Raw genomic sequence first — 57,671 nt, forward strand, 5'->3', positions numbered from 1 at the left:
TGGCGGATGGGGTGTCCGCCACGCACACGCCCAGAAATATAAAAATCAATGCGTTACACGCTTCCGGCGCCGAAAAAGTGCAGCAAAGCGTGTAGCAAAATGGGATGTATTTCAGTGGCCAGAAAAACAGCTGAATGGATCGGTCGGACTGACGATACGCCGCCCCCGCCTCGGGTGAAGGAACGCATTCTGCGAGCGCACGGGAACCGATGCGCGATCACACAGCGCGAGTTCGGGCCGGGCGACACAATCGAGTTCGACCACATCCTTGCTCTGACCAATGGCGGCGAGAACCGGGAAGGAAACCTGCAGCCCGTCCTGTCGACCGCTCACAAAGAGAAATCTCGCGCCGATGTGCGGATCCGCGCAAAGAACAGTCGTGTGTTCAAGAAGCGGAACGGCATCAACTCGGGGCCGAAGCGGAAGATCCCCGGCTCCAAGGGGACGGGGATGCGCAAGGGCGTCGATGGGAGTGTGCGCTTCGTGAGGGAAGAGCGCTAGCCTTCCTCGCCACATCCCGCGTCGATCCGAGCGATGAGGACGCGACCAGTGGCGCGGGATAGGGGCCCGCCGTCCGCAGCGAGGGCCGCTGCGTGAGCCGTGCGGTCCTCAGCTGTCCCGTCGCACAAGGGGCGGCTCGCGGCGGGGTCCACGCCCGCGCCGAAGCAACCACTCAAGATCATCGTCAGGGTCAGCGTGGCCAACGTCCGCATTGTCCATCCTTTCGCGCGTGGCGGCGTTCCGCCGCAGGTCTTCGAGGTCGCGCGCATCGTTCGCGCGCCGCTGCACAGCCCGGTCGCGGCGCGCCAGATAAATCGCGGCGCCGGCCAATATGGCCAGCGCGCCGAGTATCCAGCGGCCCAACGTGCTGCGGGCAAACCAAGTCGCTAGCCAGGTCATCACCGCCCCATATGCTTGCCGGTGCGGGCGTCTTCGACGCGCGCGTCGCGGATTTTGCCGAAGAAGTGCCATGCGAGCAGCGCGCAGGCGCCAACGAGCAGGACCGGCCAGTAGGCGACCAGAACGCCCTGAGCCTTTTCCATCACCCCAACAGCGCCGTCGAGCGCCTGAGATGCTTCGTCGGTGCGCTCGGCCACCACACCGATTGCGCCAGCGGCTGTCGTGACGCCCGTGAGGGCTTGGCCCTGATCGGCGGCTTGGACGGTACGGCTTCCGGTTTCGCGCAAGTCGGACGCGCTCACGGCGCGCGCCGGTCTAGCGCTCGCGAAACCGAGGTAGTCCCAAGTCACCCCTCCCACAATGCCATCGGTGTCGATGAAGTTCTCACCCTGGAACGCAAGCACGGCGCCGCGCATCCGCGGCCCGAAGATCCCGTCGATATGACCGGGAAAGAAGCCGAGGTCGCGCAGGCGCTCCTGCGCCTCGCGCACAGCAGGGCCCCGGGAACCGAGCTGCAGGACCGGCCTTCTGGAAGCGTCGGCCTCGACGGCACGGCGAAACCCGAGGACGCGGGAGACAGGGTAGGCACGGTCCGAGACCTTGTTGCCTTGGTTCCCCCCTCTGACGATGACGTGATCGCCCTCGAAACGAACGAGGAAAGCGACGTGGCCCTGCCAGCTGTCGGGCGATACGCGCCAAAACACAACGACATCGCCGGGCAGCGCCTCGCGCATCGAGACGCCTGCGCCCCATTGGAGGTAGGAGCGGGCGTTGAGGCGCCCCGTGTTCTCGATCCCCAGCTCAGCGAGGACTGCGCCCACGAACGCGGCACACCAAGGCGTCTCGTCGGGCTCAGTCGCCCGCCCGCCGGAGGCTTCGAAGTAAGCCTGAACTGTCGGATTGTGCTGGGCGCCGGGCCATTCTTCGACCCCAAGATGGCGACCGGCTGCTTCAAGGATTGCCGGGTTGAAGTTGGTCATTGCTGTTGTTCCTCAGTCGTAAATAGAAAGTGGCGCGTTCGCTCGGATGCGCTGATCGAGCCGCGAGTTGAGCCGCACGCCGCCGTCCATCTGTGCTCGTGCCCGGGAGCGCGAGCGCAGGGAAGTTCGGAGGGTTTGGCTGGTGATGGCGTAATCAGGGTTTTCAGCGTTGAACTGCCTGATCCGCGAGGTGATCCCCTCGGAGAGCGGCTCACCAGCGCTCACTTCGCGATCGACATCTCTCAAGATGCGCGAACGCTCGGAGGTGATGCGCTGCTCTTCGTTTTTCATCCAACGGTTCGTTTCATACCGCTCAGCAACGCGCGCGGGGGTGAAACCAAGAGCCTGCGTGAGCGCTTGAATCGGAGAGACATCATCGAGGATTGAGTTGCCGCTGATCGTCGTCACGCCGTCCGTGCCATAGCGATAAGCGCGCATGAGGTCGCGGAAGAACTTGGGCAGGGCCGTCTCCGCGCCTCGCCAGACTTCGCCTTCCATGGCGATGCCCCAGCCACGGAAGGCGTTCTGGGCCATGCCGGGAATCGGCCCGAGGAACTGTTCGGCCCAATAGCGGTAGAGGTCGTCGCCCTCAAGCTGACGGCTCGGGCGCCGGAACCACAACTCGGGCATGCCGATCCTTCCTGAGAGGTCGATCCCGGTCAGGTGCCCAGGGGCGCCGTTCAATATGATCCCAGCGAGGTCGCGTCCGAGCAAGTTGACCAACGCATCCTTGACCTCTTTCTCCACATCGTCGCTGTCGCCGGGGGTGAACATGGCGGCCAGCGTCGTAAGAAGGCTGTATCCCCATGTTCCTGTGATGCCTGCCGACGCCATCATCATGCCGGTGATGCCGATGACCTGCGCGCGGGCCTCCGCCTTCGCTTCAGGCGTCTCCCCCCGGAACGCCTGGTGCGTGTCGCGGAACAAGCGATAGATCATGTTGAGCTGGAAGTTGCGGAAGGTCAGCAGCACCCGAAGGAAGTCGTTCTGCTGCACGCGCGGGCGGCTGTCGCTGTCATAGTTGAAATGCGTTTTCCATGTCAGCTCGCCCGCCTTGTCGATCGCCGCATCGGTATCGAGGCCATTTTCGCGCGCCATACGGAAGGCCGCGATGAAGGTGATCTCGCGGTTCAGTCGCTCGGCGTGGTGGAACAGGAACGCAATGGGGCGCATCAGGCGTTGGCGGATGTCGCTATATTCGACACCCGATTCCGAAACTCCGGCGAGATCATGAGCCTGGCTCTTGTCCACGATACCGCGGCGATACGCCTCTTTGATCGCAAGGCGTTCTTCAGCGCTGAGCGACTTAGCGTTCTCGACCGCGCCGCGGCCCATGCCGAATTCGCGCAAGCCACGCATCAGGTGCCTGCTGGCGCGGGCCGCGCCGCCCTTTTTGAATGCTGCTGCCAGCACCGGGACGCCGACCACAGCAGTCTGCGTCAAGTTCACCATCGCCGCCGCTGGCGTAACCCCCAAGTAGTAGATGAAGGCCGCGCCTGTCGCCCATGTCGACCAAGCGGAGGTCTTGGGGTTCATGATCCACTCGTGGCGCATGACCATCTCATTGACCACCGCTGTGGCGCGGTTCGGATCGGTGGCTTTGACGGCCTCTCGCTCCGCATCATCGAGTGCCATCTTCATCTGCATGCCGTGTTTCAGGCGCGCGAGCTGATGCGCGGAGTGGAACATCTGCCGGGCGTAGTTTCGGAACGCATCACGGGCAAAGCCGGGCGTCCCCTTGCGGTGCAGACGGCTCTTGCGGATCGAAAAGTCAGGCAGTGTCTCAAGATATCGTTGCCAGATCGAATCCATCAACTCGGGATCTTCGATCGACAGCCCGATCATCTCCTCGACATCAGCGACGAACGTAGGGTCCACCTCTGTCTTGCCTTCGAAGGTGTTCAGCAGCCCGGTTTTTACCGTGTGGCCCGGGTGCTCGCGGCGCAGGCGGTTCGCCTCTCGGATTTGGGCGCGCTCGCTCTCAAACTTGGAGAACGAGACGACCCGGCCATCTTCGTCTTTGACGGTGACGAAGTAATTCCCATGGCGCATCAACGGGAAATACGGCGCATCGACCTCGTTCTGTTCCAGTAGGAGGCGAAGGGATGCGAGCCGCGACGCGCGGCCATACCCGTCGCGCTTTTTCACCGCCGCGAATTGGGCGGCCGCCTCGGCTTCCGCCTCATCGCGTTCGGCACCCTCTAAGCCGTCTTCCTCGATCTGGTTCAGGGCATCCTCGTACCGCAAGCGAGCGCGCTTGAGGTTGATCTCCATCGCGGCTTTTACGTTGTCCTCGATGATCTGGCGCTCAGTTGCTGCAGCTTCGAGGTAGGAGTTCCGGACCCTGCGGTAGATCTGCTGTGCCTGCTCTGGCAACGCGTCGAACCGCTCGCGCAGGGTTGCGTAAGCCTCGCGCCGCTCCTCCACCATTGCCGCGTAACCGGCCTTGCGCTCTCTCGAGCGCCGTTCGCGGACACTGAATTCTTCGCCGGGGTCGATTCCTGCAATCGTCGCGTCATGCATAAGATCCATGAGCGCATCGTTCTCTTTGCCATTGCGCATCAGGAAGGACCGCCAGTCATCCATGACCTCGGCGGCGGCGGCCTGCCGATCATTCCGCATCGCGCCCATGGCGTGTTTGTGGCGCAGGTAGGTCTTGGCGCTCGGGATGCCGCCAGCAAGCTCTTGGTACAGCGGCTCGCCGGGTACCAATGCGAGGATGTTATAGCGTGGGCTCTTGCCGCCCATCGCGTCGGTCAGCATTTGCCCGACGATACCTCGTTCCTTCTCACCTGTGATCCGTGTGCCGCCGAGCAGCTCGCGCGAGTATTCAGCCGCCCGAGAGGCGAACCGCCCGGTCGGCCGCCGCGGCTGATCCGCGCGGCTTTCCGCGACGCGCGGCATGGTGCTCTCCCGAAAAGGGTTCATGCTATAGGGCGGCGCCTCGCGCTGCCCCACGGAGCCGCTGGCGATCTTTTCGAACGTCATCGCGGCGGACTGGAACCCGCGCGCACGCACTGCATTGGCCAGGGCCTCGAAGAATGCCCGGATCTTGGCGAAAGCAGCGGCAACGCCCGACCGATGATCCCGGTTGGCCGCCCACGCGCGGTATTGCTCAGCAATCACCTCTTCGACCAAAGCGCGCCCAGACAGTTCCGGGTATCGCGCTGCCACCTCATCAGAGGCGATCATCCCTTCGCGCGCAGCACGCACTAGTCCGCGCCACTCGGACTGCGTGAAAAGGCCGTATTCCTTGCCCCAGAGATCGGCATCGGCCAGCGCGTGAATGATCTCGTGCCGGATCACGCCGACATGATCGTCGTTTCGGGAGGCGTAGACCGTCGCGCGGCCAACGCCGCGTTCATAAAGGCCTTCGCGGTTCGGCCGCGTGAACGCCTTGATCACGCGGGCAGTCACCTTGCCGGTGAGCCCGTGGCGCTGCATTTCGACGTCCACCTCGCTCGCCGCTGTCTTGATGTCGGCATTGCTCAGCGAGGGAGGGAAGACGTTTTCCTTGGTGGCCTTGCGCGACTCGCGTTGAATATCGGCGGCGTCGAATACCTCGGCCACGTCCCAGCTCACCTTGCCAGACTCGCTGGTCATGCGCTTTGCTACAACGACAGCGGCGCCGTCATCGCTATCAGCCTCAAAGAATGCGTAGGTGTCGCCCAGCTTCCCGCCCTTCGGGGTGTACGATTGCCCCGATAGGACACCGATCTCAGCGGTGTAGGTCTTGCCCGCGTTCGAGAAGACGAAAGCCGACGCCCCGTCTTCTGGCTTCAGGGGCTTGTCGTCGTTGGACTTGATGAGGTCGCGGCCCTTGGTATCCATGTCCGCAAAGCGGTTCGTCCTGCCAAGGCGGTTCTCGGCCTGTTTGACCTCTGCGATGCGAACCAGCGCCGATAGCACGGCCAGCCGCCGCCGCAGCGCTTCGATCTTGCGCCGATCAACGGATGCCTCCGCGCGCTCCTTCATTTTGGGCAGCGATTGTTCCAGTCTGGTGATGCGGTTGCGCTGGTACCGCGCTTCACTCTCCATGACCGCGGCGATATGCGAAGGCTGCAACGATGCTGCGAGCCGCATCGATGCTAGAGGGTTCTTCGCAACGACCTCTGAATTGGTCAGCGGAACCTCGTAGGTGTCACCGACACTGGCCCAGGCGCTATAGTAGATCGTTTCAGCCTTCGCGCCTTCATGGGCGACCACATAGACCGGGATCTGGCCGACCATGATCGGATCGGAGGCACCGGTCCGGTCGCGGGCTTGCGCGATCGCTTTCTTGATCGCCGCAGCGAAGGAGTCGAGTTTCATATCGAAGTAGACGGGCGCTTTGAGGTCGAACTTCGGCAGGGGTTTCCGAGGGGCCTCCGGGTTGGCCTCGTTTTCTTCGCGGACTTTCTCGGCCTCTTTCTCAAAGCGCGCGCGGGCGGCGTCATAGTTCTCCCGATCACGGGTGTAGCGCTCCCATGTCGATCCAGCGTCAGGGAAGGCTTCGAAGGTGACGGACTCTGCGCGCTCAGCCTTCGCAGCAGAGTCAGCCTTGTTCTGTTCGAACGCCGCGACGAAGGCTTTTCCTTCGTTCACAAGCGACATGATAGACGCTTGTTCAGCTTCGGTGTCCCGCAGCTCCTTTTCGGTTTCCATCTTGTCGAGGTAGATGCGATCCCCGGTCGATTGGGCCATGAACTGTGCATAGGAATCGGAGTCGGCGTTCGCATCCTCAACCACTGCATCTGCGCTCGCGGTCAGGAAGTCCTCGATCCCCTTGGCTTTCCGCTCAAGCACCTGCCACAGTACGACGTCCGATGTTTTCTCGGTGGCATAGGCGAGGATCTCGACCTCGAACCCCTCGGGATCGCGCTCGTACAGCTTGTTGCCCTGCCGGATGATGCGCCCCTCGCGCTGCTCCATGTCGCTGGGGCGCCAAGGCGCATCGATGTGATGCTCAGCGACGAGTCGCTCTTGGACGTTGGTCCCGGCACCCATCTTGAAGGTGGAGCCGATCAGCACGCGGACGGAGCCTTCGTTCACCTGGTCGAAGAGCCGCGCTTTGGCGTCCGCAGTGTTGTAGTCGTGGATGAACGCGACCTCCTGCTCAGGCACGCCATGCTCAACGAGGTAGGCCCGCAGGTCATCGTAGAAGGAAAAGCCGGTGTCGGCAGTCAGGGCTACAGACAGCAGCTCTTCGACGTTTTCGGAAAGCCACAGTTCAGCGGCCTCTGCGTGGTCGGCGCGTAGCTCACCGGAGCCGATCCGCTCTTCGATGGCATCGAACGCCGCCTGAAACGCGTCCTCATAGGTGCCCCCGATCTCTTCCACACGCTTTGCACGGGCGCGGGCGGTCTTGCCATCGAGGCCCGCCTTCTCCCACGCAGAAGCCAAGGCCTTGCGCGCCTCAGCAGCCGCCGATTTCGTGGGGACCGAGCTGTCCGCGAAAACGACTTGCGTGCCGCGGTCGGCATGCCATTCGCGATACTTGCGCAGGATCTGATCGCCGGAGGCCACGACCTTCGACTCTGCGAGCCTGCCAGCCGCGGGATCGACCGTCCTGATGTCGATCGACGCCTTGCGCGCGTCCGACAATACCCACAGCGCGTTGTCTTTCTTGGGGTATTCCTTGTTGCGAGAGTTGCGTTTGATGCCGTCCATGCGCATCACCAGGTAGTCGGTGAACTCTTCATGGTCTGCGGATGCCGCGATGGAGATCAGCTGCCGGCCGCCCAACCGGACCTTCGGCGTTGGGAACCGCGTCGGCTCGTTGGTGCCGTTCTCTGCATTCCGGCGCTCCATCTGCTCTCGATAGATGCGCTCAACGTCACCGCGCAGCAAAACATCCGAGAATGTGCGCCACAGCTCGGACAGCGGGCCGAGGTTGACCATGCCGATCAGCACATTCCGCTCTTTGAGCTTCATGGCAGGGGTGTATTCGAACCGCTTCTGCGTCTTGATGAACGTCGAGGCAAAGGCGTCGAAATGCATGAGGCCCATGTCGCGAAGGGTCTGCGGCGCCATGAACTTAAGGAAGCTGTAGACCTCCACCAGACTGTTCGAGACCGGCGTGCCGGTGAGCATGTCGACGTAGCCGTCCTTTTCGAAGATCGAGCGGGTCTTGATGTAGAGGTCGAGGGCGCGCTGAGAGCCGGAAGGGCTGTTCATCCCGACAATCCGCTCCATCGAAGTGGCGTATTCGAGGTTCTTGAACTCGTGCGCCTCATCAATGACGAGACTGTCGATACCGGCCTCGGTGAAGTCAAAGCCGAGGCTCTCTTTCTGCATCGCCGCGAGCTTCTTCTCGACGCGATCCTTATACTTGTCGATGCGGGCTTGGATCTGGGCGGCAGTGCGACCGGACTCGCCGCTTGCTTTCGCCTCATTCAGCGCGTCTTCCAGATCATTCAGCTGCTCTTCCATGACCTTCTTGGTCATCTCTTCGCTGTTCTGGAAGTATTTCAGGGACGAGTGCCCGATGATCACGGCATCGAAGTCCCCGGTCGCGATCCGCGACAGAAGCTTGCGGCGGTTCGATGCCTCAAAATCCTTCTCGGACGCCACGAGGATGTTTGCGCCGGGATAGAGGGCGTAGAAATCGCGCCCCCATTGCGAAACGATGTGGTTTGGAACCGAGATTACCGACTTTCGGACGAGCCCGAGGCGCCGCCGCTCCATGATCCCGGAAATCGCCGTGAACGTTTTGCCAGCGCCCACAACATGGTGGAGCATCGTGGCTTTGGATTGGATCATCCGCCAGGCGCCGTTCTTCTGGCTATCGCGCAGATCGATCGCCGGGTTCGATCCGACCGGCCGGAAATACTTCACGCCGTCAAAGGAGCGCTGGACGACGACGTTGACCTTTTCGTTGAACGTGTCGACGACGAGTTGCTGGCGCTCGGGGTTCGCGAACACCCACTTCTCGAACTCAGCCGCCATCCGGTCCATAGCCGCGTTGGCTGCCTGCGTCTCTGCCTCGTTCTTGAAGCTCTCGCCCTTCGCCCCTTTGTCCCAGACAGTGATCGCCTTCCCGCGCATTGCGGCCTCTGCGATCTCGAAAGCGTCCTTTCGTTCGGTGGCGAAGAGCCGCCCGAAGTCATTCATCTCGGCGTTCCGGCCTGCGTCGGCGGTGAACGTGCCAAGGCGCTGGTTGATCGCCACCCTCGGGGAGCGGGCGCCCAGAACTTTCAGGAAGTCCTCGAACACCTGGCGTGGCATCCACATCGATCGCATCGACGGCGTGATCTGCTCGGCGCGCTTCGGCGCGGGCATTGCCGCGCGCAAATGCTTCACGTTTTGCTGCTCACCATGTTCCAGCGCGACATCGATCTTCTGCGCGAGGTTGCCGGACAGGTATTCGTCGGCCAGAACGAACTGGCCCGTCTCGGGGTCGCGATACACAAGGGGGTTCTCGCCGGAGCGAAGCTCCGCGAGGGCGTCACCCACCGTTTGGCCAGTTAGGTCCGCGATCCGCTGGATGTCGAGGCGACCGAGTTCGCGCAACGAAATCTGCAGAGCATCAGCGGCGCTGTCAGCCGAGGCCGCAGGCTCATACGGTTTGATGACGCGTTCCGAAAGGATCGACGCCTCTTCGGCGCTTTCCTCGCGGCCGATCTTCTTGTCTGCTGGCTTGTACTTGATCTCCAACGCGCTCTCGACACCGGGCACACCCATCGTCAGCGCGTCGTTCAACCTGTTGTTCAGATAGCCGTGCGCCTTGACGAAAGCCCTATAGTCCGCGGCGAGGCGACCGCGCATCCGCGTTAGGCGACGTTCTGGTTGGTCGCTTGCTTCCGCGCGCAGCAGGGCCTGCGTGTCGCGGCGAAGAGCCAAGAGTTTGCGGAGCCGGGTGAACCGGTCTGCCCCTATCCTTTTCTTCGCCACGGCATCATCGAGCGCCGCCAGCGCATCGCGCTCTTTCTTCTTGAAAACAGGGGTTTCGGCGTAGAGCGGCTCTTTCAGGACGCGAATCGCGTCGAGCGCGGCTTTGCCCATGCCAGTCGGTGCGCTCTTCTTTACCTCGCCGCTCACGGATAGGGCGCCGGACGCCTCCATTGCGGCCTGGGCCGCGCTGATGGCATCCGCAATCTCGGTTTCGGAGCCGTCCTTCAAAGCGGCGGCAGCCGCACGCATCGCTCGGGTGAGGTCGGTCAGCTCTGCAGCGCGTGGCCCCCACGGTGTTTCCTCGTCGACTTCGACCACTACGGCGTTGCCGGCACTGTCGTCGTCCATCCGAAGAAACACCTTGTCTTCGGACGTGAGCATTGTTTCCCCGACACCCAGATCGGTCGTTGTCTTTTGGGCGAAAACAGCGGCCTCAAGCTGTTCAGTGCGGGTTGCGAGCTGCCCTTCGATTGCCGAGAGCTGAGCCGTCAGGCTGGCCGCAAAGTCGCGGCCATCGTCATGCAACGTGAACTCCAGCTCGTCTCCGTACATCGTGCCGTCCATTGCCGGGCGACCGAGCAGTTTCTCGGGGTTCTTGGCGAAATAGCCGTTCAGCCGGACGCCTTCATGTCCCGGAAGCTCGGCGTCGGTTTTGAGCCAAGACAGGTCTCCCGCCGGGTCTCCCTCGGGCCGTTTCTGGAACCAAACGATGTCGGTCGTGACATCGGTGCCTGCATTCGCCTTGAACGCCGTGTTGGGCATGCGCACCGCGCCAAGGAAGTCGAAATGCCTAGCGAGATACGACCGCGCTGAGGGGTTCGGTGTGTCGAGGAATCGGCTGGTGACAACCATGCCCATGATCCCGCCAGGGCGGAGCAGCAAGCCGGTCTTGGCGATGATGTAGTTGTGCAGCGACATCTTCGGGATGTCGGGATGCATGTCCGAAGAGATCAACGACGACGAGAACGGGGGATTGCCAATAGCGATGTCCATCGTTCCCGCGCGGAATGGCGCGTGCTGGAAGCCCGTACCGTCGAAGATCGTCGCATCGGGATACAGGTGCTTCGCGATACGGCCCGAGATGCTGTCCAGTTCGGAACCAAAAAACTCGGTTTCCCCGTCAAACTCGGGTGCCAGACCGAGGAAATTGCCCGTGCCCACAGTGGGCTCAAGGACGCGGCCACCGTCGAAGCCAAACCGCGCCATGGTCTGCCACATCGCATCGACCACGGTGCGCGAAGTGAAATGCGCGTTCTCCGTTGAGCGGGCGGCATCGCGGTATTCATCGCGGGTGAGCAGATCGCGCAGGGCAGTCTGCGTGCGGCCGAACTGCGTCGTCTTGTCTTTCTCGCGTGGATCGAACACGCGCTTGAGCCCGCCCCAGCCGACATAGCGGGCCATTGCGGCCTGCTCTTCGGCGGTGGGGTGGCGGTTCTCGGTATCGAGCGCCTTGACGATGCGGATCGCCTCAATATTCGAAGCGAGTCGTGCACTGGTCGTGCCTTCGCCCAACGGGAAGTCGGGCGTGATGACGAAATTGCCGGGGTTTACGCCCGAACGCTCGGCTGCGGTGTCGCCAGAACCTCCGCCGACATCTCCGACCAGATCGTTTCCATCGCTTGCCCGGTCTGCCGTCGCGTCTGCTGAATCGTCGCCACTGCCCGGATCGCGGTCTCCGTCGCCACGATCCTGTCCGTCGATGTCAGGGGCGCGGTGGGGTTCGCTTCCTTCCACGCCTCCATCAGATGCCCGCGGATCCGTTTCTCGATCATTGGTCTCACCTTCGTCAGTCGGCGCGATGGTATCACGTTCTGTTTCAGGCTGCGATTGCGGCGCATCCTTGGGTGCCCGGTCGGCCTCGGCCCGCATCTTGCGGACTTCCGCCAGCACCTCTTGCGACGTGTCCATGTCCGACACATCATCGCCGCGCAACTCCATATCGTCGCGGATCTGGTTGTAGGCACCCCTTGCATATGGGTGTGCTTCTTCGAGCGTCAATCCGAGACGCTCCATCATGGTGTCAATCAGCGCGCGGAAGCGCCGCGATCCCGCTTTCACATACAGAGCGCCGATCTTGAACGCGATCGTCACCAACTCTGGATCGAGGCCGCTGTTCGCCTGATTTCGGACCTTAGTGGCGAACAACGCCTCCAGCTCGACCAGTTCCGCGTTCTCGGCGTCCGTCAGGCCTTTTAGCGGTGTCGGCTCCACCTCCGGCTCCGAGGGAGGGGCAGGGGAAGGGGCAGGGGCAGGGGTTTCGGTCTCAGGCTCCCGGGTAGCAGGCTTCTGTTCGCCGCGCTCTGCTCTCCCAATGGCGTCATTGATCGCGGCGACACGCGTCGTTCCGTATCCTCCGACCACTTTGTAGGGCTTTTGCCTGCTGATTACTGCGTGGAAGTCACCTTTTGCCCAGGTTCCGCTCGATGCGTCTGGGTCTACGGCGGCCCGCGCCGCTTTTTCGGCATTCATCGGTACGACGCTCCCAAGGGTGAATCCCTTGGGCATGGGTAGTTCCGCTTCGGTGGCCGGTGTGGCTTTGGGCGCCGAGGGCGCCGGGGCGGTGTCAGGTTTAGGCGTCAGGCGCTCACTGACCTGAGCAATGCGCGCGGCAGCCTCCGCTGGGGTCAAGTTCTCGGGTAGATAGACGTTCCCGCCCACGAAGGGCTTCGAATGCCCTTTCTTTTTCGGCTCGCCGCGGTGCTGCAGCATGATGTTCACGGTCGAACGGCGATCCCACGAATTGCCGATCTTCATGAAAACCTCGAGGCCATTGGGCGCGATGAGGTCGAGCATCGTTTCGTCCAGCTCATGAGCCATCCCAAAGCCGAAACTCACGGGGGAGCGCTCTCTGCCCTTTGCGTTCGTCGGCTTGGAATACCCAGCGCCCTCAATCAGCGCCTTGGCCACAGCACGGGCCCATCGCCCGGTTTCACCACGGCCTTCACGCTTGGCCGGGCTCGATTGGCCGTCTTCGCGCGTCTTGTCGTCCCATGCGTCGAAGTCGAGCGTATCTAGGCCCTGCATTGGGCGGTTTGCCTTGGCCGAAAGCACGGCTTCAAAGGATGCTGCGTTGGCTTCTGGCGCCGCCATCGCGCGAAGCGGGCCGGGCAGGTCAGCGCCGTTGGGGCGTTCCGGCGCGGCGGCGCCGCGGTTGGTGCGCGCGAAGGGTTTGGCCCAGAGCGCCTTGTCTTTCAGCGCGACCTGCAGGTCGGCCACCGTAATAAACGAGATCGCTCCCATCCGGCGCGCACCGCTGCCATCGGAGAAGCCCGCGCGATAGGTCTCGGTCGCGTCCGCCTCGCTCACGAAGCCGAGCATGACCTTGTGCTCATCGAACGCTCTGCTGTCCGGTTCGATCTGGTCGACAACCCATACCTTTTCGCTCTCGGGGTGGTCGCCCATATAGAAGTCGACGTGATCGCCGTCAGCGCCCTCGGTGCGCAGGATGCGGCCATAGTGCGCGGGCATGGTGACAGACCACTCGGTCCCATTGGGGCCGGTCCCGCGCCGCTCGCCGCCCTTCGCGTTCTCGACAGAGAGAGTAAGGCCGCGCCACGATAGCTTGCCGGTCTTGTAATTCTCGGCCTCTGCCTGCGCCGGGGTGGGGTTCGGGTCGGTTTCGGCGGCTGCGGCCGCTACTTGTTCGCGCGTCGGTGCGCTTTCGGCGCCGTTCCGGGCCGCTGGATCGTTCGCCATGAAGAACGCATATGCGAAGCCTTCAGGAGTCTGCGAGCGTGCCTCTTTGCCGAGCGGATCCGAGCCGCGCAGCTTGTTCTGCATCTTCGAACCTTCTGCTGCGCGCACGTTCGCGAGCGGCAGATCGGTATTCATCACGCCGAACAGCTGGGTCTGCTTGGTGTAGGGGTTTCCGAAATTCGACGGATGGAAGCGCATGGCCGGCGCGGTGAGGCCTGTCTTCTCCTGGATGCGCCCGATGGGGTTCTCAAGGACGTGAAAGCCGGTCGGCGCCGCAGCGGCAACGACATCTCGCGTAGCCTGATAGAGCATGACGTTGTACTCGACCGGGCTTTTCGCACCGGCCGCAACAGCAGCGTCACCAAAGACTTGGCGAACAGCCTCCGGGCTTTCGACATCATGGCGCTCAGACCACCAGCGCGCTCCGGACCCTGTGAACGTCGTGCAGGGGCACGCGGACAGCACCCCATAGACCTCGAGTCCGCTCTCGCGGTATTCGCGAATGCGGTCGTACACCCATGCGTCGGTCAGGACGTTTGTGCCGCTCTTGATGTCGTGCCGTACTACTTGATAGCCAGCATCTTCCCACGGTTGCGACCACGCGCCGGAGTAGTCGAAGAGGCTGATCACCACCTTGTTGCGATTGGCGCCAGTCTTGCCGATCTCCTTGGCGCGGTTCTTCCAGCTCTTGACCAGTGCGTCGGCTTCCGACTGCTCGATAAAGGGGCCCTTCGATTCCTGCGAAGTCAGGCTGACGGTCTTGCCGGAAATGCGCGGAAATATCTCTGCATCCGGCATCGGCTTCGTGGACGCCGGGCTGGCGTGTCCGGTACCCTCGTCCACCGTATCGACGCTCAAGCCGTGGGCCCAAGAGTTCTCGATGAAATCAAGCGCGTTGCTGGCCGGGCTGCCGTCCGTCTCCCACTCGCCAGTGGCTTCATCCCGCGTCGGCATCGGGATGTCGCCGGTTTTCAGCTTGCGTGCTTGTGCCGCCAAGGATGCCGCGATGCTGGCGCCCTCCGCGATCAGACGTGCCATCTGGTCGTGGTCGCCGGTCGTGCGATTGCGGCCCGCATCGTCGTAGTCGGCGGGGTCACGCCCATTCTTCCGCATGTCGGCCTCGGCAAGGCGCACAACAGCATCAATCTGGCCGACGAGTTCCGCGAGGGTGCTGTCCCAGAACTGCCCGATTGTCCGTTGGTCCTTCTTTTCCAACCGATCTGCAAGCTTGTAGGTCTTGCCGGTGACGCGCTCAGCTTTGGGACGCGGCGTCGGCGTTTGGTCCGGTGCTTGCGTACCATCTGCCGGTTCCGGGGAGTTCTTCGGGTCGGTCAGGAAGGCCACAGCCTTTCGGAAGTTCTGCGGCGACTCCCCCACACCATTCCATTCACCCGGAGGGTACGAATCGACCATGACCGTGCTGTCACCGTAACGGACGAAGCGAACCTTCACCTCGGTGCCGCCGCCGAGCGCCTTGTCCCCTTTCGGGCGCGGGGCGCGCACGGAGAAGGTCACGGCATTGCCGAAATCCAGCCCAAGGCGCCGACGCTCACCTTCGTTGATCTCGACGCGCTCCGGGTTGGCGCGCATCCAGGAAAGGAGTTTGCGCGCAGCTGGCGCGACGCCATCGGGCCGTGTTCTGAAACCTTGCTCAAGGAACTCTTCTCGGGTGATCGGCGCGGCGATGATGCCGGATTGCATCGACACCCAGCCCTTGTCGCGCAGGCGTTGGATGATCTCGTCGCGCTCCTTCAGTGAGAGCGGGTCGTTGCGCTTCTTGTCCGTGACACCGGCCTGCGCACCATAGTGAATGAGCGAGGAATCGTCGGTGCCGTTGAGACCGTCATGAATGCCCCTGTGCCGGTCTATCTCATCGAGAAGGATCAAGGGCGATATGCCAGGATTGGTGCTGCGCAGCACTTCGCCGTCAGGGCTGCGGACATCGGCCTTCTCGTCGCTCACCTCAACAGAATAGCCGTCTTCAGTCTTAAAGGACTGCAGCCGGTACTGGTTCCAGGGCGCTTGCGCACGATCGTTGCGCATGAAGGGATCGCGGTTGTCGATGCTGTCCAGCACCTCGATCTCGGGCAAGTCGTCTTCCACGGGTTCGAGGTATGGGTTCTGATCCTCGTCCGGTGTGCGCGGCTCGATGGTGGTTTCTGCACCGGCAAACTCAGATTGATCACCCATGAAGGCCGAAGCCCGGTGCGAGCGAATGAACCAACCGCCATTCTTCTGGAATGCCGCGGCGTCCACCTTGCGCACCTGCTCTTCGGATAGCCCGTAGAGAACGTGCCCGGTCAGCTCACGCCCCTTTTTCGTGATGTGCTGAACGCGCGGGCGCGCGCTCGCCTTGCGGATAGTTGTTGCGATGGGGTCGGGCGCTGCCTCCGAAGGGGCCGGTACAGCACCTTGGCGCGCGTTGGCGCGCTGCGTGGCACGCGACGCCCGCGTGAGGGCCGCATCGAGCCACACCGACACGTCCTCTCGCGACTGGCCATCGATATCCAAAACGAGGTCTTCTTCGCGGTTGTCGCTGACGCGCACACGCATCTTGCCATTGCGCACGAGGACCATGCGGCCTTCGATCTCTCCGTCCCACTTGAAGCCCTGCTCAGCAGCGTCGAGCGCGGGCGAGACAGCCCGGCGCCGCGCCTTGGCCGCGTCGACATCCATGGCAGGCGTGCGTTCGTTCCACGGGCCATCGTAGTAGCCCATTTCCCGCAAAGCTTCGCTTGCGGCGTCATCCTTTTCGCGCTCCGGCTGCGGTGCGCGGCGCTCGGACGGTTGCGATTGCAGCCCGTTTTGCTGCACATCACGGCCGCCGTCGCGGTCACCGAGCGCCACCATCGCGCGGCGCTGTGCCTCTTCGACCATCGCCTGCACGGCATCATCGCCCCAGACTTCACCAATCGCGGCCGCTTGGTCGTCAGCGTCACGAGTCGCGCGCTCGGCATTCTCCCGTGCCACCGTGGCGGCGTCCTGCCCCTTCTTCACCTTGAACGTGGGCTTGCCGCCTTCTTGGATGTTGGCCAGCTCCCGCGACCAATGAAGCGCTTCGCTCAGTCGGTCTTGGATGTCGATCATCGTCTCATTGATGGTCGAAGCGACGTGTTCCGGGGTGTCGATTCCGTCTTCGCGGCCCTCACCGCGGCGCCTTGCGACCTTGCTGGCATCGGGCGAAGGGAATGACCGATTGAAATCCCACGGCCCCGAGCGGCTGACGGTAACGGGCTCGCCGCCGCCGTCATCGAACTGCCCTTCAATCAGTTCATCGCTTCCGTCATCGGCTTCAACTGGAGCATCCACGCCGTCGCGAACCATGGTGCGAGCGGGTGTGTTTGCGGGATCGGTATTTGTCCGCTGCTGTTCGCCCCCTCGATAAGACGCTTCATCTCCTTCGCTTCCGCTTTCGATATCCAGCCCGCTCGCCGCATCACCCTGAGAGCCTGGGGGAAGGTCATCCAGAACTCCTGCACCAGCACCCCGGATTGCATCGGTGTTGACCTCCATAGGCTTGCGCTTCACCACGAAACCATCGCCCTCCGGCACGATTTCATGCGTGTCGAGGCTATGACCCAGCTTGCCGAGCGCCCGCTTAGCGGCGGCTTCGTTCCCGAAAGGCGAGCCGTCTTTTTTCGTAATGATTTTCGAGGCTTCGTTGAGCGCGTCCTGATCCGCAACGCTTTGTCGATCCACGATCGCGCGCAAAGTGTTGCGCATCTCGATCATCGAGGCGTCCCAACCACGGGCTTTCGCTCGATCCTCCAAGGCGCTGAGGCGACGCAAGGCCTGATCGGGGGAAATGTCGGCAAGGCCATCATCTGGCTCGCGCGGCGCAACGCGATCTGTCGCCTCAAGAGCGTTGCTCTGCTGATCGACCGTGCCCGGCACCGTCAGCGGCGTGACCTGAACGTCCCCGCTCTCGATGTCAGCACGGGGAATGTTGAACACCTGTCCACCATCGTCCCGGATGCCGATCCCGTCGTCGGTCGCCTCGACGACTTCGCCTGCCCACGCAGCTGGCTCGCCACGAATTTGCACCGAGACACGCGAGGGGGATTCGGCGGCAGCTTCGGGTTCCGTCGTGCGCTCTGGTTCCGTCGCGCGAACAGGATCGACGCGCCCGGCGGCGGCACTTGTGGGAAGGCTGTCCAGCGTGGGTTCCAACGCTCCTTCCGCGCCGCCGGGCGCTACGGGCGAGGGAGAGACCGCTCCCCGCCCGATCTCATCATCGTCATCGCGTTCTTCGCTGCGGCGGGGTGCCATGAACCCTTGCACGGCACCGGCAGGGGCGCCGACAACGCCGCCGCCGATGGCCCCGAGAAGGAAGTCGCCAAAGGTGCCTTCGGTCAAATTGACAGGCATATCGGTTGCTGCCTGTGCGCCGTAGCGCGCGGCAATGCTCTCGGCAGCCTCCTGAATTCCCTCTTCCGTGGCCGACGCTGCGCCAGCGGTCAACGCGCGCCGCAGCGGCCCACCCGCGGCATGGCTCAACCCAGGCGCCACCCCGCGCAATAGCGCGCCGGTGGCAGCACCGCCTGCTGCGGCGACGGTCCCACCGAGTACCCCACTCAAGCGGCCAGCGGCATCGCGCGTGACTTCCAGCGCCTGTTCTTCGCTCATTCCCCGCTCGCGCAGCGTTCGGAAAAGCGGCGAGGTCTCTTCAAGAAGCGACCGGCCCTCGTCGTTGCGCTCCTCGAACGCTTCATCAATGATCGCGCGGCCAGTTTCTGACCCCGCACCGACACCTTGCACGCCGCCGACTGCCGCAGCGCCGACCGGGCCGCCGAGTGCGCCGACGACGACCGGGAGCATCGAACCGAACACATCAGCGGCTTGCATCGCATAGCCGCGCAGAGAGGGGTTCTCGCCCAGGGATATCGAGCTGAGTTCCGTAATGTCTCCGGACGGCGTGGAGTCGGCTATCGCTTGTTCCGAAACGTCGGAGATGCCTTCGCGCATGCTTCCCGCTCGGGCGCGCAAGAAGTCGCCCCCGGCGCGGCCAGCGCGGGCAAGCAAACCCGGCCGATAGTGCTCATCACCGCGGAAGAAAGCAAAAGGCTGATCTGCAAGCGATCCAAGGCCCTCGACTGCGGCGCCGGTCCCCGCGATGGCCCCGGCACCGACACTGCGCGCCATATCGCCCAGAATGCCCGGCTGTTCCTCGGCCCGGCGCGCAGCTTCTGCCTGCTGAGCGCGCAAAGCAGCCTGTGTCTGCTCGGGATAGAACATCGCGCCGATTTCGCGCGCGCGGGTGATGAATGCATCAGCCTGATCGCCAGCCAAACCGCGGATAACGTCATGGATGTGTTCGCCCGCCTGCAGGCGCGGCCCTAGGTCTGCAGCTGCATGCGAGGCCACGGTGATGAGTTCAGCTTCGTCCTGCGCTTGCGCGGTCTCACCGAGCGCCAGAAGAACATTCACCGGAACGGCCGACTGGATCGCAATATCCTCGATCTGCTGCCGGGTGGTCGAAGTGCGGCCCGCCAGGGTGTCGAAGATATTGGCCATGCCGTTGCCCCTTGCGTAGTCGTACTGGTCTCGCCGCAGTCTATCGTGCGATGGACTGGCGAGAAAGACAGAAGTTTGCCAACTGGCTTAATAGATTGCCTTACGGCATGACAGGAACGCGGCCCGCCCCGATCCCACTGGCGCCGCCGCCCATCGATTGGAGAAGGCGCTGGTACTGCGTTTCGATCTGCTCGGGCGTGGCATTGATGCCTGCGGTTTCAGTTGCGAGATCGAGAAGCCTGATGCGTTCAGTGTTCGAGAGCGGTTCGGGGGCGTTAGCGGCGGGGCTTCGTTCGCCAAAGGTGTGCGAATACATGGTTTCCCAGACATTCTCGGGTGCCAGTGTGCCGACGCCCATCGCGATCACGTCGCGCATGCTGTCGATCTCGCGTTGGAAGGTGCGCCCGGTGGCATTGTCCCGGAAGGTGATGATCCCGCGCACGTCGCCACCACGCGAAAACTCGATGCTGGTCTCGTCTCTGATCACAGATAGACCGTCATCATAGTACCCTGGCGCCTCATATGCGTCAGCCAATCCTTGGATAAGGCCGTCTGCGTCGCGGATCTGGGCGGCGGCCATCCCGCGCGCCCATGCCCTGATACCTTCGCGCGTTCCCCGCTCGTTGACCCATTCTTCAAAGCGCATTGCCTCTTGGACACGACCGGTGCGCATCAGGTGTTCGACATAAGGAAGCATGCGGCGCTGCCGGAAGTCTTCTTCCGCCGCAGTGGCGATCGTCTGATACTGCTCCGGCGTCGGGCGTCCGTTGCCGGGGGTGCGTTCATTCGACAGAACACTGAGGGCGCCGCGTTGAGCTGACTGTACCGACCCCACCGGGCCGCCACCCGGTGTCGTAGGCGTAGAGGCAGGGCCCGGCAGCTGCGGCGGTGGGGTGTCGGTAGGAGCCGGGCCGGGCCGCCGGGGCGTGGTGGGCGACAGCGCAGCCTGCTGCGATGGCGCAGCGGTCGATGCCGGCGCGCGCGGTGTTTGGGATGCCAGCGCCGCCCGGGCATTGCGCTCTGCCGTAGTCATGCTCGGGTCAGGCTGCACCTGCTGCGGATGCAACACTGCCTCTGCAACCGTACCGACTGCAGAGCGATCAGCCTGCGCTTGCCGCTGCATTTCTTCCGCGACGCCGCTCCGGCGAACAGGTCCGCCACCGGAAGTCGGGTTGGGCGGCGCAATGGGCTCGCCGCGGAACGCAGGGTGCATCACGGACAGCGAGGCATCGATCTGGCTTTGCGACCGCTGACGCGCAGGGGGCGCCAGTTCCGTACCAATCCGCCGCGCGACCTGTTGCACTGCGGATCCGACGCTTCGCGCATAACGCGCGCTTGTCTGAGGGCGCGGTGTCGCGCGCGCGGCCGCCACCGCCTGTTCACCAGTCGCGTCATAGGGGGCTGATGCAGGCGGTGCGGTCGGCGCAGCACGGCTGAGTTCCGCCTGCAGCACCGAAAAAGGAGAAGCCCCGGATTGCGGAGGCACGTAGGCGGCTGGTTCCACCGCACGCTGGGGAACAGGTGTCGATCCCGGCGAAGCCACTGGTTCCGCCGCTGCTGCGGGTGGCCGGGGCGTCTCGCTGTAGGACGGGTTCACCCGGTGCGGCATTTGGTCGGCCACTGATTGCTCAGCGGTCACGGGGCCATCCGGGGCCACGCGCCCGAGCATCGTTTGTTGCTCTGGAGCGAGGTTCTGCCAGAATTCGCGTACCGAAAGCTCGCGGCGCCCTGCATCACGACGGATCGAGTCGATACTCGGCTCCGGGTCGAACCCGGCACGACGGTCGGGTTCGCGCGATGCAGGCATGGGCGCTCCGCCACCGATGGTGTCAGGCTGGCGGCGCGAGGGGAGAAGCTTGTCGTCGTTCGACGCGCTATGATGCGGGCTGACGCGCGGGCGCGGTGGGGCTGTTGGCTCGATATCAGCGCGTGTTTCGGCGTTCTCATTCAGTTGGCCGTCATCGCGCACGATTTCACGAACCGTCAGCGGGGCCGAGCCGCTCGATGCCGGTTCAGAAACCCCTACCATCTGATCAACGGTCGCGTTCAGCGCCTGCAGGTCAGCGTTGCGCTGGCTTTGCGCGCGTGCGCGTGCGGCGGCGGCCCGTGCTCGCGATGCTTCGCGTTCTCGGGCAACACGTTCGCGCTCAGAGACCGTGTGTTCGCGGTCCTCCTGCTCCCATTCCCAGCGCTGGTCGCTGCGTTGGGCGTCGATTTGCGTGAGCTTCCGATTGTCGCGCCAGTCCATCCCCTGGAACACGCCTTGAACGAAGTTTGCAAAGAAGGTCACGCGGCTCTCCGTACGCTGAGGGGTTCGCGGCGGGGGCGACGTGAACTACCGCCCCCGCGTCTCTCGGAGACGCTCTGCTCGAGGCTCTCCACCTTGGCGGCAAGCTCCTTTGTGGCGGCCATGTTGACGCCGATGGCGTCGATGACACTGATGCTTTTGCCGTCGCCCAAGCCAGTTTCGCGCTGAAAATCCTCCGCGTAGGTGCCAATGTGCCGCTCTCCGCCACCGTCACCCATGCCCTCGCGATATTCCCACTCCTCGACCGGCATGTTGCGCACTGCATCGAGAACGCTGAGTTCAGGAGCGCGTTTGGCCGTTTTGGCCTCCCTGGAGGAAAGCATGAACGCACCTGCGAGCGATCCGAGCGCGCCACCCAGCCCACCAAGCATGCTGTTTTGGGCCTGCCAGCCTTGGAGCTGCTGCTGATATTGGGTGTTCAACAGACTGCCTTGCTGACCGTAGCCATTCATCGCGCCTTGAAAGCCGGATCCCCCCATGTTCGCAGTCAGGCCCATCGATTGCGCCGGATTCACCGAGAGACCTTTGCCAAGATTGATGGCGTTGGCCATCTTCTGGTCTGCCGTCGCTTCAACCTGCTTGCGGGCCGAGTTTGCGGCCCCGGCGGCGGCCAACGCTTCACCGGCGGTTGCCCGGCGATCTTCCGACGCGAACCTGCCGGAAGCCGGGTTCACACCCATGGCAGAGAGGTTCCGCTCGCGGCTCCCGCGTGCGATGGCGGCCTGCTGCTTCACGTCGCCCACGGCTTCAGAGACCGCCTGAGCTCGCCGCTCAGGGGTGTCGTATGCGACCGCCTCGGCCACATAGCGATCTTCCAGCGGCTGGAATGTGCTCTGATAGCGTTCGCGGTCTTCAAGCGCCCAACCCGTCGTCGTGTCGGACAGCTCCTGCATCCACGCGAGGTACTGTTCGCCCAGCTCCGCGGATTTGAGAGCCGCTTCGCCGATCAAGGGGTCAGCTTTTGGTGCGGACTTGCCCATCATCGGGCTCCTTTTTCGTGGGCAGCCATGGGCAGCGGTTGGGAGTGACAGAGAAAAGTGCCGCGTCGGACCCATCGTCCGCGCCATTCTCAAGTAGGCCTGTCGGCACCGCCCCGATCTTGATCGCCAAGACCATCGCTCTCTTGTTGTGGAGCGGGACCGTGCAGTTGAGGCGTGTCAGCCCGAGATGGTCGAACGCAAACCGCGAGACCGTGCGCAGTATCTTCGGGGTCAGCCAGCTGCGCGAGGAATCCGATGCGATGTGCATCGCTGCGTAGCGGGAGTAGAAGGCGTTGAAGCTCACCACAGCTTTGATTTCGTTACCATCAAGGATGCCGAGGCAGATAGTCTCCGGCGGCAAGCACCCTTTATCGACGCCCATGCGGGCCTCCGCCCAAGCAGCGAGCTTTTCGGGGTCGGTCATCGTGACACGAAGGGTCATCGGCTGCGCTCCAGGCTGGTGATCAATCGGTTGATGTCGATACGCACCGCAGAAAGACCTTCCTCGATGCGGCCAAGCTGGACGGCCTGCGAGGCGGCTTGCCCGCGCATGATCTCTACGCGCTGCTCCATCGCGGTCAGCCGCGCAGCATTCCCCTCGACCGTGTTGCGCAGCGTCGCGATGAACATTGCCACGAGGACGATTTGCGTCAGCAGAACCACGAGAGTCGCAATCGGGATGCGTTTGTCGAAATGCCAAGGCTCTTGGCGGTCAGGCTGTGGCATTGCTCTGTTCTTCGGTAAGGGTGTCGGCTTGCACGGTCACGCCTCCGGCAGGGTGGCGATCGCGGCCGCGATCTCGGCTTCAGTCGTGGCGGTGTCGATCGCGGCCCCGACCGTCATGCGCAGCGCTTCCAGCGTCGCGGCGGTCGCGCGCCAGTCGGCCGAAAGCGAGATCCAGAGCGCAGCCAGCGCGGCGGCATCGGGGGCGGTGATGCCGACCTCGGCCGAGAGCAGCGGATAGTCGGCGGGATCGGGCGCGGGATCGGCGAGCCAGGCGCGCGCCTCGGCTTCCTTGGCCTGATAGATCAGGTCCTGCCCCGGCAGATCGGTGATCGCAGCGCGCCGGGCAGCAGCCATCCAGTCATGCAGATGGCGCTTTGCCTCGGCCTTGGCCTCGGCCAGTTCAGCCGCAGCGACCTGCTCTGCGGTTTCGATCGTCAGGTCAAAGCTCATGCGCTCGCCTCCTCGATGCGGTCGGCGGGAATGGTGACGGGGCCGCTGGCGACGGTGACGGCCCACGGGCTGGCGGGCTGATCGGGCGCGGCTGTGTCATCCAGCACGACGCGGATGGTCGCTTGGATCACGCCGCCTTCGCGGGTGATGGGGCCGATGAAGGGATGATCGCCCGGCGCGGGCGTGGCGCGGCCACCCTCGGGCACCGGGGCGAGGTCATAGGCTACGCCGTCGATGGTCAGCACGTCGCCTGCGACAGACAGTACGGTCTCGATACGTGGCGTCAGTCCGTGCGGAGTTTGAGGGGAAAGGATCAGGTGCATGGGGGGCTCCTCAGAACCAGCGGCCAATAGCCATGGCGAAAATAGTTTTGGCCGTGGTCGGGCCTGCTGCGCCCGTCGCCCACGGCAGTAGGCTCACTGAATTGTTGGCGGGAGCGCTTCGTGGGCGGCACCCCATAACCCACTCGTTGCCGATATGGGCGGTGCAAAGGACAAGCGGGTCCGACGCGAAGGATGCCGGGTAGGTCCAAGTGACAGCGCTTGCGCGCGTGTAGAGCGAGCTTTGCGCCGTCGCCCACGCGGTGGCCGTGTCATCAATCTCGTGCCAGCAGATCTGCGTCCCATCGGCGAAGCGGGTGTATTGTCCGTTGCCGTTGCTGCCGCGTTCGGGCAGGATCGCGCGCCAGGCAGTCCACGTTGTGCCGCCCTTTGAGCGCACATAGGTTTGCGGCTCGCCGGTGCCGTAGAGCGTGTAATACTGCACACAGCGGCTCGGGTTCTGGTAGATGACCAGCAATGACCCCGCGCTACTGACTGGATAATTGTTTCCTGGCGTGTTCCCGGCAGTCGCGTTGTAGTAGAAGCCCGAGGCGGAAATATCATCAAGGTCGTCGCTGTCAGTCAGCGAGATCGCAGTACCGCCCAGCCCGAAGTCCCCGACCTTCATCAAGCGCCCAACCGTCGCGTCCAGTGCATTTGATGTTACCGCGCTGCCGGTGATGGGCACGGTTATCTCGAATGAGTCGTCTTTCAGAAGGGCGCGGGTAGCTGCCGCTGTGACAAAGCCGATCTGATTGGCGTCAGGCCGAAAGATGCCCGTGTCAATGTCGTTCGCGAATGCAAAGGACGGCGCCGCTGCAGCACCGTCAGGCCATTTTCCCGACAATGGGCCATCTTCGTGCCCCTTCACGGCGGCGAGATAGGCGTTGAGCGACGTGACGAGCGCTTGCTGGAAACCGGGAGTCGGCTGGATGCTGAACGGCTGGCCGGTGATTGCGGCGCCTTCGTAGGTGGTCGCGAGGGTGACGGTTGCGTCGCCATTGCCATCGATGGCGAAGGCCAGGATCTCGTCGTCGAGGCCGCCGCTTTTCAAGCGATCCCCAACTCGGACTCGCTCGTTCATAGCAGCTGTCGCGCCAACAATCGTTGCCGTGTTGCTGCTGTTTGATATGGAGAGCGATCCGGTCCTGAACCAAGCCATGCATGACACCATATATAGGTTTTGAGCAAGTTATCGCACAATATGTGGTGTCGCGCTAGGTGGTCTGCACACCGCGCTATTTCACCTTTCTTTCTGCGGTCAGATAAATGTCGCGATGCACCACCAGGGATGCAGGCGGTGTTGCATTGCCTTCGGTGTTCACGTCCTGCTGGAGGATGTAGCGAACATCGTAGTAAGCGCCCCCGAAAATCTCGGTTATTGTGATGTCCCACCAGTCTTCGACAGAAGTGGTCTGGATATCTCCTATCTGCCGTGTAATAGCGGTCCATTCGGATCCGCTGTACTTCTTTACTTGCCGCAATAGGCGAAGTTTTCCTGCCTTGAAGCCGTAAAGGCGATCGTTCCCCGATCCGGTAGAATACGCAACCTTGCGGACATCGCCCCCTCCGATGACGGTCCACATTTCGCCGAGAGATGTTTGCCCCAGCTCGATAACCAGAACGTCACGCCAATCGCCCGTGTATTTTGTCGGGTCGAACAGGCCCGGGGAGGTTTCAGTTTGAAAGTCGGTGGTCGCCCCTCCGACGATCATTGCCCGGCGAACAGTCAGGCTTTCGACCTCAGCATCCCCGTCGCGCGTGAGGCGCCAACCTCTGCCGGTGCCTTCGCCCGTGTAGGGCTCGAAATTGTCAGACCGCAGCTCGTCCTTGATCTTCGCGCTAGTGATGGTGGCATCCCCGATCTGGGCCTCTGCGGTGATCAGGGCCTCCGTGGTGATGAGCTGAGCGCCGCCGATGGAGTGCGGCGTGATCAGCAGCGCGCCGGTCCGCTGCTTCAGCGCGCTGACATTGGTAAAGTAGATCGGGCGGTCGTTGCTGGGTTTCGCCCAAACCCGGCAACGAAAATACACAGTGCCTGCCGGTGCGACGGCCACGCCTTCCGCAGTTCTCCATGTCGCGTTGGGTATGTCTTCGCTGACGGTTTGCCAAGTTCCGGCATATCCGTCGTTTTCGTCGAAGAAGATAATGGAAACTGTGATTTCCGCGCCGTTCTGCGCGCCGGTGATCGCAGCTTCGACGCCGAACGCGATCCGATCTTCCGGCTTGCAGGCCACAGGGCCGGACATGATGGCAACAGGTGAGACACCAGCTTTAACCCGGGCCGCATGCCCAGCGTTTGCCGTTTGCAGCGCAGGCGCTCCGGCCGTTTTTTCGAAGACGCTGATATGGTCTTCGTTCCCGACGACCACGTTCCAGCCGCTGAGGTCGCCCAGCAGGAAGTTCCGGTTTGGAAGGAGTTCGCCCGAGCCATCGGTAACAAGGACCGTGGCGGCGGTGAGCGTGCCGGGGACAATGACGTGATCGCCTAGAAGCTTGACGGCACTGCCTTGCCCCCCTTCATCGTCCCACGCGAAGAACTCGATACCTGCAGCGTTGTAGCCGCTTCCAGTGCTGACGATCTGGGACAGGCGGGCGACGCTGCCATTCAGTCCTGCGAGCGCAACGACAGTCGACTCGACCTTAGACTGCATCCCGCCGTCGACCCGGGCATCATATGTCTGAATCGACGCGGCAATGGCTTCATCAGTAGCGGCCTTGGTGTAGTATTGCTGCGAAATATTCGCTGCGAGTTGCGCGACGGCAGTCACGTTCTCGATCCGAATAACCTCCAGATCGCCCGTCGCGCCAGCCGAGAGATTGGCACCGAAGAAATTAACCACCGCCCGCGCCCAATGAGCATCGGGAGGCGCGACGGCCTCGAAGATATAGGTGTCCCATTCTTCATTGGCCGGTGCATTCTGGTTCTGGGTGTTCTGCGCTATTGTGGCGGTCGAAAACGCGCCATCCAGCCACGCGACGCGGCAGGCAAGCGCGTCGGCGCCGGATCCGGAGCCGTTGACGCGGGCCCGGATCGTGACCCGAATAGTGTCGGAGTCAACGACAGCGATCACACCCTTCGTCGCAATGATCGCGCCGTTGCCCGAGCCAATCGATACGGAAGCGATGCCATCGGCAAACGACCACGCTGCATATGGCTCCAACGCATCGGCCGGGGCGCCGGAGATGTTGCGCGTCCAATGCTCACCGTCATCAGCGAAATCTGACGGCGGCGAGGTCCGGTCGATGACCGCCCGGAGGTTTGTCTCGATCCCGGCCAGCGCCTCGTCCGTTTCCGCAGCCGTCATATAGTTCGTGTCGATGTCGGCAACGACATCCACGAGGCCCTGACCGATCTCGTAGATCGAACCGCCATTGCCTTCGAGCTCGGCCTTTAGGCTGGTGCGCGCCGCGGCGATGGCCTGATCCGCTTGCGTGGAGGTGTAGTAATTGTTGGACAGGCTGGAGCTGACGTTGCCAATCGAAGACTCGAGGTCCTGGCGGAGCGACGATAGAGCAGCGTCGATGCTGGCCGATGTGTAGTAGTCCGTGGTCAGGGTCGAACTGACGGCGCCGATGGTCGAAGAAAGAGAGGTCTGCACTGCTGCCACCGCCGCATCGACATCGGCGCGGGTGTAGTAGGTCTGCTCCAAATAGGCGACGGTCGCAAGACCCTCGTCCTCCGGGTTATCGAGCCGAGACCCCAATGCGAGGATGTCGAACGCGATGGCTTCGTATTCGGATGCGCGGGCGCTGTTCTCACGGTAGAGGGTCGCATAGCTTTCCTTGAACTCGGTGCGCAGGCTCAGGCGCGCGGCGGCCTCGGCGGCAACGCCCTCGACGACAAGCGTCGTGATCTGCTGCGATGCGGCCGCCAAAGTCGAGCGGATCTCACGCTGTCCGTTGAGCGTGTTCATGAACGCTTCGAGGTTTCCGAATGCCAAGTCCTCTGCGGTGCGTTCGTCTCCGTCATCCAACCGGGACACCAGGTCGTTGGTGATGCCGGCAATGGTCTGGTTCACCTCAGCCTTGGTGAAGTAGTTCGTGGCCAGCGACGATGAGAGGCCATCAAATTCGGCGCCAAGCAGGTTCGACGCGGCGGCGATGGCGGAATCCGTCTCGACCTTTGTGTAATAGCTCGCAGTCAGAGTTGCCTCGATGTCATCGAGTTCCGAAGCCAGCTCGGTTTCGACCAGCGCAATGGCGCTATCGACCTGCGCCCGGCTGTAGAACGTCTGCGTCACATAGGAGAGTGAGGCGAAATTCTCGTCGATGCCGTCGACGCGGGAAACAAGGCCCGTGACACTAAGGGCCAGCGCTTCGATCTCGGTCGCGCGCGCGGTATTCTCCTGATAAAGCGCTGCCGTGGCGTTCTGCATGTCCGCGCGGAGCTGCAGGCGCGACGAGGCTTCCGCAGAAAGGCCTTCTTCGACTGTCGCGTTGATCTGGAAGGTCGCGGCGGCAAACGTCTCCCTTAGGGCTGTGCGATCGCGATATGCGTCGAGCAGCGCTTGCAGCGTATCGAACTGGAAGTCCTCAAAATCCCGGTAGCTCGACACGGTTGACTGGACGTTCAGGATAATGCCGAGCTGCGCGTCGATAATGGCCTCAGCGGCATCAAGGCGAGCAACTGCTTCTTGAAACTCTGCTTTCGTCGCGCGCAAGCTGATTGCTGCATTGGCGGCGTCGAGGTTGGCCTCGACCTCCTGCAGGGTTGCGTTCATGCCTTCGACCACAAGCTGCGAGGCAGCGAGCGACACTGCCGACTCGAGGGCGCTGATCGTCACCTCCGCCGTAGAGATGCGAAGCTCCAAGTCGTCGAGATAGGGAACCTGCGTTGGATCGAGAGATGCTTGCGCGATCTGCTGGTTCACCCAAACCTGCGTGGCGCGCAGCTCGATCGACGCCTTGGCGGCGTCCAAATCCACCGAGACCTGATTGACGGTATCTTCGAGGGCTCGGACCCCGTAGATGCGGACCTGACCGGTCGCTTCGTCGACATAGACGCCCGCGTCGGTCACTTTCTTGCCCAACAGCGCGATGGCGGCGGCGTTGCCGGTGATCAAGTCCCACGCGTCTTGCACTTCGCGCTGGACGTTGGTGATCCGGTCCACCTCTTGATTGAGGCGATCCGTGACCGAGGTGGTCAGCCCATCGATCTCGGCGTTGATGTTGTCCAGATCGGTTCCGATCTGAGTCACAGCGTCGGAAAGCGCCTGTGCCGATGCCGTGAGCCCTGCCTGTAGGTCGGCGTTGACGGTCGCAAGGCCATCATCCACGGCCTGATCCAACGCATCGACCTCGGCTGAGACATCAGCGAAGTCCTCTTGCAGTCCGGCCAGAACATCATCGAGATAGGTGTTTGTGTCGGTGATGCGCGTCTCCACGCGCGCCACTTCGTCCGCGACCTCGTTGGCCTTCCGCGCGGCATCATCGATTGCCTCGCGCACGTTCTTGTCCGTCGCGACCTGCTTCTTGACGGCCAAGGCAATGCGGCTGTCCACACCTGCTAGGATGGGGCCCAGAGCCGCAGCCTTGAGGTTCGTCAGCTCGGACAGTCGAACAGCGCGATCCTGCGCGCGACCTCTGGACCCGGCGAGGATCTCCAGATCCTCCCGAAGGCGGCGCAATAGCGCCTCATCGCTTCTGCTCGGCGGCCTAGCCATCCATCAGTTCCTCGATGGTGTTGGCGATCGTGACGGAATAGACCGTCCGCTCCCCCTCGATCTCAATCTCCCAATCGCGGGCAAGATAGCCGCCGGGCAAGCGCGCGGGCGTGTTCACGGTTTGGGTGGTGTGGCGGAGCGTGCCATCGCCGTAGAGGCGGAGCGTGATCGGCTCTTCGCCCGGATCGGCATCGATGAAATGCGCGCCGAAGTTCGTGAGGGTTCGCGTAGAGAGGATGCCCGACCGCCAGCGATAGGTTGCCGCATCGCCGTCATAGCTCTCGAACACCTTCACCGTCACGGTGTCAGGGTCGAGGACATAGAGGTATCCGGTGGGCACATCGTAGAAGATGTCGATGGCGGCGAAGTCCAAGCGGATCATGTCTGTCGCGCCCTCGGCCCCGACCGTGATGCCTTTCATCGCGAATTCAGCCGCGCCACCTACGGCCCCGGCGTCGTGGAGGAACAGGTACCGGCCTCCGAAGGCGCTTGCCCGCATGGTCGCCGGGCGCAGGGCGAGCCACTGCTCGCGGGTGAAAAGGTTTCGGGTGACGATTTCGCAAGAAGACGACGAGATAACCGCCAGCCCGTCATTCGACGGGAACGCCGCAGCATAGCCCAGATCAACGATGCCAGCCCGCGAAAGGCACGGCACGTAGGACTCCATGCGCTCCATTCGCATCGATTCCGGGCTGAGCCCTTGAGCGATGTAGGGCGTGCTTTCGGTCAGGATGGCCAGCGTCGAGCCGAAGGCAGCGAGGCCAACGATGTCGGTGTCGACGAGCAGCTCGTATTTGGAGGGCCATGCGTGCGGCTTGTAGGGTTCGCAGAACAGAACCCGCCGCCCGGCGAACGCCGCCATCATACCATTCGGCATAGACACAAGCCCGGTCATGGTGTCGGGCGGGGTGTCGAAGTCTGCGGTGGGCAGCACCTCGGCCAGCGGATCCTCTTCCATGTCGTGGTCGAAGGTCAGGGTGTCAGCGTCGATTTCGGCCGCGAAATAGAGATCGGTCGTTCCGGTCAGCGACGTGAGCGAGCGGTAGATGCGGATCTTCTCGATCATGCGCCCGTCAGGCGCTGCGGCGAAGTTGCTGACCCGAACAACCAGATCGGGATACCAGTCCAGAGCATCGGTAAGGGGCGAAGGCGCGCTCTCTTCACCGAGGCTGGTCACATACGTGTAGGCATAGAGAACGGACGTCGTGAGTTCGGCCATGTCCTGGGTGATGTTGGTCACCGCGCTCTCGGCGCTCGGTTCTTCGAGCGGCGTCTCGCGCTCGTCGTTGTCGACCACCTCGAAAACGAGCGTGTAATCGTCCTCGTGGTCACCTCGCAGTGTCAGGTCGGTAAAGCGAAAAACGCCCCCGTCTGCGGTGATCGTGCGCGTGCCGTCCACAACCCCAGAGTAGCCTTCGCCGACGCTCACAGTGATCGCGGTCTCGGAATCACCGTCGCACAGCAACCCGGCCTCATCGATTATGACGGCCAACGGCTGGGTCAGCAGTACCTGCCCGGAGATGCTACCCTCCGGCTCGCGAAGGATCTTGACGCGGAAAGGGGCCGTGCCGCCCGTATCGGGCAAAGTCACAGGGTCTTCGGGATCATTCGGCACCGGCTCGTCGGGTGCGTTCGTGATCGCAAGCTGCGGCGCCACCGTGGGGGCGGCGAGCGCCAGCGGGTAGATCGCGCCCTGGTACCGCATCTTTGGCGCACCGTCGCCCGTGAAGTAAAGCCGGTCGTCATCGACGGGGCCGGGGGCGAACTGGACCCCAGCGACATTCCAGCCGTACCAAGCGCCTTCGTGACGCACGATTTTCCGCTTGGGCGAGGCGAAGGTATAGACCGTATCGAGAGCGCGAACCGGGCGCAGGTCACCGCGCTCTAGGAGCGATCCTTCCGCTACCTGTGCGTGGCCTGCAGGGAGCTGGCGCGGCGTGATCCGAGGCACCTCGCCTTTGAAGGTGTCGAGCTTGATCCGCATGTCGGGCCTCGTGGTGTCAGAAGAACTGGATTCTCGCGCGCTTGCGTGCGCGCTGCTGGCCGGTGACGGCCGTGGCAAAGAGGCGGTCGCAGGAGCGCTCGAACCGTTGCAGATGGATCATTGCGCGCTTCGGATCACTCCATTGCTGCTGCGGGAGCAGGAGGGCTTTCGACAGGGCGCCGTCGACGATGATCTCACCGTGCTGCGTGAGGAGGAATTCAGGCACCTGGTTCAGGTAGTCTTGAAGCGGCTGGGTGTTGGCGGGGTTTGTCAGATCGTCGCCGTGCCTCGGCTTAAGGAACAACGAGAGGGTCAGCGTTCCCGCGGCGAAGGGCAGGACGCGCACAGTGCCCGGTGAGACCTGCGTCAGGTAGCGCGGTACCGAACCGATGAATGACGTGTCAGCGTCGGGGCCGACATCGGAAAACTGCGTGGGCGTCAGGTCCACTGCGGGCTGGTTCGGCGCGGTGAATGTGGCCCACTCGATGAGGTGAATGGCCGCATAGTCAGGGGCGGCCATCGCCTCATCGTTCTCGTCGGTCAGCTCAACCGTCGAGATATTTCTCCAGCACTTCGTGCGCTCGCAGAACTCGATCGCCGCCATGCGCAGGTACTTCTCTGCCGCGAAGGAAGGCAGGCCCGGCGCGGAAGCGGCCATCATCGGCAAGAATGCAGAGAGCTGTACGGTGGGCACTACGTCACCTCAGATCACTGGCTGAACCGGCTCTGCGGCGCGTCGGGCGTGCCGCCGCTCTTCTCGGTCTGGGTTTTGATGCCCAGAGCAGCCTGGAACTGCTGGAAGTGGGCCTGCGCGCGGTTTGCCGCGCCGGGCGTGTTCATGTCCTTCGAGAATGCTCGGTACAGAACGAAATCGGTGCAGGCGTTCATATAGATGTCATCGACCGGCACCGCGGCGGTGTAGCTTTCGATGAGAAGCTCGCCTGCCGGCACGTCGATTTTCGCGGGCACGCGCGAGGCGACGACCTCGATCTCGCCCGTGGCATCATTGCCCGGCACGACATAAAAGTTGCCCTGCATTTCCGGCTCATTGATCAGGTAGACAACGTCCGAACCGAAGGGCAGGGCGTTGGTGTCGTGCCAGAGCGGGTACATCTGATCGATGACCGAACGCACCACAGGGCTGATGGCGCGGCCGGACGCGACGTTGCGAGTGACGCGCAGCAGCTGGTGGTGGGTCTCAGGGAGTGCCTGCTTTGTCCCTTGGACCATGGCAACATTGATGATCTCGGCGGTCGCATCCGGTTTCAGGATGGCGATCTCGCGCGTTGCGTCGTTGAGCCACCCGAGCAGTTCTTTCAGCGGCCAGCGGATCGCGCCGCCATCGGAAAGGATCGTCTGCACACGCTGCAGCACGTCTTGTGCGGTGAAGGCCATTGTCTCGATCTCCTATCGGCTCGGGTGGCGAGCCGGGTTACGCGTCGGCCGACGCGGCGCGGTGTTCCTTGATGCGCTCGGCCAAGGTTTCGGGGTGCGAGCTGGGATGCGGCTTCTTGCCGATCTCGGCTTCGTAGATCGCGGCGAGTTCATCGCGCGTCATGTCTTCGAGGGATTTCACCGAGGTGGTCGGCTTCACCTCGGGCTTGGGGCCCAGCTCTTTCGCGGCTTCACCGGCCTGCTTGATCTGGCTGGCGGTGACTTCGGCGTCGGTTTTCGTGCTGACCGGCGCCGCAATCACCGGATCCGTCTTCGCCTCGGTGTCGACCTGATCCTCGTCGTCCGGGCCATCGTCGTCGTTGCCGTCGGCCAAGGTGTATTCCTTGATCGACAGCAGGGTCTGAGCGTGCGCGGCGATCTTGACCTCTGCGGTATGGCGCGGATCGCCGAGCGTCGGTTGGAAGTGGTAGGCCACTTCGCGCCCGGATTGCGGGTGCGGCAGGGTGACGGTGGAGCCGCCGGGGCGGCGGATGCTCAATTGAATCTTCACGACTTTCTCCTTGGCTCAGAAAAAGGGGGCGGGCGATCTCCCGCCCGCCCCCAGCGTTGCCCGAATTTGTCCCTTGCGGGTTTCAGTCGTAGAAATACTCCAGCACGACATGGACCTTCTTGGAGGCGCCTGCCGCGATGTCGCCGGAGAACTTCACACCGACCGCGCGGTCGGTCTCAGCGGCCTCGATGGCCATCAGGGTGAGCACGTTGGCCTCGGTTTCTTCGTCGTTCACCGACACGCCGTCGAAGAGCACATCATCGCTGGTGCGCCCGGCGTCCTTCGAGCCGATATCGCCGGTCATGAAACCCACATCCGCGGTAATGGCGCCGAGTCCCTCACCGATCAGCGTCGCGCGGCACGCCTTGGCGCGCGCGGGGAACACGCCAATCTCCAGAATGTCCGATGCGGCGGTGAACGCCGTGGTGAACGTGTGCGAAAAAGCCGCGCGCTGCAGCATGTGAGCGATGGGATAGGTGGAGGGCTGTTTCTTGAACAGCGAGTAGTCGGTCAGGTGGATGGTCATGTTCCTGGTCCTTGGACTGGAGGCAGAACCGGCCCCACAAGGGCCGGTCTAACGATCAAGCGATCACGCGTTCGGATCAGCGCAGTAGGTGTCGAGGGCCTGCGCGCCGAAGGTCCGGTCGTTGAAGATCGTGCGCTTCATGCCGAACATGAGGCCCGAGGAAATGGCGAGCTGGTTCTTGAAGTCGCGCAGCTCTTCCTGCCACTCGTAGCGCATGCCGCGCGACGTGCCGTAGGCGACGCAGGCGGCTTGGCGGCCCAGGAACAGCGCGCGCGCGGCAGGGAGATTGCCGCCTGCGCCATAGTCCGAGAAGCGGACGAGGTACTGGTGGGAGTGCAGCACCACGCCTTTGACCATCCCGAGCATGCCGGTGAACAGCGGGTTCTTCTGGCCCTGCGCGGCGGTGGCATCGCGTTGGATCTGCACCCAGCCCTGCGTGTCGCTGTTGCGCAGGTCATGTTCCTGCCACGACGACATCACGACCGCATAGCGCTCTTCGCCGCCGATGTTGACCGGCAGGACCATCGACGCATCGTTGTCACGCGCCTTCATCATCCGTGCATTGGTCTCGGCGCGCTCGATCAGGTCACGCGACATCTTGTCCGAGTTCGTGATCGTCGCCTTCGAGGTGGCGGAACCACCATAGAGCAGGTGGGCGTTGTCGTAGGCAGTGAAGTTGTTGCCAGCGTGGCCAGCATAGGTCGTGGGCTCGTGAAACTCGGTATTCACGCCCCGCGCACCGGCGAGATACATGAAGACGAGCTGATCGATCCACGAGGCCCAATATTCGGCCATACGGCGGCGCGCGGTGTTGCGCAGGTTGTGAACGGTGCGCTTCTGCGTCATGCGCCCGCCAGCCGACACCGGGAGCCGCGCCTGATCGATGGCGACCTCATCGGAGTAGAACCGCAGGGCCTTTTCCTTGCCGGTCGCGGTATCGTCGCCCAGAACCGGAGAACCGGTGATGTTGGCCGAGAGATCGAACTGAATGCGGTCGCCCGCGCCCGAGGCCAGCTCGGTGGTTTCGTGGATCACCGAGTTCTCGTCTTTGCCGAAGAACTTGCGGCCCCAGAAGGATTTCGGAAGGGTGTCTTGCGCGAGACGCGAGGACCAGCGCCGGATCGCGCGGGGATCGCCAACACCAATGACGGTCTGAGACATAGGACGCTCCATTTCGAGGACGGCGCGTCCTGCGCTCAGTTCCAATTGCTATATGTTGTGCATCAACTGCAACCTAAACGCAATATTTAGTTGTTTGGCTTGAGCCGCTCAACAGGGATGTGGCGCGGAGCGTCCACAATCATACGCACTCGCCCCCGCTGATCACGCGCGACTATTGAGACATCGGGACCAATTGCAGCGGCCCCGATGAAGGTTTCTTGAGCGCCTTCCAGCAAGACGGAGAGTTGCACGCCGAAGCGTGAGTGCGAGACGGAAATGATCGCCTCGCCAACTCGCACTCCTTCCCCTGGTTTCAGCGTCATCGAGAGCATGCGTCAGACCTGAAGCTCCATCAGCCGGTCGCGCTGGTCTTCGGTCAGCGTGGCCATCAGGCGCTCTGCCTCCAGCGGGTCCGCTGCGTCGATGCGGCGCGCCATAGCAGCCAGCGAGTCGCCGCGCACATCGTTCGGCTCGGCCGCCGGGATGTGGTTCAGCGTCGGCGGCAGGTTGCGCTGTGTGGGCTTGGGCTTACCGCCGTTGCCGCGATCTTGCTGCTTCGGCGCCGGGCTGGGCGTCTTGGGCGTTGGCGCCTTGCCGATCGAAGCGTGATAGGCATCGCGCGAGCGCTCAAGGATCTGCTGATTGCTCAGCTTCTCTGCGCCCGGTGCGCTCGACACGGCCCGGACGAAAGCGTCGTAGGCCTCGATGGTGCCGGGCGCGAACAGATCCGGGTTCTTCTCTTGGAACGCCGTCACGTCCTTCGAGAATTCTGCCTGCCGCGCGGCATGCGCTTGCTCAGCCGCCTCTTGGAGCTTGGCGTTGATCGCCTCGTCGAAGGCGGCTTTTTCGGCGTCGAACGCGTCAGCGATCGCCGAGTCCAGTTCCTCCTCGGTGCGCTCACCGTCATCGTACTCCTGCCGGAGGGCCTTGATCTTCTCGCGCGTGTCACCACGGATTGCTGCCCGCTCTTCGTCGGTCAACTCGGGAACCTTCGCGGGCTCCGCCTCGTGCCGCTGCTCGGGCACCGCAGGGGCGCGTTGCGCATCGTCGTGATCGGCGGCCGGTTGCTGCGCGGGGTCATCGTCGGCGGCGCCATTGGCGTCGTCGTCGTCGTCGTTGGCATCTCCCGGTTGGTCGTTGGCTTCCTCGTCCGAGAGGACGTGGCCGGCATCTTCGTAGTCTTCGGCCAGCGCCTTCAGCTCGTCATCGGTGAGGTGGCCTTTCAGGCGCTCACGCTCTTCGTCGTGCCAAGGCTCGTCGTCGCCATCGGGTTCGTCGGGGAGGTCGAGTGCAGCCTGTTCCTCGGGATCAACGTCGGCAAGGGCTTCACGCTCTTCGTCCGTCAGATGGTCATCGGCTTCGGGGGGCATGGTGGTCTCCTTAGTAGATCGGCTCGGGCGCCAGGGGCTGGGTGTTAGGTGCTTGTTGCTGCGGTTGCTGCGGTTGCGGGGCTTGAGGTTGAGGCGCGGGCTGTGCGGTCTCGACAAGCAGAGCATCAGCGGTGTCGACCGCGCCCGGTGGGCTGGAGAACATCAGCATGGCCAGTTCGAGCGCCCGCCGCTTCTCTTCGAGGCTTTCGCCGGGCATCGATGCGAAGAGCTTCTGCGCGTTGGCCGCCTCCTTCTGGGCTGCGGCCATGGCCTTGGCTGCTTCGCCCTCGAGCTTCGAGAGGTTGGCCTCAGCTGCGCGCTGCTCCATCGCGGCCTGCAGCGCTTTCTGCTGCTCACGCTTCTCGCGCTCGGGATCAGGCGTGTTCGGATCGGCATCGGGGTCTTCCATGCCGGTGACAGAACGGATCCGCTTGACGATCTCGTCGCGGCTGGGGATGTCCATGGTCTCGACCACCAGGTCCAGCAGCACGGTCACGATATTCGGCGCGACGGGGGCGAGTTGCGTCATCAGCTCCATCAGTGCCGTCACCTGCGCCTGACGGATAGTCGCGTTCCAAGCGTCTTCGCTGATGATGAAGTCCGCCTTGGTCCGCACGATGTCGTTTGCCTCGACACCATCATTGATCTGGATGAAGTCGGGCTTGCCCCGCGCGTCGGTGATGCGCAGCTCTTTTTCTTCGGTCGCGAATTGTTCGACCAGCGAGAGCAGCTTTTCACCGTGGTACTGTCGCGCGGCTCGATAGGCGTCAAACGCCGCGCCCGTCGACACCATGCCTTGCTCTTGACGGGCCATGATCGCCTTGCCCGAGACGGCGTTCGTGGTGCGGCCCATCACCTCGTCAGTGATGCCGCTGCCCATCTGGACGAACTGCATGTCAAGCTGCAGCAGGTCCAAGTGGCCCTGGGCGAGATTGCGGTCGGCGGATAGCTCCAGGTGCTTGCCGGGCTTCTTGACGATAATCGCGTTGGGCCGGGAGACTTCTTCCTCAAAGTCGTCCATGTCGGCCACAGCGCCTTCGTCCATGATCACCTTGTTCGATGACAGGATGGCGAGGGCCTTGGAGAAGCGTTTGTTCAGGTCTTCTTGCGGCGAGCGCATGTTGCGGATCATGCCGTATGGCGCGCCGTCGCGGGCGCGGCGGAAGCAGAACATCGGCGTGAACGGGAACTTGTTGTGGCGGTAAGGAGAGGGTCCGAACCACAGCGCATGGTTCGCGGTCATGATCATGCAATACGTGCGGAGGGAGATGCGGGATTTGAGCGTAGCTTCGCCGCTCTCCAGCTGTTCGGCGTGGCCGGGGCTCGTCGGATCAAAGACCTCTCCCGAAAACTCGCCTCCCAGCATCGTTTCGATGGTCTCAGGGATCCTGAACCACGCCTCGATGAGACGAATCCGGCTCCGTGTGAACTGGCCGCCGCCTTCGGCATTGCCGTAGCCAGAGGCGCCCTCGCGAGCTTCCTCAGCGCTGTCCATCGGATCATCGCCGTAGGAATCGCGGTTGACCTGATTGTCTGAGAGAGCGCCAGCATCCTCGATGATCTGGTCGCGGCGCTTAGGGAACAGCCCGCAAGCGGTATCCACATCCACCCATTTCACGCGAAAGAAGTGGCGCCCATCGCTCAGGTCTTTCTCACGCCCCGCGCTGTCGAAGATCACGTTGCGCCAGCTTTCGAACCGCTCAAACACTGGTTCGCCATCGGCATCGTCTTGCACACCGCATTCAATGAAGGACAACCCAGCGCGAACCATCTCTGAGAACGCATCGGACATCGAGAACTGGCTCTGATGCACGTCTGCGATGTACTTGAGATATTGGCTCTTGCGCTCAGCCGGGCCGCTGGCAGCCTTCTTGCGCGGCAGGATCTTATAGTCGGTGCGGGCATTCTTTTGGGTGCCAATGATCCAGTTGATCGCCTGACACACGACATTCATCACAAGGGGCTCTTGCCCGCGTTCTCTCAGGACGGCCTCGTCCTCTGCCTTCCATTGGATCGAGTCGTAGAAGTCCTCGTCCTTGGCCATCTCTTCGCGCCATGCACCCTGAATGTCGAGTTCCTCAAGGAAATTCGAGAACAGGCGGCGCTGCAGTGTGGTGACGCGGTGCGAGTCGAGCTGGTCGCCAAGCGCCTTTGTCGTCTCGGGGTATAGAGCCTTGCCGTCGAGGTTGACGGGCTCAGAGCGGCGTTTGCGCCCGACCTCTATTTCGGTGGCGTGAGGGTCGTCAGTCGGCATCGTGGACCTCCACCTCAATCGGCTTTCCCGATGCCTTGTCGACGCCTTCGATCACCGCCGCGACGCGTTCTTTGCTGGCGCCGGTCGGGCGCGGCGGGATGCGCAGAAGATCGTCGAGATAATCGTTGACCAGCATACGGATACGGAACACGTCGCTCATGTTGAGAGGGTTCATTCCGAGGGCGTCACAGAACATCAGCGCGGTGGACATCGCTTCGTGCGGGTCGCCAATGGTGTCATCCCAGATCCAAGCGCGGTTCATCGGGATGATGCAGGGGCGGATGGCGTCGCGGTCTTTCGCGTCGGCTCGCGTGAAGACGAGGGCGCCTTCCCAGCGATCCTCCAGCCGGACCCAGCTGAGCCAGACGTTGATGTTGCCGCGTTGGAAAGTGCGATGGTTGACGCTCAGGTCGAGGGCCACGCGAAATTCGTCGTTTGTGATGCTGCTCATACTGCCATGCCTCCGGAGGACCGTCGTCTTGGGCGGGTGGGTGCGTTGAAGTTTGCGGGGTCGTAGCCTTGCGCCCATTGGCGGAAGCTGTCTGCCGCTTCGGAGTGGCCCCCGAGCTTCTCAGGCTCAGGGGACCAGGCGCCCATGCGAGCGTTCCATTTCTTGCCGTAGAGTTCGAGGTGGGCGAGGCCTGCGGCGCAGCCTTCCTCGTCGAAAATCGCGCGAGAAAACGCCTCGCGGGTCATCTGGATGCCGTGCGTGATGGTCTCGACGCGCGGGACGATGTTGTAGGTCCAGTCCGGCGCCAGCTCCTGCAGGAAATCGATAGGCGCGCCGACACGATCACCGAGTTGCCGCTGATGGGTGGCATCGTGGGGCAGGTAGTGGTTGCCAAACAAGTAGCCGGTTTCGCGCAGGATTCGGACGTAGTGCGCGTAGCCCTCGTTCCACCCTTCGATGTACCGAATGAAGCGCTCCTGTGCCCCGATATGCTGCATGAGCCAGATGCCCGTGCCGTCGCCAGCCCCGATGTCCCAGAACGTGTGGACCACCACGGACGAGATATGCGGCACCTTGGTGATGCGGCCTTGGATGCGGGCGCGGGCGAGCTGAAGGGTATAGAACTTGCCTTCGAGCGATTGCTTCCAGCATTCAGCGGGCGTCGATGGCATCTCGCGCCACATCTTCTCGCCGTCGCCGCTGAATTCGTTCTCCCGCTTGGCGACGTACCAGGCGCGCTGCTGCATCGAAAGCTTGACGCGCATCTCGCGCTCCACGGCGTCGAAATACGCGTGGTCGCTGGGCGCCATGTTGATGTTGTCGGGATTGGTGACGTATCCGGGTTCGCGCCACCATGGGAAAAAGTGGAACATCCACTCGGTGTTGTTGGGCATGCGACCGAGCTGGGCGATCTTCTCAGCGCGCGTGGCGATGTTGTAGAATTCGCCTTCTTGTCCTTCGGCCGTGGACTCGATCACGGCGATGCCAGTGATGGGAACGGCCGGCAGTGAGCCTGTCACGATTTCCACGGCCTTTTCGGGGAACTTGGCGGCGATCTTGCCCATTTCCGACACATGCAGCCGGTGGATGGTCCCGGATCGAACCGACGTCGCCACCTTGATGGAACTGTTGTTGTGGCCGAAGAGAAGCTCAGTGGCGCTGTCACGCTTGAGAGGCATAAGCATGCGCACGATCTCGGGCAGGTTGAGGTAGGCGAACTTCACCTTGTCACGGAAGATCGACTCGGCGTCCTCGCGCGTGTGGGCGACGATGGCGCAACGCTGGTCTTCATTGAACAGGGCATGGTCGAGCCAGAGGATCGCGATCAGCGTCGTGAAACCGAGCTGCCGCGCCTTCAGGATGACATTGCGATAGTGGATGTTCGCAAGGAATTCTCGCTGGTTGGCGTTTGGTATGAACGGGACGACGAAGCTGACATCGGTGTCGTTGTCGCCCTTCACCATGATCTTGTAGAGCTTGCCGGAGAAGATGCGCCATTTCCACGATGAGAGAGCCCACATCACTTGGTCGCTTGTCTGCGGATCGTAGTCGATCGGCACCTCGCCGCTTTCCGCGAAGGCGTTGGTTGGCGCAGGCGCGTTCATTTGTTGGCCGTCGCGATAGGGGCTGCCGAGCCGCGCTCGCATATCTCCTTCAATGCCCTCGAGAGGCGGTCTACGGGATCATCACCGCCTTTCCCGCCGCCAAGGTGGGCATAGAGCCGCTCCAGCGCCTTGTGTCGATCCATGAGTTTGATTTTCACGCGCCGCACCGGCTTCTTTTCTTCGCCGTTGCCCTCAAGATAGGTCTCGGTGGTGATCTCGGTCAGCAGGTCGAGATCTTCCGCTGTGCAGTCGCCCAGATCGATTCGAGGCTCACCGTCTTCGTCGATCTTCACGAACCGTGACATGCCAGTGAAGCCAATGCGCGTGAACTCCGCCACCACGTCATCGACCTTCTTCTCAGCGCGTTCTTCGGCCAAGCGCTCAAGCCGAGAAATCTCACGCTGGATGTCTTCGCGCTGTAGCAGGCGGTAGCCTTGGTTTTTTGCGGTGCGCTCAGAATAGCCAGCCCTGATGGCCGCGTTCTTGGCGTTGTAGTCCACGATGTACTCGCGGGCGAAGGCTGCATGTTGAGGGTTGAGAGGGGACGGCATGCCGGCATCCTGCCACGATTGCTGTGGCGCAGAATGTGCAGCAAAATCACTTAACGGTCAACATATTGATGTGACATCGCCGCCACATCAACATATGGGGTCAGGATTGCTCGGTTCGATAGCTGCCCTGATAGGGCGGCTGCACCGACGCGGGGGTCCAGCTGCAGATCACCACGGCGGGCCGTCCCTTACGCCCGCACTCGCGGCACCGCAGCCGGTGGAAGTCGCGAAACGTCAGTGGGTCCTCGCCCAGATCGGCAGCGCGCAACACCGCGCGGTGGCCGCAGGCGCAATCTACTCGGATGATGGATTCGCCGCGCGGTGACATGCGCGTTGATGTAGGGCCGGGCAGGGCGGATGGGTAGGGGTCAGTCCTTGGTGCGTTCTCTGTGCACCTTGAGCTTTGCCTCGGCATAGTTCCGACCCAGCATCGTGCCGCCGCCGCGCGCGAACATCTCAGGAAAGAGGCCATGGCCGCAGGTCGGGCAGGCCGGGACCATGGTCCTGCCACGCCAGGCTTCATCCATCGCCTTGGCCGCCCGGCTCCTGAGCGTGAAAGCCTCCGCCTCGAGAACCTTCTGTTCGCGCCGCTCGATGGCGGCGACTGCATCACCAACCTGCTTGGCGATGATCTCGAATGCGTCGAATCCTTCCACGTCGCGCTGGCAGTCGGCGCACCAGATCCGGCGCTCGCTCGAATCATACCTGAGGCGCCGATGCTTGCATGCAGAATGCGGCCTGCGGCTCTTGCCGCGCGCGACGCGAATGTCCCCGATGTCGACGACCTTTAAGCCCGACAGATAGTCCATTGCATCGATGGGCGGGTCTTTGTGATCGTCCATCCTCTTCTTCCTTCATCGCCGGGCTTGGCGGTCAATCCTTCGCCAGAGCCGCGTTCACGCTGCGAGTAACCGCTTCGAGGTCTTCTGAGGCCTTTTGCAACGTATTCCTTATGCGATTGAGGTCTTCCATCGCGTTTTCGAATGTGGCTCTCAGGTCGTCATGGGTCGTCATTTGGACGACCTCGGCGCCGAAGATGCGGAGCGCTTCGTCACGCCCCGTGACCTCGATCACGGTGGCAACGGCTCGCTCCTCCTCGATAGCCTTGATACGCCCATCTTGCTCGGTGAAGTATCTGGCGCCGCGAGCTGTCCGGTAGAACGCTTCGCCCCAAGGCGCCGTTACCAGCAATTCGGCCTTGTCCGTGTCATACCGAAAGCCCTTGATGGTGGCCTGCATTATGGTCTCCATTTTTTCGGGCATTGGCGCATGGGATCGGGGCCGTTGTCCAGCCCCTCACCGATGCGTCAGGTCGCCTCGCGCTCGCCAAGAAGGACGCGCACGATGTCAGGATTCGTCTCGATGAACATCCTCACGGCACGCTCGGCATCGCGAGGCGAAATGTTAACGTGCTTGGCCACGATCTCTTCGCACGCATTCTGAACATCGTTCTGAAAACTCGCGGCAATGGCTGCTTCGCGTGATTCGTGAGCCCAGCCTGTCTTGTCGATGAACATCGTTCTCTCTTCGGGTTCGGCACACACGTAGGTCATTGATGGGCTTCCTTCTGTCTGGAGCGATGAATGAAAACGGGCTCAGGGTCCGGCTGGAGGCGGGCTGCAGCAATGCGCTCGGCCAGAGCATCAACGTCGATGAGGACGTCATCGAAAGGCGCGGTCTGGACCAGATCGACTTGGCCAATTGCCGTCTCGCCAGTCTCGTCCGAAATGTCGATGATCGAGTGACCAATGGCTGTGCCGCGCTCGATCTCTGAAATGCCGTACCAGATGCTGCCGCGCTCGGGGTCGTGTTCAGCTGCAGCGTCAAGAACCTCGCGAGCAGCATCCTCCGGGGTTTCGGCCACGACGGTCGTGCTGCCGTAAACACGCACGGTGCAGCCAAGGGCAACGAAAAACACAGGCATGACGGGGGCTCCTCAGTTGATGGCGATGGGACACTGGCGCCCGTCGTGTTCCGGCAGGGAACAGGTGCCCCATGACCACCAATGCGAGCGAGGTGTGATGTCGTAGGCGAGGTTCCTGACCGGCTCGACATGGGCGATTGCCTCGTCATGGCTGTCGAAGGGCCCGGCGATACGAGCGGCGCGCTTGCCGTCGATTGCGCTGACATAGAACGCTTGATGGCATGGGTTCGTGGCTTCGGAAAAGTCCATCGGTCAGTCCTCCAGCTGATCGTATGCGGTGTTGAAGGAGGAAAGCCAGTTGACGATCTCGGTGTCAGCGTTCGGGCGTTCGAGTATGCTGACGAGGAGTTCGTCTGCGCTGAGGAAAGGCAGACTGTGGACCGTGCAGAATGCCTCGAACGCGGTGTCCATGATCGCGCGACGGTGCATGAAGAGCGGCGCGTCACGGTGCTTGAGCGAAAACACGACGTAGGCCGGGCTATTGGGCGTTGCATGGGCAATGAACGGATAGCCGACTGTCAAGCAGGAGGCGAACAACGCGCCTTCGCTGGGGCTCGTTTCGAACACATCCATCAGGTCAGCGATGGCAGGGGCATCATTTTCGATCATGATGACAATGGGGTGCCGCATCTCTTTTTGCTGCACATTAATGCTGATCGCGTTCATTGGAGACTCCTTCTCACCTGGTCTGCGCTTGGTTATGCACCCTATATACACCCTTTTGTCATGTTGTGAAGAGGTTGATGGGTGTTTTTTATGGTGCGTATGCGTCTGCGATGCGCTGGACGCGCTCAAGTGCCTTCACCATCGGCTGGTAGATGCTCCGATACGGAGTGCCGCCGAAGCGCGGATGCGGTCTGTTGCTGAGGCTTTTGTAGAAGTTGATCCTGCTGCTGATCTGATCGACGCCGAACTGCTCAGACCACAAACCACGAGAAAACCTGACCGTCTTGCCGTCGCTGGACAAGGTGGCTTTGGGGCGGGCCGTCATTACCGGCGCTCTTGAAGGCCGCTCGCCTTCGCTTGCTCGACGGTGCTGGCCAACTGGTCGGCCCACTCCATTTCGCGGAGCCAGTCGGCAACAGCCTCGGGCATACGATCCGACCGAGCGTAGGGGCTGCCATAGGCCGCACAGCGGGCACGCACAGCGGCGTCTCGCAAATCATCGATCTGCCCTTGCGATACCAAACCGCGCCGCAACAGCTCTTGGGCGTTGCGGCCCCATAGAAAACTGACGGCAACGGGACCGCCTGATCGGATCCGGCGCGCGGCGATCATCAATGGGTCAACATGCCATCCCCCTTGCCGTCTGTCAGGCGACGCTTCGTAGTCGAGCCGCCTCAGTTCAGTGCAGGCGGTCTCGATTTCCTTTAGCGTGGGCCATGCGCGCGTCGACATCGAGACGGACAGCCGATCGGTCAAGCGCTCCAGCCAATTCGGGATGTTTTCGTTGGGTGATTGCCGGACGAGCAGTCGGAGCTGGGCGTCGACCTCCTGTTGCTGCGCTTCGGCGTTCGCGCGGAGGCCATTGGGTGGGACGTACCGTTCAAGCCAGGTCTCCCAAGGCTCGGTAATGATGCTCAATTTGCTGCTCATATCGGTCGGATCCTGTTCCCGTTCTCGTCGAAGTCGTCGGGGTTGGTGCGCGGGCGCTTGGCAATCGGGGGGCGGTCGAGCCGGTTTGACGGTGCTGCAGATTGCGAAAGCGGCGGCGCGCACAGCGCGCTGCTCAATTGGGCCATTGCGTTCGTGAAGTAGCGAAACGACATGGGCGGCGCGGGTAGCCGGGCGGCGACGTTTCGAACCTCCTCGACAATGATGTCTTCGGTCATGCCCGGCAGCGCCAGCCAGCGGTTGGCCTCGGCCATGTCCGCCTGACTGCCTGCGAGCCGCCCGCTCGGCATGACGCCGCTTCGGTGATGCCCCATAGCCATTACGAGACGTTCCCGAAAAGTCGATTCAGCCGCGCGATCATCATCATCTTGATGATTCTGATTCTCTGTCTGAGTCTCCCTCTTACTCTCTCTCTTACTCTCCCTCTGGTTCGTTTGGGTTGAAGCAAGTGCTTCCCCGTGATTGTTATTTTTCAATGCGTTGGATCGTGACTTTCCCGATTGCAACCCGCCTTCACGGCCGCTCGAAGCGCGTTCCATGCGCGTTGCAAGGACCTTCGACGCCTCTTCGAGCGCTCGTGGATTGTAGATGTAACCGTCTTCGACGGTGATCTTTCCGGCGTCGACCAGCTCGTTCAGAAGACGCTTCGCCTTCCGCTCAGATCCGCACCGCCACAGCCCGCCCAGCACACGGAGGTTCGCGCGGACGGGGCGTTCGTACAGCATGATGGCGTTGACGATGCGCAGATAGGCCGCCTCCTGCTCAAGCGTGAGGTCGTCGGTGCCTTGGTTCCAGCTCAGGATGTTGAGCTTGTAGAAGTCCATCAAAAGGCCTCGATAGGTCTGTGCTGCATCATGGGAACTTCCTCGCTTCGTTCCCCCATGCCCACCACCCAGGGCGCGCGGTGCGCGCAAACAGTTCGATGCGGCGCATGTCGCCAAGACGCTCGTCGATTATGGCCGGGATCTCGTCTGGCTTCCTCGAATGCTCGCGCCTCGGCGCCTCGATCACGGAGTCGGAGAACAAGGCTGGCCTTGGGCACGGGAACCGCCCCCTGGTCGCGATATGCAGCAGCTCGTGCCTGTTGCGCGACCAATACCCGGTGCCGATCTTATTCTTCACCCAGACGACTTGGCTCTTGGGCCGAAACCCCCATGCGCGGATGACCTCGTTGGCATGGTGGGCCAGCGGCGCAGTGATCCACATCAAAAGCAGGGCGTCCTTCTCTGCGATCTCTCTGACCGGCAGGTCGGTGATCTCTTTGACCGTCATGCACGCATAGTGGCGGCGCGCATTGCGTCCCGGACGATCAGAACTGTTGGACGAGAAGAGCCAAGGTGGATCCGCATAGACCACTTTGAACTTACCAAGCCGCGTCAATGGATGGCCAGTCACGCTGCCACTCCCGCTGCGCAGTAGATGATGACGCCGGACCACGACAGCACCTCGCGAAGAGCATCACAGACTGGATAGTCCGCCAGTCTGCCGATCTCCTGCCAACCGCTATCGGTCAGCAACCATATGATGATCACAATCCCATCCTCTGCTCATTTTGCTGCACACCACCCCTCCAAGAGGAGCAGTATGCAGCGCTTCATGGCTGTGCGTAGGTCAGGTCGCGTTGGCGGCGTTCGTCAGCTGCGCCGCGACGCGCGCCTTCACGACAGTCTTGGCCCGCAGCATGATCGTCTCGCCAGTGCGCGGGTTGCGTCCGGGGCGCTCAGGCTTCGCCACGGGCGACAGGCGCACGAGGCCGGGAAGGTTGAACTCGTTGCCACTGGCAATGCTCTTGGCACCCATGGCCGTGAGGGCGTCGATAGCCTTCTTCGCCTGCGCCTTCGTGAAGCCGGCATCGTCTGCCAGCGTTGCGATCAGCTCGTCTTTCGTCATCGATCTCTCCTTCGGGGATCATTCGCTGACATGCGGTCAGCTCGCATTCTCGATATTGGATGAGCGAGGTGTCGCACCTCTTCTCGTCCGGCTGTTGAGCGCGAGCCGCACCGGCTCACCGCCGAGATGCTATTCGGCCTCGCCCATCACACCATTCCCAGCGCGGCCTTGTAGAGATCCAGCACCGCTTCTTCTTCGGCGATTTCGTCGGGCTTCTTCTTGCGCAGCGCGACGAGCTTGCGCAGGGCCTTGGTGTCGTAGCCGCGGCCCTTGGCTTCGGCCATCACTTCCTTTTGCTGGTCGGTGATGTCCTTCTTCTCGGCCTCGAGATGCTCGAAGCGTTCGACGAAGCTGCGCAGCTCGTCGGCGGTGACGTCATAAGCATGGTGCTTCACGGCCTCGTCCTCGGGCGTGTTTTTCATCGGGGGCTTTCCGGTCGCAGCCGCGCGCGCGGCCTTAAACGATTCATGCGGAAAGCTCAGCGGGCTGGTGCGAATCGTCATCGCGCCGGACGAGAACGCCTGCGGGTCCAATTCCGCGACCGGGGCAACGATGCGCTTGATCATCGCGCTCTTCTTCTTGGGATCGCCGCAGGCCCGGATCGCTTTCCAGCTCGGCACCAACTCGGCCCAATAGGCATTGACCTCGGCCATACCCGGCAACCGCGCATCAAGGTTATGGCGCTGCACCAGCGCGTCGCAGCGGTCGAAATCGGAACTATCCATCGGATAGAACCCCTCCTGAGCGCCGTTGCCCAGAAGATGCGCCGCTATCGACCGGGCGGACGCCCCGGGCACGTCAATTACATCGGACATCCTGGGCCCCCTGAGAAAAACGCAAAATGAGCGCTTGCCGCGCTCGTGCCAGCGCCCGGAAGGCGCTCGCAGGAAAGCGGCGAAAAGGCGGGGGCGACAGGCGCCGCCCCCGAGTTGAACAGGGACTTGTGCGCGAATCCGCCGTCGCGCTCGGCATCGCAGGTTCCCAACCCGACGAATTGAATGGAGGTCAGGCGCATTGCCGGATCCTCTTTCTTGCGTGGTGCCACCGCACCATGTCTGGATGCAGCAATGTGACTGGAGCGCGCTTTCCCATATCCATCAGCGCTACGAAGGACCGGCCATCGGGCAGAAGGAACTGGAAATACCGCAGGTTGGTCCGGCGGTCCCGAGCGAGGAACCAGACCACGTCTTTGTGGTTGTAATCTATGGCCCAAAGCAACCAGCGGCAAAGTGCCTCTGGGCAAATCTCTGGGCCAACTCGCTCAGCAACACGCTTTGCCCAATGGGGGAATCGCCTCCGCATTGCTGCCATCATTCCGCTCCCGATCCATCGGAAACGGAGACGACCAACGACGTGTCTTCGCCGTCGTTGATAAGAGAAGTGTTGATCTGAACACCCAAGTCGTCAGATGCGCTGCGGGCAGCGACCACAGCCGCCACAAAGATCGAGAGCGCCTTCACCTCATTTGCACTCAATTCTGCAAGAAGTTTGCGAAACGCATCATTCATGGCGATTCCCGTCAGTTTTCGTGGCATAATCCCCGGAATCGTTGGGGTTTACCGTTGCGTGAGGTGTGTCGGCTCCCATATCCAGATCAGGCGGATTGCTCGCCACGAAGGACAGGATACGCGAGCGAATCTCCTCGTCGTATTCTGCTCGGCGCTTAAGACGCTCAGGGAGCCGAGCGTTTCCGATGGCGCGCAAGCAAAAGGTTTTCTGGGTCCAGCCGAAGCGAACCGACTGGGCCTCGATAAGGGAAATGATGGACTCGCTCATGGCTACTTTGTTTGCCTTTTGGCAAACACAAGTCAATAGGCGATCACTATGTCCTGCATGAAAGGAAGAAGCGTGGACCACGAGGAAAAGAGCTTTGGACAGCGCGTCGTGGATGCAATGGCCGAGCGCGGGTGGACCGCGAGGGAGTTATCCCGGAGAGCTGGCGTGTCCTATGATGTCATCGCAAAGCTGCGCACGCGGCCCGGCGCGAACACATCCTATGACAACGGCCGAAAACTGGCGGAAGCGCTTGAAATACCTTGGGCCGAGGGCGCGCAAGAACATGGCCTAGAGGTTGTAAAGGGCGAGCCCACGGTGTCAATTGGCGTCTATGACATTGAGGCCAGTGCGGGTGGAGGTGCTTCGGTAATGAGTGAAGCGGTTGTGGGAGCGGTGGCTCTCCCAAGTTGGTACGTTAGCCAGTTCACGCGCAGCTCTGGTGGCGATCTCTTCGTGGTCGCGGTCAAAGGTGACTCGATGGAGCCGACTTTGGAAGACGGCGACTTGGTGATGGCAGACAAGCAAAAACGCGACCCAAGGTACGGTGGAGTCTACGTTATCAGGGAGGACAATGCTCTGTTGGTCAAAAGGCTCGCGCCAGTTTCTCAGCAGGGCGCAGTGCGCGTGATCAGCGATAATCGCGAGATCTATGCCGCTGTCGAACGCAAAGCCGACGAAATTGATGTGATCGGGCGCGTGGTCTGGCGCGGGGGGAAGCTATGATCAAAGCATCGGCTCTTATGCTGGCGCTTGTTGTGCCGACCATGGGGGCCGCGCAGGTGTCAGGAGCTGAGCTCGCTCAACAGTGCAGGGCAGGCCTGGGGTCTCCGGGAAGCAATTACTGTCTCGGATTCATTCATTCGTTTTTCGATTCCCTTATGGTCGGCGTTCGATGGGCGGCGCCAGAGTCTGAGGTGGAATCGCTCTGGAATCTTGGCATTTGCATGCCGGGAGACGCCTCGATCGAGACGATTCGACTCGCGATCGTCACCTACGCTGACATGCACCCAGCGGATGCAAGGGGAGGTGCTGCCGCAATGACCTGGGCTGCGGCTTCAACGGCCTTTCCGTGCAACCATCGGTAGGCAAAGGTTAATTTCTGGTTGAAGCGTTGTCAGATCCCGTCACCGGGACGTGTTTTCAGCATACATTGTTTGCCTAAAGGCAATAATGCTTGACGGTTTGCCGGTTGGCAAATAGTGTCCGGGTGTCGGCATAGCCGCAGGACCGGAGACCATTCCAATGTTGCAGAGTTACAAGAGCGGCGCGTTTTGCGCCCTGTCTTCTCATGCGCCTGAAATCGTGGCGCGGCGCTCGATCATGCGCGATGAACAACGCGCCCCAGAGGCGCGGGCCGCAGCCGCTGCTTGGCTTGCGAAACACGGCACCAACTCAGACCAGAATGAAGCGGATCGCTTCTTTGGGAGGGCGGCTCGTGCGTGATCATCCCCCTATTGAGGACGACGAGTTCGACGCATGGCCCGAGGACAGCTTTAGCGCCGACAGCGTGTTGGAAGCGGCATTCCGTCTTATGATCTGGTTCGGCGCGCTTTTGTTGATCCTCGCGGTCGTGGTGCTGCTCTGCTGGTTCGCGAACAAAACCATCGCGAACGCTGCTTACGCAAAGGTCAACCCCGACCACGCCACGGAGATGCTGCCGTGGGAGTGATGGGGGAGAGCTACAACGAGAACGTCCCGGCGGCTGTTGAAAGATTGATCGCGACCGAGGGCGCCCCGGTTCACCCGGTCGGCGCTGCTGTCGTGGCGGGCCGTGGGATGCCGAATGCTGGGGCGACCGGGCATGTGATCTCGTACCTCGAACAGCCGTTCTACCTGTTCGAGCGTCCGAATCTTGCCGATCTGCTCCGCGAGTTCGGCAATGCCGAGTTCTTCGATTGCCGTGTCGTTTGGGCTACCGGGCAGATCACCTTGGCCAATAGCGGGCGGCTTCTTCCGATGGCCAGCCCAATCCGTGCTGTGGAATGACCATGAGAAGCCCAACTAGCGCGCGGTGTGCATACGCGTGGTGGCGAGCCGCGCTCGCCGGGCAAAACCCACCCCGCCATGAAGGGATGCCAGAAGCCGGTTGGTACAAGACTCGGCTTGTCAAAGGTGGCCCTTGGGCTCCGGCGCGGATTTGGATCGAGCGTGAGATCGACCCGGAAACAGGCGAGTTGGCGAACGATGAGCGGTTTCGCTGTGAGATCGATGGGATGGCGAAGAGCGCCGAAACCTGGTGGCTCCACCTCACCCCGATCAGCCGTCTCGAGCATGAAGAGCTGCTCAATATGCGAGCCAGCATTCCCGAGATGGCCGCTACGAAAGCGGCCATCGATTTGACCACCACCATAGTGAGGCCAACATGACCGACAGCGATCTTCCCGCGCGCGACCACAACCAGCCACCGGAAGGCATTTTGCCGGTGCTGCCGCCGACCGAAGCCGACGAGCAGGCACGAGCAGCTGCGCTTGCGGAGGTCAGCGCCGAGTTGCCCGAGGATCAGGCGCCCGCGTTTAACCTGACGGTGTTTTCCGAGCTGCAGGTCAAGACGATGGCGTTCTGCGATGCTGCAGGCGCGTGGGATCGCATCAAGCAGATCGAGACCCCAGCGCAGTCGGAGCGCTTGACCGATTTCGTCACCGGCGCCCGAGCGTTGTGGAAGAAAGTCGAAGAACAGCGGAAGGCGGACAAGGCGCCTTGGGATGCTGGAGCGAGCAAGGTACAGGCCACTTATTCCCCGCTGCTCATCAAACTCGATGCCGTCGGGAAGAAGATGAAGCTCATGCAGGCAGACTATCTCGCCCGCGAGCAGGCGCGGCTCGACGCGGAAAAGGCTGCAGAAGAGGAGGCCGCGCGGAAAGCGGAGGAAGAGGCGAAGCAAGCCATCGACCAAGCCGCCGCGCGCGGCGATATCTCAGGCGAGATCGACGCCCAGCAATCTCTGAAAACTGCACAACAGCGTGCGAAGGCGGCGGGTCGGGGCCGGAGGGCGCAGGCCCGCACGGCGACCGGCGCAGGCCGCACCATGTCGCTGCGCACCCAGAAGTCGGCGCGCATCGATAACGCTCGCGCGTGCTTCGCGCAGTACAAAGACGATCCCCGTGTCCTCGAAGCCCTTCGGCTTTGCGCAAACGAGGCCATCCGCAACGGAATCAGCGAAGCCGACGCCTTGATGGCGGGCTTCTCGATCATCGAAGTCCCCGTCGCCTCTTAAGGAGAACAGAATTGAGTAACGCCCTCTTGAAAACCCCGCTGCGGCAAGTCGCAAGTGTCCGCCAGCTCATGATGAACGATCATGCGCGCCGTCAGCTCGAAATGGTGGCCGCGAACAACCTCCGGCCGGAACGGCTGATGCGAGTGATGGCCAACGCAATGCGGACCACGCCGAAGCTGGCCGATTGCGAACCACTGTCGTTCCTCGGCGCGCTGATGCAGTGCGCAGCCCTCGGCCTGGAACCGAACACGGTTCTCGGGCACGCCTACATGATTCCGTTCGACCGCAACAAGAAAATCAATGGGCGCTGGGTGAAGATCCCGGAAGTGCAGGTCGTGATCGGCTACAAGGGGCTGATCGACTTGGCGCGTCGCAGTGGGCACATCACCTCTCTCTCGGCCAACATCCACTATTCCGATGACAAGCTGTGGGAATATGAGGAAGGGACCGAGGCCCGCCTTCGGCACCGTCCCGGCCCCCAGAAGGGCGACAAGCTCGACGCCTATGCGATCGCCAAGTTCAAGGATGGCGGCCATGCCTATGTCGTTTTGCCGTGGGAGAAGGTCGAAGAGATCCGCGACGGCTCGCAGGGCTACCAGAATGCCAAGCGCAACGGAAAGCTCGACGATACCCCGTGGGTGAAGCACGAGGACGAGATGGCGAAGAAGACCGCCATCCGGGCTCTTGCCAAGTATCTGCCCCTGACGGTGGAAATGACGCAAGCGGTCGAGGTCGATGAAGCGCGCGCGGACTTCGGCTCTTTCGCGCTGGACTCCGATGGCGGTGTGCAGATCGACGGCGATGATGTGATCGACGGCGAGGCCGCACTTGATGAAAGGGCAGGGTACGTCGACGAGCCCGCCCAGAATGAAAAACAGCCGGCCAAGCGCGCGGAGGAGAAAGAGCCGCCGAAGCGCCAGCAGCGCAAGCAGCAGCCCCGCCAAGCGCAGCCCCCGCAAGACCGCCCCACCGAAAACCAGCCGAGCGAACAGTTTGACCTGGACGAGGGGCAGCCTGCGCTCGAACAAGAGCCGGACCTCGCGCCCTACGAGCGGCTCAAGGACATGATCCTGGGCGAGCTTGCTGATGGAGCCGACCCCGCTGAGATCGACGAGCTTTACGAGCCGCAGTTCGACCGGATGGCCCAAGAGGCGCCCAAGATCCTCGAAGAATTGCGCAACGAGATCGAAGCCTACCGGACTGCGGGGCCGGACAAAGACTAGGCCGCATGGCCAAGACCTCGGCGCTTACTGGCGCCGAGGTGCAGCAAATAGTGAAGCGCGCAGCAGGTGCTGCGGTAGCATAGGGGCGCACAATATGTCCGACATTAGCTTGGATCGCGTTCAGCATTTGCATCTCGTCGCCGCTGAGCTGGCGTCACGAGACACCGCTTTTCTCCCGATCTTCGAACGTATGGAGGTCGAGCTTGCGGAAGCGCAAGCGCGCGCCGCCAGCGATCCAATTTCCCAAGCGCGACTGCGCCTTGAAGCGACGAGGTTCACCAATGCCTGAGCTTTCCGATGATGCGAAAGCACTGCTCTTGCACTTTAAGCCGCCATTTCCCCTCCAGCAGGGGCACAGTGGGCCTTTCCTATGGTTCGATGAACGCAGTTGGTCGGCTTTGCGGGAGCTGCACGCAGTTGGGCTTATCGAAGCCGCGCCTGCGGAACCGGCGCGCGTGGTTGATTGGAGCTTGACCGAAACCGGAACGGCTCGTCACGCGGACCTTTCGGCCAAGAAAACGGTGCTTCCTGTCTTTTGCATGCCGGGGCCGCGCGGGTTGAAAATCTTGGATGTCCGCCGGGGAATCGAGTGATGAGCGCCCGCTTAGAAGTGGAAACCGCTCCCCCTATGATCATCGACAGTTTCGCAGGCGGCGGCGGGGCATCGACCGGAATTGAGAACGCCCTTGGCCGCGCACCCGATGTCGCGATCAACCACAGCGCCGACGCGCTCGCCCTTCACGCGGCCAACCATCCCGAGACGTTGCACCTGGACAGCAATATCTGGGATGTGGACCCGCGCGAGGTCGCCGATGGCCGCCATGTCGGGCTTCTTTGGGCGAGTCCGGATTGCAAACATTTCTCCAAGGCCAAGGGCGCCGCGCCGCGCGACCGGAATATCCGCGATCTGGCATGGGTGGTGGTCAAATGGGCCGAGGATGTGAAACCCGATGTCATCTGCATGGAGAACGTCGAGGAATTCGTCACATGGGGCCCCCTCGACAATGACGGGAAACCCATCAAGGAATTTGCGGGCGCAACGTTCGATCTCTGGGTCAAGCGTCTTCGCCGCGCAGGCTACCGTGTCGATTGGCGCGAGCTGCGCGCCTGCGATTATGGCGCGCCCACCATCCGCAAGCGCTGGTTTCTGGTCGCGCGCCGCGACAAGCGGCGGATCTTCTGGCCGAAGCCCACCCACGGCGACCCGAAATCGCCCGCCGTCCGTAAGGGCAAGCTGAAACCTTGGCGCACCGCCGCCGAATGCATTGACTGGTCGATCCCCTGCCCATCGATCTTCGCGACCTCGACCGAGATCATGGCAGACTTCGGGATCCGCGCCATCCGCCCGCTGGCCGCAAATACTCTGGCGCGGGTGGCGCGAGGCATGAAGCGCTATGTCATCGACGCAAAGGAACCGTTCATCGTCAACCTGACCCACGGCGCCCGGGCCGAACCGGGGGCCGAGCCGTTCCGCACGATCACCGGCGCGAACCGCGGCGAAAAAGCGGTGATCGTCCCCGCAATCGTGGGCGCCGGGCGCGCCAAGGCCGATGCCTGCCTTGCTTCGGCCTTCCTCGCCAGCCTCAAAGGCACCACGCGCCGGGATCGGTCGATTGGCCACCCGCATCCTACCGTCCTTGCTGGAGGCGGGCACAGCGCCATAATCGTGCCCAGCCTGCAGCGCTTTAACGGCGGCGCCACGGGCAGCGATCCGCGCGACCCGGCGCCGACCGTCACCGCGAACAGTTGGATCAAGAAGCCCGGCGGCGCGGCCCCGCTGGGCGTGTTGTCGCCATATCTCGCCAGCATCGCCCATGGCGACAGCGGCGGGCGCCGGGAATATCCCCTTGGCGATCCGCTCGGCACGGTCACGGTCGGCGGCATCCAGCACGCGCTTATCGCGCCGGTGCTGACCTATGCCCAGCAAGGGGGCCATAACCGGCCCGCCGATACGCCCCACCACACGATCTGCGCCTCGACCAAGGATCAGAACAGCGTGCTTGTCGCCGGGCTGGTGCAGACCGGCTACGGGGAACGCCCGGACCAGCACCCGCGCGCGCTGGACGTGCAGGCGCCGCTGGGAACCGTGGTGGCGGGCGGTGCCAAACACGCGCCCTTTGCCGCCTTCCTCGCGCAACAAAACGGCGGGCCGCGCAACGATGCGCTGGCAGGCCGCGCCGCGACCGCTCCCGCCTCGACAGTCACCGGATCGGGCAGTCAGCAAACCCCCGTCGCGGCCTTTGTCGCGCGGCAGTTCGGCGCCAGCACCGGGCACGCGGCGACGGCACCGAACGGGACGATAACCGCGGGCGGGCAAGGCAAATCCCAGCCTGTCGCGGCGTTCTTCGCCAGATACTACGGCACCGGCGACGGCGCCCGCCATGCCGATCCCGCGCATACCGTCACCACCAAAGACCGCTTTGCGCATAGCGAGGCACAGCTTGCGGCCCCGCCCTTCGGCCCGGAACACGAGGACCGGGCCCGGCAGGTCGCGGACTTCCTGCGCGCGCATGGCGCGTGGGAGGGCGACGAGCTGGTGACTCTGCAGATCGACGGGGAATCCTTCGTCGTGGTCGACATCGGCTTGCGGATGCTGACCCCGCGCGAGCTGTTCAACGCACAGGGCTTCCCGCGTGACTATGTGATCGAGGGCGTCTGGCAGGGCCTCGATACCGACACCCCGTTATTCCGCGCCTTCCCCAAGAACGTGCAGGTGAGCTGCTGCGGAAACAGCGTCTGCCCGCCCCTTGCCGAAGCGCTGGTCCGCGCGAACTGCGCGCACCTGGCCGTCGAGATCCCCGCAAAACAGGAGGCCAGCGCGCAATGATCCTCACCAACACCAAGACCGGCGCCTTCGTGCGCCTTCTCCCCGGCGAAAACGCGGATTTCCGCGCGCGCTGCATGGGCTGGACGGATTACGAAACCGCCCCCGCACAACAGGAGGCCAGGCATGGCTGACCGCCCCATCATCTTTTCCGCCCCTGCGGTCTGTGCCCTGCTGGACGGCAGGAAGGATCAGGACCGGCGCTTTCTCGAACTGAAGGGATACAAGGGGTTCCACCAATTCGGACCATCAGACACGCCCGGTTATGACTGGACGTTCCGCCGGTCAGATTGGGTCTGGGAAGATTACGAGCACGAAAGGCTTCTGAAGCTGTTGCCGGTCCAAGTTGGCGACCGGCTCTGGGTGAGGGAAGAGCTTAAGCGGGACGACAAGCTCTGGGGTTACAGCACCGATGGTTGCTCACTCTCTTGGCTTGCGCGGCGCGAACTTGCGCCCCGAGTGAGCGTTTGCGTGTCCGCCGCATTCATGCCCCGCATCGCCAGCCGCCTGACGCTTCTGGTCACTGACGTGCGGGTCCAGCGTTTGCAGGACATCAGCGCCGCAGACAGCATTGCAGAGGGCGTCCAGTGCGAGACGTGCGAGGCAATGCGGCAGAGCAACTGCAACGGGCGCGGCTGCTTTTCCAGCGTCGATGCATTCCACACCCTCTGGAACAGCCTGCACGGCCCCGAGGCATGGGACCGCAACGATTGGGTCGCCGCCTACACCTTCACCACCCACCGCTGCAACATCGGCCAGATGGAGCCCGCCCATGCTTGACACCAAAGACCTCACCGAAGCTCTGTTTGCGGAGCGCTTCATCGCCCACTGCCTGAAGCAATGCGGGTTCACCCACTTTGACGACGGCTCGCCCGTTGCCGACTACGCGGCCGAGACCGCCAAGAGCTATTTCAGCGACCCGCTCTACCGTGAGGAAGGCCCCGAGGCCTGCGCAGATTCCGACATGGACTATTGGGGGGAGGGATAACTATGGGCCCTGAAACGCAAAAGGCTCCTGAAGCGCTGACCTATGAACAAAAACTGGAGGCTATGTCTCTGCGGTTCTATCAGGGCATGACCTGGACGCCAAAGGCTGGGGATCATTACACCACCAGCCGCGCCGACCTTGAGCTCTATCAAGTCGTTTCGGTCGATGAGGGGGTTGTCAGGACACGATACTGCGACACCAGTAAGAGCGAAGAACTATCGTCTTGGCCGGTGGACGAGTTCACCGCAGCGGGCTTTGGGCCAAAGCGCGTATTCGTGCCGGATTTTGTTCTGAGCCAGCAGCCAGCATCGGAGATCACCGATGATCTGTCGAAAGACCATCTGGACGCGCTGCAAGAAGACCTGCGGCACTGTGCGTACAATGTGACGCCCGACGAGGCAAACCGCGCCATCAAAGCCCTGCGCGCCAAGAACGAGCGTTTGGAAAAGTCGCTACAATCTCTCTCCTCGACAAACCACCGGCAGGCGCTCTGCATCAATTTCACTGCCGGAGCCCTGGGGCCTGAATGTGCCGCCACCATCGACGGCCTGCCAAAGGCCGCAGGTCACGTCGCAAAGCTGCTTGCCGAAGCAGATGCGGATGCGGAGCGGCTGGCGGGGGCCCTGAGCGCTGAGCGCCAGTTCTGCCAGATGATCACCGATGAAGTCGGGATCGAGCCGCGCACGACGACATTCAATGTCCGGGCAATGCCGGAAGGCAAGATCGTGGCCGTTCGCACGCTGGCCGAGGTTGCCGCTGAGACGGAACAAGCCCTCACCGCCCACCGCGCCCGGGAAGAGGGGCAAGATGTCTGATACCTATTTAGACTGGTTTTTCCGGCAATCGCCGGAAAGGGAAATCGCAGCACTTCAGCATATCAGACGGTGTATTCGCCTCGGAGAATTAGATCGAACCACGCCGCGATGCCCAGAGGCGCTAGACCTGCGTCGCGAGATTGCC

At 62.6% G+C, this 57,671-nt stretch carries 51 protein-coding genes; 15 read left to right on the plus strand and 36 right to left on the minus strand.

Features of this window, described 5'->3' with window-relative positions; all coding sequences use genetic code 11:
- Window positions 1–114: 114 nt before the first annotated feature.
- Window positions 115–501, plus strand: a complete 387-nt coding sequence (locus tag JI664_RS21380) for an HNH endonuclease (protein ID WP_207015824.1) — start codon at window positions 115–117, stop codon at window positions 499–501.
- A gap of 398 nt (window positions 502–899) precedes the next feature.
- On the opposite strand, the gene JI664_RS21385 is transcribed toward JI664_RS21380, so the two are convergent.
- From JI664_RS21385 to JI664_RS21560, 36 genes are all read right to left on the minus strand, one after another.
- Window positions 900–1,880 carry a TIGR02594 family protein gene (locus JI664_RS21385; protein ID WP_207015825.1) on the minus strand — a complete coding sequence of 327 codons (981 nt, stop codon included), beginning with the start codon at window positions 1,878–1,880 and terminating at the stop codon, window positions 900–902.
- Window positions 1,881–1,892: 12 nt separating this feature from the next.
- Window positions 1,893–18,962 carry a PLxRFG domain-containing protein gene (locus JI664_RS21390; RefSeq protein ID WP_207015826.1) on the minus strand — a complete coding sequence of 5,690 codons (17,070 nt, stop codon included), beginning with the start codon at window positions 18,960–18,962 and terminating at the stop codon, window positions 1,893–1,895.
- Between the two features lie 100 nt (window positions 18,963–19,062).
- Window positions 19,063–21,252 (minus strand): hypothetical protein, encoded by a 2,190-nt coding sequence (locus JI664_RS21395; RefSeq protein ID WP_207015827.1) that lies wholly within the window; start codon window positions 21,250–21,252, stop codon window positions 19,063–19,065.
- The gene (locus JI664_RS21400) at window positions 21,249–22,250 is read right to left on the minus strand and encodes a tail fiber domain-containing protein (protein ID WP_207015828.1); all 1,002 of its coding nucleotides are present in this window, start codon (window positions 22,248–22,250) and stop codon (window positions 21,249–21,251) included. Before JI664_RS21400 ends, JI664_RS21395 begins: the two co-directional genes overlap by 4 nt.
- Window positions 22,225–22,692, minus strand: a complete 468-nt coding sequence (locus JI664_RS21405; RefSeq protein WP_207015829.1) for a GNAT family N-acetyltransferase — start codon at window positions 22,690–22,692, stop codon at window positions 22,225–22,227. Before JI664_RS21405 ends, JI664_RS21400 begins: the two co-directional genes overlap by 26 nt.
- Window positions 22,689–22,976 (minus strand): hypothetical protein, encoded by a 288-nt coding sequence (locus tag JI664_RS21410; RefSeq protein WP_207015830.1) that lies wholly within the window; start codon window positions 22,974–22,976, stop codon window positions 22,689–22,691. Before JI664_RS21410 ends, JI664_RS21405 begins: the two co-directional genes overlap by 4 nt.
- 36 nt (window positions 22,977–23,012) lie before the next feature.
- Complete coding sequence (locus JI664_RS21415; RefSeq protein WP_207015831.1) at window positions 23,013–23,426, minus strand: hypothetical protein; 414 nt, start codon at window positions 23,424–23,426, stop codon at window positions 23,013–23,015.
- Window positions 23,423–23,749: a hypothetical protein gene (locus JI664_RS21420; protein WP_207015832.1), complete on the minus strand. Its 327-nt coding sequence runs from the start codon at window positions 23,747–23,749 to the stop codon at window positions 23,423–23,425. Before JI664_RS21420 ends, JI664_RS21415 begins: the two co-directional genes overlap by 4 nt.
- Before the next feature lie 10 nt (window positions 23,750–23,759).
- Window positions 23,760–24,830, minus strand: coding sequence for a pyocin knob domain-containing protein (locus JI664_RS21425; RefSeq protein WP_207015833.1), 1,071 nt, complete (start codon window positions 24,828–24,830; stop codon window positions 23,760–23,762).
- Between the two features lie 154 nt (window positions 24,831–24,984).
- The gene (locus JI664_RS21430) at window positions 24,985–29,376 is read right to left on the minus strand and encodes a phage tail tip fiber protein (RefSeq protein ID WP_207015834.1); all 4,392 of its coding nucleotides are present in this window, start codon (window positions 29,374–29,376) and stop codon (window positions 24,985–24,987) included.
- 28 nt (window positions 29,377–29,404) lie between these two features.
- A complete protein-coding gene (locus tag JI664_RS21435) occupies window positions 29,405–31,396 on the minus strand; it encodes a hypothetical protein (RefSeq protein ID WP_207015835.1) in 1,992 nt (663 codons plus the stop codon).
- A 16-nt stretch (window positions 31,397–31,412) separates the two neighbouring features.
- Complete coding sequence (locus JI664_RS21440; protein WP_207015836.1) at window positions 31,413–32,090, minus strand: hypothetical protein; 678 nt, start codon at window positions 32,088–32,090, stop codon at window positions 31,413–31,415.
- Window positions 32,091–32,104: 14 nt separating this feature from the next.
- Entirely contained in the window at window positions 32,105–32,791 is a 687-nt protein-coding gene (locus JI664_RS21445) for a DUF6682 family protein (RefSeq protein WP_207015837.1), read from the minus strand.
- Window positions 32,792–32,828: 37 nt separating this feature from the next.
- A complete protein-coding gene (locus JI664_RS21450) occupies window positions 32,829–33,341 on the minus strand; it encodes a hypothetical protein (RefSeq protein ID WP_207015838.1) in 513 nt (170 codons plus the stop codon).
- Window positions 33,342–33,423: 82 nt separating this feature from the next.
- On the minus strand, window positions 33,424–33,867 hold the full coding sequence (locus JI664_RS21455; protein WP_207015839.1) for a hypothetical protein: 444 nt from the start codon (window positions 33,865–33,867) through the stop codon (window positions 33,424–33,426).
- 63 nt (window positions 33,868–33,930) lie between these two features.
- On the minus strand, window positions 33,931–35,028 hold the full coding sequence (locus JI664_RS21460; RefSeq protein WP_207015840.1) for a N4-gp56 family major capsid protein: 1,098 nt from the start codon (window positions 35,026–35,028) through the stop codon (window positions 33,931–33,933).
- A 335-nt stretch (window positions 35,029–35,363) separates the two neighbouring features.
- A complete protein-coding gene (locus JI664_RS21465; protein WP_207015841.1) occupies window positions 35,364–36,398 on the minus strand; it encodes a hypothetical protein in 1,035 nt (344 codons plus the stop codon).
- A 10-nt stretch (window positions 36,399–36,408) separates the two neighbouring features.
- On the minus strand, window positions 36,409–38,652 hold the full coding sequence (locus JI664_RS21470; RefSeq protein ID WP_207015842.1) for a hypothetical protein: 2,244 nt from the start codon (window positions 38,650–38,652) through the stop codon (window positions 36,409–36,411).
- Window positions 38,642–39,073: a hypothetical protein gene (locus tag JI664_RS21475; protein ID WP_207015843.1), complete on the minus strand. Its 432-nt coding sequence runs from the start codon at window positions 39,071–39,073 to the stop codon at window positions 38,642–38,644. The genes JI664_RS21470 and JI664_RS21475 overlap by 11 nt, the downstream gene beginning before the upstream one ends.
- Window positions 39,074–39,099: 26 nt before the next feature.
- A complete protein-coding gene (locus JI664_RS21480) occupies window positions 39,100–40,749 on the minus strand; it encodes a hypothetical protein (RefSeq protein WP_207015844.1) in 1,650 nt (549 codons plus the stop codon).
- Window positions 40,704–41,258 (minus strand): terminase small subunit, encoded by a 555-nt coding sequence (locus tag JI664_RS21485; protein WP_207015845.1) that lies wholly within the window; start codon window positions 41,256–41,258, stop codon window positions 40,704–40,706. Before JI664_RS21485 ends, JI664_RS21480 begins: the two co-directional genes overlap by 46 nt.
- 100 nt (window positions 41,259–41,358) lie before the next feature.
- Window positions 41,359–41,586, minus strand: a complete 228-nt coding sequence (locus tag JI664_RS21490) for a hypothetical protein (protein WP_207015846.1) — start codon at window positions 41,584–41,586, stop codon at window positions 41,359–41,361.
- Between the two features lie 40 nt (window positions 41,587–41,626).
- Complete coding sequence (locus JI664_RS21495) at window positions 41,627–42,100, minus strand: hypothetical protein (protein WP_207015847.1); 474 nt, start codon at window positions 42,098–42,100, stop codon at window positions 41,627–41,629.
- Window positions 42,101–42,131: 31 nt separating this feature from the next.
- Window positions 42,132–42,497: a hypothetical protein gene (locus JI664_RS21500; RefSeq protein ID WP_207015848.1), complete on the minus strand. Its 366-nt coding sequence runs from the start codon at window positions 42,495–42,497 to the stop codon at window positions 42,132–42,134.
- 68 nt (window positions 42,498–42,565) lie between these two features.
- Window positions 42,566–42,775 (minus strand): hypothetical protein, encoded by a 210-nt coding sequence (locus JI664_RS21505; RefSeq protein WP_207015849.1) that lies wholly within the window; start codon window positions 42,773–42,775, stop codon window positions 42,566–42,568.
- A gap of 32 nt (window positions 42,776–42,807) precedes the next feature.
- Window positions 42,808–43,182, minus strand: coding sequence for a hypothetical protein (locus JI664_RS21510; protein ID WP_207015850.1), 375 nt, complete (start codon window positions 43,180–43,182; stop codon window positions 42,808–42,810).
- Between the two features lie 12 nt (window positions 43,183–43,194).
- The gene (locus JI664_RS21515) at window positions 43,195–43,431 is read right to left on the minus strand and encodes a hypothetical protein (protein ID WP_207015851.1); all 237 of its coding nucleotides are present in this window, start codon (window positions 43,429–43,431) and stop codon (window positions 43,195–43,197) included.
- 3 nt (window positions 43,432–43,434) lie between these two features.
- On the minus strand, window positions 43,435–43,848 hold the full coding sequence (locus JI664_RS21520; protein WP_207015852.1) for a hypothetical protein: 414 nt from the start codon (window positions 43,846–43,848) through the stop codon (window positions 43,435–43,437).
- Between the two features lie 88 nt (window positions 43,849–43,936).
- On the minus strand, window positions 43,937–44,173 hold the full coding sequence (locus tag JI664_RS21525) for a hypothetical protein (RefSeq protein WP_207015853.1): 237 nt from the start codon (window positions 44,171–44,173) through the stop codon (window positions 43,937–43,939).
- Window positions 44,173–44,778 carry a hypothetical protein gene (locus tag JI664_RS21530; RefSeq protein WP_207015854.1) on the minus strand — a complete coding sequence of 202 codons (606 nt, stop codon included), beginning with the start codon at window positions 44,776–44,778 and terminating at the stop codon, window positions 44,173–44,175. The genes JI664_RS21525 and JI664_RS21530 overlap by 1 nt, the downstream gene beginning before the upstream one ends.
- The gene (locus JI664_RS21535; RefSeq protein ID WP_207015855.1) at window positions 44,775–45,620 is read right to left on the minus strand and encodes a DUF1376 domain-containing protein; all 846 of its coding nucleotides are present in this window, start codon (window positions 45,618–45,620) and stop codon (window positions 44,775–44,777) included. Before JI664_RS21535 ends, JI664_RS21530 begins: the two co-directional genes overlap by 4 nt.
- Window positions 45,621–45,648: 28 nt before the next feature.
- Complete coding sequence (locus JI664_RS21540) at window positions 45,649–46,191, minus strand: MT-A70 family methyltransferase (protein ID WP_207015856.1); 543 nt, start codon at window positions 46,189–46,191, stop codon at window positions 45,649–45,651.
- 216 nt (window positions 46,192–46,407) lie between these two features.
- Entirely contained in the window at window positions 46,408–46,686 is a 279-nt protein-coding gene (locus JI664_RS21545; RefSeq protein WP_207015857.1) for an HU family DNA-binding protein, read from the minus strand.
- A gap of 146 nt (window positions 46,687–46,832) precedes the next feature.
- Entirely contained in the window at window positions 46,833–47,108 is a 276-nt protein-coding gene (locus JI664_RS21550) for a DUF2312 domain-containing protein (protein WP_286174233.1), read from the minus strand.
- Window positions 47,109–47,996: 888 nt separating this feature from the next.
- Window positions 47,997–48,194 carry a hypothetical protein gene (locus JI664_RS21555; RefSeq protein ID WP_207015858.1) on the minus strand — a complete coding sequence of 66 codons (198 nt, stop codon included), beginning with the start codon at window positions 48,192–48,194 and terminating at the stop codon, window positions 47,997–47,999.
- On the minus strand, window positions 48,187–48,462 hold the full coding sequence (locus tag JI664_RS21560) for a hypothetical protein (RefSeq protein WP_207015859.1): 276 nt from the start codon (window positions 48,460–48,462) through the stop codon (window positions 48,187–48,189). The genes JI664_RS21555 and JI664_RS21560 overlap by 8 nt, the downstream gene beginning before the upstream one ends.
- Window positions 48,463–48,627: 165 nt before the next feature.
- On the opposite strand from JI664_RS21560, the gene JI664_RS21565 reads away from it, so the two are divergent.
- From JI664_RS21565 to JI664_RS21620, 14 genes are all read left to right on the plus strand, one after another.
- A complete protein-coding gene (locus tag JI664_RS21565) occupies window positions 48,628–49,185 on the plus strand; it encodes a S24 family peptidase (RefSeq protein WP_207015860.1) in 558 nt (185 codons plus the stop codon).
- A 41-nt stretch (window positions 49,186–49,226) separates the two neighbouring features.
- On the plus strand, window positions 49,227–49,547 hold the full coding sequence (locus JI664_RS24275) for a Rap1a/Tai family immunity protein (RefSeq protein WP_414707755.1): 321 nt from the start codon (window positions 49,227–49,229) through the stop codon (window positions 49,545–49,547).
- A 350-nt stretch (window positions 49,548–49,897) separates the two neighbouring features.
- Window positions 49,898–50,131, plus strand: coding sequence for a hypothetical protein (locus JI664_RS21570; protein ID WP_207015861.1), 234 nt, complete (start codon window positions 49,898–49,900; stop codon window positions 50,129–50,131).
- Entirely contained in the window at window positions 50,122–50,448 is a 327-nt protein-coding gene (locus JI664_RS21575; protein ID WP_207015862.1) for a hypothetical protein, read from the plus strand. The genes JI664_RS21570 and JI664_RS21575 overlap by 10 nt, the downstream gene beginning before the upstream one ends.
- 188 nt (window positions 50,449–50,636) lie before the next feature.
- On the plus strand, window positions 50,637–50,828 hold the full coding sequence (locus JI664_RS21580; protein ID WP_207015863.1) for a hypothetical protein: 192 nt from the start codon (window positions 50,637–50,639) through the stop codon (window positions 50,826–50,828).
- Window positions 50,825–51,676, plus strand: coding sequence for a hypothetical protein (locus JI664_RS21585; RefSeq protein ID WP_207015864.1), 852 nt, complete (start codon window positions 50,825–50,827; stop codon window positions 51,674–51,676). Before JI664_RS21580 ends, JI664_RS21585 begins: the two co-directional genes overlap by 4 nt.
- Window positions 51,677–51,687: 11 nt before the next feature.
- Window positions 51,688–52,899 (plus strand): recombinase RecT, encoded by a 1,212-nt coding sequence (locus JI664_RS21590; protein WP_207015865.1) that lies wholly within the window; start codon window positions 51,688–51,690, stop codon window positions 52,897–52,899.
- A gap of 94 nt (window positions 52,900–52,993) precedes the next feature.
- Window positions 52,994–53,188 (plus strand): hypothetical protein, encoded by a 195-nt coding sequence (locus JI664_RS21595; RefSeq protein ID WP_207015866.1) that lies wholly within the window; start codon window positions 52,994–52,996, stop codon window positions 53,186–53,188.
- Window positions 53,181–53,492 carry a hypothetical protein gene (locus tag JI664_RS21600; RefSeq protein ID WP_207015867.1) on the plus strand — a complete coding sequence of 104 codons (312 nt, stop codon included), beginning with the start codon at window positions 53,181–53,183 and terminating at the stop codon, window positions 53,490–53,492. Before JI664_RS21595 ends, JI664_RS21600 begins: the two co-directional genes overlap by 8 nt.
- Window positions 53,492–55,726 carry a DNA cytosine methyltransferase gene (locus JI664_RS21605; RefSeq protein ID WP_207015868.1) on the plus strand — a complete coding sequence of 745 codons (2,235 nt, stop codon included), beginning with the start codon at window positions 53,492–53,494 and terminating at the stop codon, window positions 55,724–55,726. The genes JI664_RS21600 and JI664_RS21605 overlap by 1 nt, the downstream gene beginning before the upstream one ends.
- Window positions 55,723–55,857, plus strand: coding sequence for a hypothetical protein (locus tag JI664_RS24120; protein ID WP_286174231.1), 135 nt, complete (start codon window positions 55,723–55,725; stop codon window positions 55,855–55,857). The genes JI664_RS21605 and JI664_RS24120 overlap by 4 nt, the downstream gene beginning before the upstream one ends.
- Window positions 55,850–56,503 (plus strand): hypothetical protein, encoded by a 654-nt coding sequence (locus tag JI664_RS21610; protein WP_207015869.1) that lies wholly within the window; start codon window positions 55,850–55,852, stop codon window positions 56,501–56,503. Before JI664_RS24120 ends, JI664_RS21610 begins: the two co-directional genes overlap by 8 nt.
- Entirely contained in the window at window positions 56,496–56,711 is a 216-nt protein-coding gene (locus tag JI664_RS21615; RefSeq protein ID WP_207015870.1) for a hypothetical protein, read from the plus strand. Before JI664_RS21610 ends, JI664_RS21615 begins: the two co-directional genes overlap by 8 nt.
- A gap of 2 nt (window positions 56,712–56,713) precedes the next feature.
- Window positions 56,714–57,526 (plus strand): hypothetical protein, encoded by an 813-nt coding sequence (locus JI664_RS21620; protein WP_207015871.1) that lies wholly within the window; start codon window positions 56,714–56,716, stop codon window positions 57,524–57,526.
- The last annotated feature ends 145 nt before the right edge of the window (window positions 57,527–57,671 follow it).

It is taken from the genome of Rhodobacter sp. NTK016B, assembly GCF_017303295.1.
Lineage (GTDB): Bacteria > Pseudomonadota > Alphaproteobacteria > Rhodobacterales > Rhodobacteraceae > Pararhodobacter.

What these genes read in the sequence shown, in the direction of transcription:
- JI664_RS21385 (WP_207015825.1), bottom strand. Translation starts at nt 1,880, where the DNA reads ATGACCAACTTCAACCCGGCAATCCTTGAAGCAGCCGGTCGCCATCTT.
- JI664_RS21390 (WP_207015826.1), bottom strand. Translation starts at nt 18,962, where the DNA reads ATGGCCAATATCTTCGACACCCTGGCGGGCCGCACTTCGACCACCCGG.
- JI664_RS21400 (WP_207015828.1), bottom strand. Translation starts at nt 22,250, where the DNA reads ATGGGCAAGTCCGCACCAAAAGCTGACCCCTTGATCGGCGAAGCGGCT.
- JI664_RS21405 (WP_207015829.1), bottom strand. Translation starts at nt 22,692, where the DNA reads ATGACCCTTCGTGTCACGATGACCGACCCCGAAAAGCTCGCTGCTTGG.
- JI664_RS21410 (WP_207015830.1), bottom strand. Translation starts at nt 22,976, where the DNA reads ATGCCACAGCCTGACCGCCAAGAGCCTTGGCATTTCGACAAACGCATC.
- JI664_RS21415 (WP_207015831.1), bottom strand. Translation starts at nt 23,426, where the DNA reads ATGAGCTTTGACCTGACGATCGAAACCGCAGAGCAGGTCGCTGCGGCT.
- JI664_RS21420 (WP_207015832.1), bottom strand. Translation starts at nt 23,749, where the DNA reads ATGCACCTGATCCTTTCCCCTCAAACTCCGCACGGACTGACGCCACGT.
- JI664_RS21425 (WP_207015833.1), bottom strand. Translation starts at nt 24,830, where the DNA reads ATGAACGAGCGAGTCCGAGTTGGGGATCGCTTGAAAAGCGGCGGCCTC.
- JI664_RS21435 (WP_207015835.1), bottom strand. Translation starts at nt 31,396, where the DNA reads ATGCGGATCAAGCTCGACACCTTCAAAGGCGAGGTGCCTCGGATCACG.
- JI664_RS21445 (WP_207015837.1), bottom strand. Translation starts at nt 32,791, where the DNA reads ATGGCCTTCACCGCACAAGACGTGCTGCAGCGTGTGCAGACGATCCTT.
- JI664_RS21455 (WP_207015839.1), bottom strand. Translation starts at nt 33,867, where the DNA reads ATGACCATCCACCTGACCGACTACTCGCTGTTCAAGAAACAGCCCTCC.
- JI664_RS21460 (WP_207015840.1), bottom strand. Translation starts at nt 35,028, where the DNA reads ATGTCTCAGACCGTCATTGGTGTTGGCGATCCCCGCGCGATCCGGCGC.
- JI664_RS21465 (WP_207015841.1), bottom strand. Translation starts at nt 36,398, where the DNA reads ATGCCCCCCGAAGCCGATGACCATCTGACGGACGAAGAGCGTGAAGCC.
- JI664_RS21470 (WP_207015842.1), bottom strand. Translation starts at nt 38,652, where the DNA reads ATGCCGACTGACGACCCTCACGCCACCGAAATAGAGGTCGGGCGCAAA.
- JI664_RS21480 (WP_207015844.1), bottom strand. Translation starts at nt 40,749, where the DNA reads ATGCGAGCGCGGCTCGGCAGCCCCTATCGCGACGGCCAACAAATGAAC.
- JI664_RS21485 (WP_207015845.1), bottom strand. Translation starts at nt 41,258, where the DNA reads ATGCCGTCCCCTCTCAACCCTCAACATGCAGCCTTCGCCCGCGAGTAC.
- JI664_RS21490 (WP_207015846.1), bottom strand. Translation starts at nt 41,586, where the DNA reads ATGTCACCGCGCGGCGAATCCATCATCCGAGTAGATTGCGCCTGCGGC.
- JI664_RS21495 (WP_207015847.1), bottom strand. Translation starts at nt 42,100, where the DNA reads ATGGACGATCACAAAGACCCGCCCATCGATGCAATGGACTATCTGTCG.
- JI664_RS21500 (WP_207015848.1), bottom strand. Translation starts at nt 42,497, where the DNA reads ATGCAGGCCACCATCAAGGGCTTTCGGTATGACACGGACAAGGCCGAA.
- JI664_RS21505 (WP_207015849.1), bottom strand. Translation starts at nt 42,775, where the DNA reads ATGTTCATCGACAAGACAGGCTGGGCTCACGAATCACGCGAAGCAGCC.
- JI664_RS21510 (WP_207015850.1), bottom strand. Translation starts at nt 43,182, where the DNA reads ATGCCTGTGTTTTTCGTTGCCCTTGGCTGCACCGTGCGTGTTTACGGC.
- JI664_RS21515 (WP_207015851.1), bottom strand. Translation starts at nt 43,431, where the DNA reads ATGGACTTTTCCGAAGCCACGAACCCATGCCATCAAGCGTTCTATGTC.
- JI664_RS21520 (WP_207015852.1), bottom strand. Translation starts at nt 43,848, where the DNA reads ATGAACGCGATCAGCATTAATGTGCAGCAAAAAGAGATGCGGCACCCC.
- JI664_RS21525 (WP_207015853.1), bottom strand. Translation starts at nt 44,173, where the DNA reads ATGACGGCCCGCCCCAAAGCCACCTTGTCCAGCGACGGCAAGACGGTC.
- JI664_RS21530 (WP_207015854.1), bottom strand. Translation starts at nt 44,778, where the DNA reads ATGAGCAGCAAATTGAGCATCATTACCGAGCCTTGGGAGACCTGGCTT.
- JI664_RS21535 (WP_207015855.1), bottom strand. Translation starts at nt 45,620, where the DNA reads ATGGACTTCTACAAGCTCAACATCCTGAGCTGGAACCAAGGCACCGAC.
- JI664_RS21545 (WP_207015857.1), bottom strand. Translation starts at nt 46,686, where the DNA reads ATGACGAAAGACGAGCTGATCGCAACGCTGGCAGACGATGCCGGCTTC.
- JI664_RS21550 (WP_286174233.1), bottom strand. Translation starts at nt 47,108, where the DNA reads ATGAAAAACACGCCCGAGGACGAGGCCGTGAAGCACCATGCTTATGAC.
- JI664_RS21555 (WP_207015858.1), bottom strand. Translation starts at nt 48,194, where the DNA reads ATGAATGATGCGTTTCGCAAACTTCTTGCAGAATTGAGTGCAAATGAG.
- JI664_RS21560 (WP_207015859.1), bottom strand. Translation starts at nt 48,462, where the DNA reads ATGAGCGAGTCCATCATTTCCCTTATCGAGGCCCAGTCGGTTCGCTTC.
- JI664_RS24275 (WP_414707755.1), top strand. Translation starts at nt 49,227, where the DNA reads ATGGGGGCCGCGCAGGTGTCAGGAGCTGAGCTCGCTCAACAGTGCAGG.
- JI664_RS21585 (WP_207015864.1), top strand. Translation starts at nt 50,825, where the DNA reads ATGACCGACAGCGATCTTCCCGCGCGCGACCACAACCAGCCACCGGAA.
- JI664_RS21595 (WP_207015866.1), top strand. Translation starts at nt 52,994, where the DNA reads ATGTCCGACATTAGCTTGGATCGCGTTCAGCATTTGCATCTCGTCGCC.
- JI664_RS21600 (WP_207015867.1), top strand. Translation starts at nt 53,181, where the DNA reads ATGCCTGAGCTTTCCGATGATGCGAAAGCACTGCTCTTGCACTTTAAG.
- JI664_RS21605 (WP_207015868.1), top strand. Translation starts at nt 53,492, where the DNA reads ATGAGCGCCCGCTTAGAAGTGGAAACCGCTCCCCCTATGATCATCGAC.
- JI664_RS24120 (WP_286174231.1), top strand. Translation starts at nt 55,723, where the DNA reads ATGATCCTCACCAACACCAAGACCGGCGCCTTCGTGCGCCTTCTCCCC.
- JI664_RS21610 (WP_207015869.1), top strand. Translation starts at nt 55,850, where the DNA reads ATGGCTGACCGCCCCATCATCTTTTCCGCCCCTGCGGTCTGTGCCCTG.
- JI664_RS21615 (WP_207015870.1), top strand. Translation starts at nt 56,496, where the DNA reads ATGCTTGACACCAAAGACCTCACCGAAGCTCTGTTTGCGGAGCGCTTC.
- JI664_RS21620 (WP_207015871.1), top strand. Translation starts at nt 56,714, where the DNA reads ATGGGCCCTGAAACGCAAAAGGCTCCTGAAGCGCTGACCTATGAACAA.